Below are 57,671 nucleotides of genomic sequence, written 5' to 3'. Positions count from 1 at the left end.
GTTACCCACGAAATGCAATTCGCGCGTCAGGTTGCCGACACGGTACTTTTTATGGACGAAGGCGTTATTGTCGAATACGGACGGCCTGAACTTCTTGATAATCCTTCCAGTGAGAGATTAAAGCGGTTTCTTGAGAGGTATTCTTAAAATTTTTGGGAAGACCTCACACCAAGATCACAAAGGAAGAGAAGAACACAAAGGGGGGAAGAGGGGGTGTATTGTATTGAATTGACGAATACCCATATTTGAGATATAATTAGGTATATAATATGACTATTATAAGGGGACGAATATGACAGCTATAATTAAACCGTCAAGCGACATTCGCAAGAATTATAACTCTGTCGCGGAAATATGCCGGACGCAAAAAGTACCTGTCTTTTTAACAAGGAACGGCAAAGGTGATATGGTCATTATGGATATTGAATCATACAATCGCAGGGAAGAAGACCTGGCTTTGGCTCAGCGTTTGGCCGCAGTTGAAATGGCGCGTGCGACAGGGACAAAAGATTTAACCCTTAATGAATTTGAACAAAATATGCGAAAGGCTATTGAAACAAAGAAAAAATGAAGAAATACAATATTCGTGTGGCACCTGCGGCAAATGATAGAATGGCCGGGCATTTTGAATTTCTTGCAAGAGTCAGCGAGAATGCCGCATATAAATTACTTGACAAACTTATCGAGGATATAAAATTACTTGAAACCAACCCTCAGATAAATCCATATTTGGACAGACCCTATATAGAACCTGGGAAGTATCGATACAAATTATCTTATGGCCGTTATCGGATTGTTTATCAAGTTATCAATGATACTGTATTTGTAGACGACATTCAGGATTGCCGTCAGGACGATGACAAGAGTTTGTTGAAATAAATCAAGATAAGGAAAAAGTGGTGTCGGTTACGCCGCGTGTTCTATACTGCGGCTGCAAGCCTCTCCCGTACCATTTCGCTGATTATTTGTGCCGGAGTTTTGTGATCGGCTATTGCTTTCGTTAAAAGGTAGTCTGCGGAAAGCTCATCAAGTCCAAAAAGCCGGGCCTCACGGCGGCTGACAAAACCAGTTCCGTTTGGACCAACTTTAGGTGTGTTCTTCGTCCAGTATTCATCAAGAGCTTCATACTCTTCCTCTGTTAAGTCCGGCATATATCCTCCTAATGATATAATAGCGCAATAAAAGCGTTTCGGCACGGCATGACATGAAACACTCGCACTGTGTCTTCATCCAGTTCGTTGTATAAAATCTCAATAAGATTAGCGTTGCGGTCAAAACCAATTATCAAATGTTTGTCCACTGCGCCTTCTTCCTCAAAAACAGCATCATATTTTTTGGTTTTGAACGCCCATCGAACATCCGCATCCGTATAACCATGCTTGAACGCCGATTTTGCATATTTGATAACAACGTCCATAATTAGACTATACATTCTGATAAAAAAAAAGGCAAGATATAATATACAATATGTAGGCTATACAAAAGAAAAAAGAAGAGTGAAAAGAGAAAAAAGCAAGAAGGAAACTTCTTTAACTTTTTTCTCTCTTCATTTTTCTTTCTTCTTTCGCACTCCGCTCCATGCCCACGCCTCCGCTCACTCCGTTCGCTACGGCTCGGGCATTTCGCTCCTTACTTGGCCTGTTAAACTAGGGGCGGACAAGCCGGAAGCCGATGCTGCCGCCCCGGCTGCTCGGGTAGCCGTAGTAGCTCCGGCACGCGGAACGCAGGTTCCCGGCTGAAAAGTCCCAGCCCCCGCCGCGTAACATGCGGTAAGCGCCGGTAGCCGCTCCCATAGGATCGGTCTGCGACCCACTTGTATAATCGCCAAACCAGTCCCAGCACCACTCATACACGTTCCCGTGCATATCGTACAATCCCCACGTGTTTGGCGAAAAACTTCCCACTGCCATTGTCTTTTTCCTGTAATTTCCTTTCGCGTTATTATTATTATGGATAGTTCCCATCGTAATTCGCCTGACTTGTTGTGACGTTGTTCCCGGTACTGAACGGCGTTGTAGTCCCCGCCCTGCAGGCGTATTCCCATTCAGCCTCCGTAGGCAGACGGTAACCGTTGGCGTTCTTATTCCATGTTACGTTATAACCATTTCTGGTATACGCAGGAGTTAATCCCTCCTTCTGGCTCCTCTTGTTGCAGTACTCTATCGCGTCATACCAGCTTACTTGTTCCACAGGCAGATTGTCACCTTTAAAATTACTAGGATTTGTCCCCATTATTTCCTTATATTCCTTCTGCGTAACCTCATACTTCCCCATGTAAAAACTGCTCACCGTCACCTGATGTTGAACTTCATAACTACTACGGCCTGGCTCATTGGTGGGACTGCCCATTGTGAAGGTTCCGCCTTGTATGAATACCATGCCGGCAGGGATGGACGCTGGTTGCTGTGCGGCGGCTGATTGCGTGGTTTGCGCAGGCTGTGTAGCAGTTTGCTGCGGCTGAGTAGTTTGCGCTGGCTGCGTAGCAGTCTGTTGCGGCTGTGTGGTTTGTACAGGTTGCGTAGTAGTCTGTTGCGGTTGAGTGGTTGTCGTCGTTGTCGCTACTTGCGGCTTGCCGCCGAGGTAGGCTTGACCCGCAAACTGGTTATAGACAGCAGGGCGCTGTTGGCTGCCGCTGGCACGGACTACGTCGCCCATTGTAAGACGGAAGACTTCGGCTACTTCAATGCCGGGGGTTTTTAGGCGTTCCAGTAAATGGCCGGTAAAAAGACCGTTCCTGCCTACGCCGTCAGATGCGGTGGAACCGGCGCTTGTCGCGTATACGATGATGCTGTCAGCTGGCTGGTTGTTTACAACTTGCAAACCACGGCTGCCGGAGCGCTTCCATGGAAAGGGGTTGTCTCTGCACGCGTCAAGGACTACCACATTCAATTCGTTTCCCGCTTCGTTCAGTTCGTCAAGCATTTCCTGCACGGAAATCGCCTGTCTGCGGAGAAAACTTTCACTTTGAATATTAGCGTCAACGGGTATCAGGTAATTCTCTCCATTGGACTGCACCCCGTGCCCCGCGTAAAAGAAAAAGCCATAAGAATTTTTCGACCCCTTCAGCTTTTTTTTAAGGTTCACAATCCCGTTTTCCATTTGGGACAAGTTCCCGTTCAGCACCTTCTCCACAGTAAATCCAAGCCCCTGAAGGGCGGCAGCTATGTCGTTAGCGTCATTCACAGGATTGTTGAGCTTTGTAATATTAGTATAAGCCCCGTTACCGATGACAAGAGCGTATTTCTGTTGGGCGAAAAGTCCCGCAGTAAGGAAAAACACCAATGTAATAAGAATAGCAAATTTTTTCATTGTATACTCCCTGAATATATAATAATATACCATGTTTTTAATAATAATTCAATGATCTCTGGCTCTTCTTTGTGATCTTTGTTTCTTCGTGATCTTTGTGTGAAATTTTATAGATAAATTTCTGCATTTGACACTTTTTTCTTTCGCGCTACCACCTCACGCAAACGCCCTTCCCCTCAGCGCATTTTTTAATCTCCCCAATAGTCGTTTTCCCAAAATGTAAAAGCGACGCTACCAGCGCGGCGTCCGCTCCCGGCGTTTCTTCGGGCGCGAGTCCTTGCGGCGCTTCCGCCGAAGCGGTACTGAGCAAAACTTCCGCTATTTGATCAAGCGTCCCTGCGCCGCCTGAGGCGATTACGGGGACGGGAACGGCGTTGAGTATTCGGCGGGTAAGTTCCAAATCGTAGCCGCCGCCAGTGCCGTCAGCGTCAATTGAGTTGAGTAATATTTCTCCAGCGCCAAGTTCTACGGCGCGGATTGCCCATTCGATAGCGTCAATACCCGTGTCGGTTCTGCCGCCGTGGGAATAGGCGTGCCAGCGCAGAGAGCCGCCGCCTTCGACGCGTTTCGCGTCTATCGAAAGCACGACACACTGGCTGCCGTAGGCGTTCGCCATTTCGCGTAACAATTCGGGGCGGCTGAGGGCGGAAGTGCAGACTGAAACTTTGTCCGCGCCTGAGTTCATCGCGTCGCGCATGTCGTCAATTACGCGGATGCCGCCGCCGACGCACAGGGGGATGAAAACTTCGGCGGCTACTTTACGCACAACGTCCAGTAATGTGGCGCGGCTTTTGTAAGAAGCGCCAATGTCAAGGAAAGTGAGTTCGTCCGCGCCGTCATCGTTGTATCGGCGGGCAAGTTCTCTTGGGTCGCCAGCGTCTTGTATGCCTTTAAATTTTACGCCCTTCACTACCCTTCCATCGTCAACGTCAAGGCATGGAATTATACGTTTTGCCTGCATTTATCCCTCCGCCCAATTTCGCAAAAGGGCAAGCCCCGCGGCGCCGGATTTTTCCGGGTGAAATTGCACCGCGGCTAACGCTCCGCGCTCAACGGCGCAGCAGTAGCGGACATAGTATTCGGTTTGCGCGGCGGTTACTGAATCGTCTGCGGGGTCGGCGTAGTATGAATGTATATAGTAGAAAAAACTGTTATCGGTTAAACCTCGGAAGATTTTTGATTCTTTTCGCGCGTTTGTCTGATTCCAGCCAATTTGCGGGACCTTGCGTCCGGGAAAACGCCGCACAGTTCCCGGAATTACCGAAAGCCCCTTCACTTCCCTGCCGTCAACAGGCGGGGCCTCTTGCGAAGTTTCAAATAACAACTGCAAACCGATACAGATTCCCAAAAAGGGTTTGTCCGCTTTTATCCATTCACATAACGCCTGCGCGTAACCTGACTTGTTAATCGACTCCATTGCTGTAGCGAAATGCCCGTCTCCTGGGAAAATAATTTTCTCAAACGGTGAAGTTGAAAGCGATAGTTCCTGCGGCCCAGCCGCGAACCGCGCGGGAATAGAAAGCCGCTTAAGGGCGTTCATAACAGAGCCAAGATTTCCCGCGCCGTAGTCAATTACGCCTAACACACGTATACTCCGGGAGAATCAAACAGGGATCCCTTGGTTGACGGGATTGAATCTTTTGCCCTCTCGTCAATTTCACAGGCGGCGCGCAGGGAGCGGGCGGCGGCTTTAAATAAAGCTTCAATCTTGTGGTGATCGCTTCTGCCGCGAAGAACCTCCAAATGCAGATTACAGCCCGCCGCGCTTACAAACCCCTGCCAAAAATCCTCGATTACGTCGGTTTGAAACTTATATTCTTTCCCGCCTTCCGTTGAAATTATAGGGGAACCCGCAAGTTGTCCGTCAAAAAACAGAAAAGGCCTGCCGCTCAAGTCAACAGCTGCGCGGGCAAGACATTCATCCATAGGAAAAAGACAGCTCCCGCTTCGAATAATGCCCCGTTTGTCACCTAACGCCTTAGCGAAACACTGGCCAAGAACAATCCCCGTATCCTCGACAAGATGATGCTGATCAACTTCAAGGTCTCCTTTCGCGCGTATTTCAATGTCGAATAACCCGTGACGCGCAAAAGTATTAAGCATGTGCCCCATAAATCCCAACGGATAATCAAACTTACCCGCACCTTTCCCATCAACATTCAATTTGATAAATATTTCAGTCTCTTTAGTTTTTCTCTCAATCTCCGCCATCCTATTCATCTTCCCACCCCCTATTCATCGCTAATTGTTCATTGCTAATTGCTAATTGCTCACTGCTCACTGCTCACTGCTCACTTCTCACTTCTCACTTCTCACTGTCACAACACCACTTTCCGTAAATCGTACTCCACAATATCAATCGCGCCAAGTTTTTTCAGTTTCGGAATAATATCGGGAACCTCATGTTTTTTAACGGCAATTTTTACCGCGAAACCGGCGTCACCATAAAGCGGGGCGACCGTGGGACTTCGCATCGCGGGAAGGCTTGCCAAAGATTCAAACTGCTCTTTGGGAATATTCATTTCAAGCATTACGCGATCACGCCCGTCAAGGACGGCGCTAAAAAGCATGGCAAGCTCGTCAATTCCGCGTTTTTTCTCCGCGTCGGCAAGAGCGGCTTTTGACGCGACAAAGCGCGTGGAAGATTCAAGCAAGGTCGCGATTATTTTTAAACCGTTGTCTTTGAGCGTCTGACCGGAAGAAGTGTTATCGATAATCATGTCCGCGTCATCCGGCGGAAAAACTTCCGTCGCGCCATAAGTGCGTAAAATTCGGTATTGATAGCCTGAAGATTTTAACCACTGCTGCGCGAGATTGACATATTCCGTGGCAACAACCAGTTTTTTAGAGCGCAATTTCGCCTCGTCATAGTCCTGCGGAACAGCGGCGACAATACGCACTTTGTCAAAACCAAGGTCTAAAACCTCCTGCACGTCCGCGCCGCTTTCGCGTATCCAGTCAATACCGGTAAAACCAGCGTCGTGGCTTCCAAGCTCCAAAAGCTCGCCTACGTTTTGGGGCTTCATGATTTTAGCGTCAAGCCAATCCGCTCCCAACGCGGGGCGGTAGGTGCGGTCGCTCAACGCGATGGGAAATCCCGCCTCGAAAAAGAGTCGGCTTACATTGTCAAAAATTCTTCCCTTGGGAATCAGTATCCTTAATTTTTCCATAATGACAGTTTAACTGAATTTAAAAGGAAATTCTACCACGCAAACTAAGTTAGTGAGTAGTGAGTAGTGGGTAGTGAATAGTGAAAGAGAAATTCTAAATACTATATACTACTCACTACTCACTAACTCACGGCTTCACCACCACAAACCCCGCCGCTCCGATGCTGAAATCCGTCTGCTCCTCCCATGACGCGAACAAACTGCCGTTTACCCGTCCTATTCCCGTATAAACAAATCCTTCGGGTAACGGTGGCAACGAGGGGTGTGTAAATACGGTTTCTTTGGGGGCGGAGCTAAAAAAAACATCTACCGATATTTCTTTGCCAGCCTGCTCGAAGTCGGCGGTACGGAACATTCGCACAAGAGCGGAAGAGCCTGTTCTTTTTGCCGCCCTGTAATAAATCAAACCGTCGCCGGCAAGACGGAGGGTGTCTATGTCCCAGCCGTCTTCAGGAGGGAATAGGGCGAAAAATGGAATATCCACGGGGAATGGAACGTTAGAATTCATATTGATTGACCATGTTCTCTGTCTGGGAAGAGGCGCGTCGGAAGCCAAGAAACGCTCGTCAAGATACAGAAGCGCCGTGGGATTGCCTTCATAGTAAATAAATCCCCCCGCCGTATACTGCCGCCAATACTCGCCGCCTGAAAAACGGTATATCGCTATATCCTGCGTACTTCCGCTAACGGGAGCCAGTCTTAAAAAACCGTCGAGGTTTACTACCATCACTACCCCATTGTCGGTTTCATGCAAAAAACGGATGTGGCTCGCGAGAGGCCACGGAACAAGCGCGACTGAAAAAGCGGCGTCTTCAATTGTTTCAATATGAACGGGGCCTTCGTCCGTCAGTTGAAACCAGAGCGGGTGTTTTCCGGGCTGTAAAATCGCCATTGGGTACGCGCCGTACCACACTATAGTATTGGAATCCTCGGCGGGCTTATTACGCGCGCAGGACATGAGAAAAATAATAAGCAATCCGATAATTATTTTTTTCAAATTAAATCCTCTGGGAAAGTTATTTTTTTATTCTCAGGCTCTCCGTAGATAACGGCTACTCGTCCGTTGAATCTGCCCCATATTTCAGCGTCGTCTGTAAATTCTTCCGTTTCTACGTTTGCCGCCTGTTTATGCGCGTCAAGAATTTCAGGAAACTTAAAAGCCTGCGGAGTTTGGGCGATTCCAGTATTGGTTCGTTTCAGGTGGGTTTTAATAAACACGGCGGACGCGCCGTTATCTGTCCGCGTTTCTAAGGGGGACTCGCATTCCTTTGGGGTATCTATCAGCGGCAGGAGCGGGATGACGGCGTTGTGTTTTTTTACCGCCGCGATAATATTTTCTATAAGCGAAGGGCTGACCCACGGTCTCGCGCCGTCATGGATTAGCGCGTAATCGGGGGAAAAATCCGCGAGGACGGAAAGAGCGTTAAAGACTGATCGTTGGCGCGTATTGCCGCCTGTAACAAAAAGGATTTTTGGTTTTTGACTTTCTAATAAATTCGCGGGTAACGCGGCGCGGGCGGCATTCTCGCCGTTTTCGGGGACGGAAATTACAATTACCCGCACGGACGGGACACAGGCAAAAGCGGTTACCGCGTTTCCAAGCGCCGTATTTCCATTACTCAATTTCTGATACTCTTTTTTACGCGCCGGTGAATCCTTTAGTTTCATTCTTGAAGACGCGCCGGCGGCACAGATAACTACCGCTATGTTTAACGCGGCATCCATAGTTATTCAACTTCCAGACGCTCTAAAATCAAGCTCTGAACGTCCTCTTTGGTTTTTTTAAGCGAAATCGTAATTTCATCTTCCAGCAATCTCATCGCGGAGTCAAAAAGTTTTCGCTCCTGAATAGGCAGTTCTTTAACCTTGCTGCGGTGGTACAATGAACGGACAATACTCGCTATATCCCTGATGCTTCCCTTCTTTAAAAGTTCAAGATTCATCTGATAACGCATCTTCCAGTCAGTGGGAATAGGATCGTAGTCCTCGCTTAATAAATCAAGCGCCTTATTCGCCTCATCTCTTGAAACGGTAGGACGAATCCCAAGCCCCGCGGCTTTATCAACCGGGACCATTATCGTCATATCCGTAACTTCAAGATAAATTATGTAATAAGGTATTTTTGAATCTTTAAACTTTTTTTGAATTATGGACTTTATTACCCCGACTCCCTGACTTGGGTAAACCACTTTCTGGTCAACTACAAATGATTTTGATTTACTCATTACTTTAATAATAGCATAAATAATAAAAACAGTCTACATAAAACGATAATTGACAATATCCTATAGCCATTTTATACTCAATCTTGGCGTTTTTTCCATATTATAATATATAATAATGCTACAAAAAACCAAAACAGGGGCAAATATGACCGAAATTCGAAGACTTATATCTGAAGAGATGCTTCAGTTATACAGATTGCATACTATCGTTTATAATCAACGAAAAGATTATACAAAAGAAGAAAATCAAAAAATCTATTCGCTGGAACATCCGGCAAATTGGGCATGGGGCGTTTTTGACGGGAAAAAACTTCTTGCCGGAATGTTCGAGATTGAATACCTTATGCGTTTTGACGGACACAGCGTAAAAATGTCAGGCATCGGGGGAGTTGGAACTCTGCCCGAAGCGCGTAAGGGCGGGCATATCAGGCGCATATTTGAAAATCTTCTGCCGCAGGCTTATGAAAAGGGAGTTATCTTTTCTAATCTGGCTCCATTCTCGCACGAATTCTACCGCAAGTTCGGCTATGAAATCGCGTGTAACAGAAATAAAGTAAGTATTTCAACATCGGATTTATACGATATAAAGCCTTATGGGGAGTTTATCCATATTCTTCCCGGAGATGACACCTCCCTTCTTTCGGAAGTTCATTCGGCATATATCGAAAATATAAATCACGGGATACTCAGGGATTATTGGCCGGATAACCGAGCGTGGAAACGTTTTACGGAAGAAGACCCGTGCGCGACAGGGACGTACCTTTATTTGTGGAAAGATGAAAACGGGAAGGCCAGAAGTTATATCAAATACCAGCATTTGCTTGAAGACGGCGAACATAATATGTCGGTAAAAGAACTTGCCTTTATTGACAAGAAGGGGCTTTACGGCGCGCTTGGCATAGTAGGCGGCCTTTCCGCCCAATATAGGAATTTTATTTGGCTCATGCCCACATTTATAGACCCGTTTGATTTTATAGGCGACGCGTATTCAATAGAACAGGAAACCAAGCCCAGAGACATGACAAGGGTGATTAATGTAAAAGCCGCGCTTGAACTGACGCGCCACCCTTGCGGCGAAGGCGAATATGTAATTGAAGTCGCGGATAAAAATATTTCAGCTAACAACGGAAAGTACCTTGTTCAATTCACGGATGATGACGCGAAAGTCTCGATGACCAAAAAAAACGCCGATTTATCCTGCGACATTCAAACTTTAAGCCAGCTTGTCACAGGTTACAGGACTCTTGAAAACGCTCTGTATTCAAGGCGGGAAGGGCTTGAAGTTCATGGTAATTTGGACACGTTAAAGCACGTATTTACATTAAGACCGCAACACGTAACGGAGTATTTTTAAAGATAAGTTACCGTTACAGTTTTAATATTTTCAGATATCGCGGTATTTACCCCCTTGACAAAACCGCTCTTTCAGGCTGATACTGCATATACCAAACTAATAACGGCGCCCGCAACCGTCACATTTGCGGATTTTTTATGCCTGTTTCACGGCCATAAGGCCTGTTGAACGGCGCATGGCTATCGTGTAATAGCCGAACTCTCCGGTAACCGTGAGGCCCGGGCGCTTTATTAGGCGTGGTAAGAGTTCGGCTTTTTTGCCGGATTACCAAGCGTATGGGGGCAAGGACATGGATATTGAACACCGGAATAATGTGAGCAGAGTTATTGACAGGCTTGAAGTATTGGAAAACCTTTTTGAATTTTACGGTTACGCCCGCGAAAAAACCGGGTTTAACGAAGATTCCATAAATGGCCTTTGCTTAATACTGCGCGACTGCGTTGCCGAACTTAGGAAGGCGGTGAAATAAAGAATTATTCTCAAATTTTCTCTCGCAAAGGCGCAAAGGACGCAAAGTTGTCGTTCGTAAACATAGCTTGGAGCATTCAAGATCCATCTTGTTCAACGATAATCTGACTAACAACAACACCTTCTTTCTTCCCTTTGCGTCCTTCGCGTCTTTGCGCCTTTGCGTGAGGAATAACCGATAAATTGCGCCTTGGCGCCGACGAGAGTTTTTTTCTCACTGGTCTCTGATCCCCATTATGACACCTAGTCAATGTACGTTATTCTTGCGGACTCCGGAAAAGCTTTCTCTCCAACTTTCGTTTTCCGTGAAAGAGTTACGTTGGTTAGTTTACTGTAACTGAACGCTCCTTCTCCAATAGTCTTTACAGAAGATGGTATAGATATACTGGTCATACCGCAAGAACTAAACGCATATTCTCCAATACTCGTTACAGAGGATGGTATAGACATGCTGGTTAGTTTAGTACACCCAGAGAATGCATCATCACCAATACTCGTAACAGAGGATGGTATGGTTACGCTTGTTAAGTTACTGCAATTATAGAATGTATAACTTCTAATAGTTGTTACAGAGGATGGTATAGTTACGCTTGTTAAACTTTTACAATAAAAAAACGCCTCAACTTCAATATTCGTTACCGAGGAGGGTATGGAATATGCCCCTTTTTTCCCGCGCGGGTATTGGACAAGGCTCTTAATATTTTTATCAAAAAGAACTCCGTCAATCCCGATAAAAGCGGAATTACGGCTGTCCACTGTAATACTGGTTAAGTTTTCACCGCCGCTAACAGCATTAGAACCAAGAGATGTTACAGAAGATGGTATATTTATACTTGTTAAATTATCGCAAGCAGCAAACGTGAATTCTCCAATAACCTTTATTGAAGGGGGTATTGTTATATTTATCAAACCACTACTTGTGAACGCCCTTTCACCTATTGCCGTTACCGAGGATGGTATGGTTATATTCGTTAAGTTTTTACATTCATAGAACGCATTTGCGCCTATTGCAATTACCGGCAAACCTTGAATCTTTTCCGGTATATGCACAGTCGCGGCGGTTCCTGTGTACTTGGTAATGGTTACGCTCTTGCCGCCGACGATCTCAAAGGCAAGCCCTTCTGGTATTGGCCGCTCTATGACTACCGTAACCGTCTGCCCTTGCCTTACCATAACGATTGGCGCTTTGACAATTACGCCATCGCTGTCTTTTACCGCCACTTCCGTGTTTCCGGTACTGACGTTGCTTATGGTTTCAGTTCCACCGGCCTTTATTCTCCTGCCAGTTCCTTGTCCGTCAATAAATATTTCCCCGGCAATTTCGGATTCTACGGTAACGCTGCCGCCTGTTACAGACGGTTGCTGCGTGGGCGAAGTTACCGGCTGCGCGGACGTGGCGGCGGTTTGCGGTTGCGCCGACTTGCTTACCGGAGCTATCGTGTAATCCTCTACCGTAAAATATCCGATCTTATACGGAAGTTGCTTGCCGTTTGTGCGGGTTCTGGTGTCATTGGCTATTTGTATAAAAAGATTGTCAAAACTTTTTGCCGTTGCTATATTGCTTAAAAATGCGGCGCAAAAGGGGCTGTTCCTGTCACCGGGTTTTCCGTCGTCGGCGGTTTGTCCCGCTCTTGTTGAATACGCTATTACATTTCCGACTACGGAGTCCGAAGCGACAACCGCCAAACCTCTGCCGCTGACAGCGCGCGAGCCGGGGATAAAATCGTTGCGGCACGCGTCTATAACAAGAAGATTCGCCTTGTTTTTAACCCTGTCAAAACGTTCTACAAGTTCATCCACACTGTATGAACCTCTTTTAATGGAATTGTCATTTCGCGGATCAACATCAACGGCAAGCAGGTAATGTTTATTGGCTATGTTTACGCCATGCCCGGCAAACCAGAAAAACCCTTCGCTTTCCCTGTTGGTATCCAGCTTTATCAAGAATTGATCAATGGCTTCTTCAAGATCGGCGATGGTTGTATTTGTTTTTAAAACGGTTTCATAGCCCAATGTTTTTAGAGAAGCCGAAACGTCAGTAGCGTCATTGACGGGCGTTGATAACGCTGTAATACCGTTCTTATAGCTATTGTTGCCGATAACTAGCGCGTAACGGTTTCCCGTCTGCGCCCACGCGGACACCGCAAGAACCGAAAACACGGCCATAAACAAAAACTTGAATATTTTTGGCAAATTCATAAAAAACCTCCATTAATAAGGACAAGTCCCCATCTTCTGCTCATTGCTAATTCCTAATTCCTAATTCCTCATTGCTTCACTTTCCAACAAAGTAATTTCTCACTTCCTTCTCAATCATAGAATTGGGAATCAGCGCCGGTTTTTCGCTGATACTGACTGTAATACGGTCGGCTACGCTGTACTGACCAGCTATACCGCTGACTTTGAAATTGCCCTGCTGTGAATTGCCGGAAAAAGTTCCGCCTCTGGATTCAATGCCGGAACGCAGCGACTGTAACGCTTGGTTTATATTTTTTGGCTTATCAATTAAAAAATTATAACCGGCGCTTCTTGTTCGCGAACCAAGCTGGTTGCCGCTGTAACGTAATTTTACCGTAACCGTATTTCCGCTGACATTGTATACGCCCTCTGTTCCGCTGACCTTAAACGTACCTTCCCGTTCATTTCCGTTAAAAGTTCCGCCCTGCTTCTGTATTTCAGCACGTATGCTTTGTATCGCTTCCGTCATATTCGCCGGTTTCGCGTAAGTATAAATTTCATCATAATAAGTGCCGGGAAGGCTTGTAAAATTAAAACTTACGGTGACTGTCTCCAATGGCTGTCCGCTTTGCTGAGTCTGCACTCCTAAACCGCGGCTGACGCTTAACACTACGTCGCGAGTTGCCGATCTGATTTGCACATACTCAGCTTCAATATTGGCAAACTGCCGCGTGGAGGCCACTACCAGAACAGTATCCTGCCCAAAAGGCGACTCTATGTTATAGCGTGTATTGCCTTCAGGAATGATTCTTATATTATTTGCTTTTAAAAAGTTATTCGTGTTTTGAGCGTTAGGATAAATCATCTGCATTTTTTTATCAATATCAATATGATAAACCTTAAAATAACAATCCTGACTTGATTCAAGGTTAATTTTAAGTTCATCGCCGTCAATATAAGTATTAGTATCTGAATTTGGCCATGCCCTGATTATCAAGGCGGGATTATTAGGGGTATTAGTTGATGAAGTTGAAACAGCGGCAGCCGGCGGCGTAAATATTTGTTCCTGTTCTTTCGCCTCTTGGGGAGATTTTATATTTTCAGGCAGAATTTCATACCCCGCTTTTTTTAATTCAGCTAACGAGAGGGTAAATTGCTGAGAAGCAAGCCTTACGCCGTTTGAATCTGAAACTAATTCCAGCGTAACTGTCACATTATCGCCTGTTACGGTATAATTACCGGAAATAGTCCCCTTAGGCGGCCCGCCCGGGCGCGTTGACGAAAGACTGCGGCTCTTCGCTATTACGCGAAATAAATCGTTATTAGTAGCGTAATGATTAACTTTTCCTGCAAGCAAGCGGGAAAACTCACTTGGAGTTTCCGTGCCATCCAGCGTGATTGTTCCTATACTCACTTCAAGAAGAACATTAAGCCGCGAAGCGAGGTTATTTACCGCGTCACGCGTTAAATTATCAATTTGCTGGGCTGGAAGAAACATTATACAGATAAAAACCAGACATAAAAATAATAATCCTTTTTTCATTTTTGTAACTCCTTTATTAGTTTTCCGTATGAATTTATCCGCGCGATCATATATGGCTTATCATAATAATCATTTACTCCTGACAGCGTAATTACAAAACCATAATCAGGGGCGGGTTTAATCGCGGTAACAAGGGCTGTCTTATCCAACAAAGCATCCGAAAGCTCCTCACGCCAAAGAAGCGAACCTTTTTCAACATCTACCGCGTCAATAAAAGGAACGCCGCCGTTTCCTGCTTCATTTTTGGCGCGTAATGTTCCGGTAAGAATAATCCTGTTATAAGAAGCGTCAAACAGCGCGTCCTGATAATATGAATGGGAAGCGGGCTGGGAAACGACCAGTTTGACATTTGGGCCGTATTTAACAAGGATCGCGTAACTTTCATTTCCTATTTGTTCGTCTCCCGCAAGGTAACAGGAACCGTTTGAATCCGTTACTATTTTGTTAAACGTCATATTTTTAAATGAGGCGTCTATTTTTTGTATTTTGCCGTCGTTGCTGATTTCGGCGATATATGAAGCTTTAACTGGATTACCCAATAAATCAAAACTTAAAATTTCACCTGAGACAATCCAACTGTTTTTAGCGTAAACGGCCGCTGTTATGTTTCCGCATTTTACTCCTGACGCTTTCCCGTCAAAATCGCTTCCGGTCAATTCCCATAAAACAGTCAACCGTGAACCTTCATCGCGCACTTGTCTTGCATAGGCCTTGTAACCCTGCGTGGAATTTTCAGCGCCGCCGCCTGCAAGCAGCCAATTTACATTATCCTTTTGAGCGGCAGTCGTATAATAAGCCGATCTGCAATCCCTTTTAACGGAAGGCTCAAGAATAGATTTTATAGCGCCGTTTTTATCATATATACGCGCTATTGGCTTGTGGTCGCCGTTTGCCAATTCTTCGAATCCCGCCGTAAAAAAACCGTCTCCCGCTGACGATGTAAAGCGTATGTCAAAACTATCCCTTGCGGAAACCGATCCTTTCGCGTTACCTGAAGAATCATAAATATTGCGGATAATCTCTTTATCAGTTGAAGCGAATAAGCATATTTCATTATCAGAAGTCACAAGCCGCATCGGTCCGGCGGCGTTAGGTATTATTTTTGCCCACGCGTTTTCCCCCGCGCGGTGCAGGGGGCGGGCATCGGTCAAGGTTACTCCTGATTCCTCAAAAACAAACGAATAAATAAAACCTGCCTGATATGCCATTTCTCCAAAGCTGATATTAACCGGATTTAAACGCAAATTTTGCAAATCACGCGGATTCTCGCGGAAAATCATTGTCTCATTTATATTAATGTTGCTTTTTGACTCAGAAAAATTTATGCCCGTCATCTGATTGCGGCTGACGTTACGTGATAACGAAACGCCGCCAGTTTTATTATTATGATGAGTAAAAATAATATATACCGGGGCATACGACAGCGAATTATCAATTAATGGCGGAGCGAGTATTTCAATTTCCTGCCGCGCTATTTTATTGTCAATTCGATAATAAAAATCCGCGTCTTTGGGTTTTAGCCGCGATAAGGAATAAGAGCCTGTTAGGGGAACGTCAAACAACGGATAATAATCTTCCGCAGACTCGAATGTATTTGGAACATTCAAGGAAGAGCCGGGTTTTATAGAGCCAACGTCTATTCGCCCCGTACCTCTGACCAGATGAACGGTAAAATTTGTTTTATTTGTAAAAACTATAATCCCCGTTTTCGCCGCGGAAGAATCATCAGTTATCTGTTTTCCAGTTGTAACGCAGGCGGAAAGAACGATGACAAAACAGGCTGAAAACAGCCGCCGTAAAAAACACGGCGGCTTATTAAAAAAAATCTTCATTATTCGTTGAGCAAGCTTAAAGCCAGAGCGCTGGTGTCGGATTTACCAAGCTTTTCGATTTTTGGTATCGCTCCCTGCCGTATGCGGACCTGATATGTATATTCGGCTTCATATTTATATTCCGGAATATCCATAACATTCGCCTGACCAAGACCGGCGTCAATTTTTAAACCGCCAATTGTCAGACTTGCCTGTTTTTGAAGGTTTAATTCATAAGTTTCCGAACCCGGGTTGATCATAGTGGTTCCGTTTTGATTGGTTTTGCGGCTTGATCCCTGCAATAAATACACGCCCCTGTTGGTTTCATTAGTTACGATTAACGTCGCGAACGGAGAAAATAAATTAGCCGGAGTGGTATCAAAATTTACGACAGGAGCGTCAACGCCCGGGCGTGGAATAATTGGCATCATTGGAATTCCGTCAAATAATGACTTTGCGGTAATACTGCGTATGCCCATTGTTGTTCTGTCGTAATACTGATAAACCGGGAAAAAAGTATAACCGTCGGGATTAAAATCCATGTAAACTTTTTTATTTCTTTCCAAAGGCGCTAAAGTCGTCAGCGTCGGACCTGTAGGATTGTCAATGCGGATCTGCATGGCCATACTAGTATCATTTTGAATAGTTATAACCGCGTTACCGCCTAAAAACTTTTGAATGTTAATGCTGATAGGACGAGGATCGTTTTTATCAAAAACTACAAGGCTCGCGAAAACAATATCATCGCTATTAAGCCCGCTGCCTTTATTGCGGTATATTGATTCCTTTACCGCGCGCAATAGGAAAGTCCCGCTTGGTTCCATAAGCTTACTGGAAAAATCAACGCGTCTGGATGATAGTTTACGCACGCCGCCGAGGATATTTCGGTTATTGATGCTTCCCGCGAATAAAATTAAATCTTCGTTCACATCATTCTGAACCGTCAGATAACCTGCCGCGTCATTATCCCATTTAACATCAACTTTTCCAGCCTGTTTCGCGCTGGAATCCTGCGATCCTGATTTTGGCCCTCCGGCGCAGACTGACAATACAGGCAGTATAAGAATTACCGCCAACACGCCCAATGCTTGTTTCACTTTCATGTAAAACTCCTTAAATTTATTTAACAGCCGCATACGCGGCAATGTTGAAAAATTAAAACGCTCATAATCCCAACGCAAGCCTAAATCCGATACTTGAATCTCCGCCGCCGTCAGGAGGAGCGCTATACCTGTACGCGGAACGCAAATGCGGCAGATTGCTCATCCATGATCCGCCGCGGTACACGCGTTTTGTTCCCGACGCCGCGCCGTCGGGGTCTTCCTGCACGTCACTTTTATAAACTCCGTACCAGTCCCAGCACCATTCAAACACGTTCCCGTGCATGTCGTATAACCCCCACGGGTTAGGCGCGAAACTTCCCACTGCCGTCGTTCTCTGCCTGTCTTCTCCCTGCACGTTGCTGTCATAAGGATTCGCGCCGGTAAAATTCGCCTGATTTGTATTGATGCTTCTTCCGGTGCTAAATGGCGTAACAGTTCCGGCGCGGCAGGCATATTCCCACTGGGCTTCCGTCGGCAGACGGTAACCGTTAGCGTTACGATCCAGTTTTACCGTCAATTTGTCCTTTGTTTTTTCTATTAAATACGCCGGATTAAGCCCGTCATGCTGGCTTTTTTTATTGCAGTACTCTACCGCGTCGAACCAGTCCACCTGCTCCACAGGCAAATTAGCCCCTTTAAAATAGCTGGGATTTTTCCCCATAATTCGCTCATATTCCCCCTGCGTAACCGGATACTTAGCCATGTAAAAAGAACTGACCGTTACCGTATGCTGCGGGCTTTCTTCATTTATACGCCCCTGTTCGCTTGCCGGGCTTCCCATAGTAAACGTCCCGCCGTTAATCAGCGCGAAACCAACAGGGATTTTACTTTCAGGTTGATCCGCTGCTTGAACATCAGGCGATGATTGCGCGGTTTGGCTCGTGGTTTCCTCGGCATTATTCGCCGTATTTACAACATCAGTTTTGGTTACCGCAGTTTCTTTTGCCGCGCTATCCGTACCGGATTTTATAACTTTCTGTTGTTCATCTGAGTTTGAAGTAATGTTACCGATATTTTCTTCTTGTGTGGTTGAAGAAGAATTTTCGTTCTTTTTACAAGCAGAAAAGATCGTTATAAGAATAAAAATTGTTAGGTGAAAATATTTTACATAACGCCTCTTCATTTTTTTGCCTCTCATTTTTTTGCTCACCGCTTATGCGGCGGTTATTGCTTTCTGCTATCTAATCACTACCCACTAACTACTTCCCTAATTGGAACGCACAAGCCGGAAGCCAAGTCCACTGCTCTGGGTGTTCGGGGAGCCTTTGTACCGACTAGCTGAACGCATGTACCCGGTGCCGTTTGCCCAACCCCCGCCACGATCCACACGGTCAGTCCCAGAGGACGCCCCCATAGGATCGGTTTGCGACCCGCTTGAATAATTGTCATACCAGTCCCAACACCACTCCCATACGTTCCCGTGCATATCATACAATCCCCACGCATTGGCGAGCTTTTGTCCTACAGGGTGAGTCTTACTATCGCTGTTTGCGGAGTACCAACCGGTGTTATCGTTTATGACCGTTCCGGTATTATATGCGGTAGTTGTCCCCGCTCTACAGGCGTATTCCCATTCAGCTTCCGTAGGCAACCGGTAGCCGTTGGCGTTTTTATTCAATGTTACATTGTTTCCATTTATCGTATATGCGGGCGTTAATTTTTCCTGTGCGCTTAACCAGTTGCAATACTGTATAGCGTCATTCCAACTTACCAGTACCACCGGATGATTTTCTTCTTGACTGAAATATGGATTCTTCCAGTTCGCGTCCGATTTATTTTCCCAATTATAGTCTTCTAAAATAAAACCGCCCCATCCATCTTTTTCAGCATCAGTACGGTATCCTGTCGCGTTGATAAAACGGCGAAATTCACCTACCGTTACCTCGTACTTCCCCATATAAAAACCGCTTACCGTTACCTGATGCTGTGGGCCTTCATTACTATCACGGCTTGGCTCATTTGCGGGACTGCCCATCTTGAAAGTTCCGCCTTGTATGTATACCATGCCAGCTGGTATAGGGCGTTCAATTACAGCTTTAACAGTCTGCCCCTGCCTTACCATTACCGTCTGGGACGCTTTGGTAATTTTGCCGTCGCTGTCTTTTACCGCTACTTCGGTGTATCCAGTGCTGACATTGCTTATGGTTACGCTTCCGCCAGCTTTTATTCTCCTACCCGTCCCTTGTCCGTCTATAATTATCTCTCCGGCAATTTCAGATTCTATGGTAATGCTACCGCCCGTTACGGTTGGCTGCGATTGGGTTGGCGCTGTTGTTTGCGATTGTGTTGCCGCTGTTGGCTACGCGGTCTGCCTCCTGAAAAAAATAAAAGTCGCCCCCTCCTGATGGTTAGCGGCGTTTAACGTTCCGTATAATGGAGTGGTACTCCGCACGGAAAGCCGCACGTCGTTGTATATGCCGAATGGATCCAGTAAAGGGGCAGTGTTTTTACGCAAACAGTTCTTTATCGCTTCTGAGAATTCAGACTGGTCGGGTACTGTTTCACTGGAACCGGAAGTCAGCACTTGGCGGCTGGTAAGCGCGTAAGCCTTGCGGTAATAGGCATTGTCAATTTGCGGCAGAGAAGAGCGGCTGGTATTGAGAATGTCACCGGAAAAACAGGAATCTGAAACCATAAATACATGGATAGTTTTAAAGCGGGAAATATAACCGCGTATCTGACTGTTGGGCAGCCAGTTTTCCATAGAATATACGTCGGTTCCACCGTCAACGGGAATCCAAAACCCGATCCCCGATCCTTCATCCAAGTGTCCGTGTCCGGCATAGTAAATAAATAAGGAATCATGTATGTCAAGTTTGGTCTGTAAATCCACGAAGGTTTTTGTAATATTCGCCCTAGTCGCCTGTTGGTTATAGAGTTCTATTACTTCGTCAATATAATACTGCTGTTTTAATATATCCCGAATTTCACGCGCGTCCGCCACAGGTTTTTTCAACGCCGGCCATGAGCGGTAAGCGTCTATGGCAATAAACAACGCGTACTGTTTACCTATTGCCGCAGACGTTCCCAAATTCTCCGCGGCGACAACCAAAAGCCCCCGATCCTGCGCGTATAATCCCGTATAAGACAAAATAGCGAAGAAAACGGCCCAATAAGCAAGAAATATCCGTCTCATGTCTATCCCCTGTAAATTAATTATGCTATATAGCATTATTATCACTTATTTATGAATAATGTCAAGGGGTATTTATAAAATTTGTCTCCTTTTATTACTCCTGTTTAATAAAACTCAAAATCAAAGATTTTAATGAAAGATAGGCCGGTTCCGTCCATATTATCTTGTCTTTCAATCGCAATTCCTGTTACAAAATATTTATTAAACTCTATTTTCTTTCCCCAATCGGGTTGTTTTAAATTACGGAAAGGAACATCAACGGCGGTAACTCTTCCGTTTTGGGTTGATATTGTCATTCTATGAAAGGCGCTGTCCGTAACAGTACTTAACGCTAAATAGACCAGCCATTTTTTTCCATCGCCCAATACTTTAAAACGCGCCCCGTTGGCGTTTTTTAATTTCAGAACAAAATTATTATTATAATTTAAAACGCCTGCCCATCTTGGTTTTCCTGCGGCAAGATTTATATTAACAGTTAAAACATCCCATTCTCTGCCGTCAATTTGTTCTTTTTCAATACTATAAGATGAACTTGACTTATCGTCACAATTTACTCCCCATCCCGCGGTTCTTGAAATAAATTCATTGGAATTTGACGTTGAACTTGTTTGCGCGGCAGGCGTGGAAGCGGGAGCGGGTTGCGTTACTGCCGGCGTTGTCGCAGCGGGTTGCGTTGCCGGCGTTGAAGCAGATGGTTGCGTTGCCGCGGCGACTTGCGGTTTGCTTCCAAAATACGCGGTATCAAAAAATTGGTTGTATACGGCAGGTATCTGCGTCCTGTTGCTCGCGCGCGCCACATCCGCGCCGGTGCGTTTAAATACTTCATCTACCGCGAGTCCCGGCGTTTTTAAATTGTTCAAAAGGTAGGTGGTAAAAAGACCGTTTCTGCCTACTCCGTCCGCGGCGGTGGAACCAGCGCTTGTGGCAAACACGATAATGCTGTCCGCTGGCTGGTTGCTCACTACGGAAAGCCCCCTTGTGCCGCTCCTTTTCCACGCGAAGGGATTGTCACGGCAAGCGTCCAGCACTACCACATTGAGCGCGTTATTCGCTTCGTTAAGTTCAGCCAACGCCCATTGGACGGAAACCGCCCTGTCGCGCAGGGAGTTTTCGCTGGGTATATTCGCCCCGACAGGAATTAAATAGTTCTCTCCGCCGGATTGCACTCCGTGGCCCGCGTAAAAGAAAAAACCGTAAGCGTCGTTTGAGACCGAAAGGCGGTTTTTAAGCCGCATAATTGCGCTTTCCATTTGGTCAAGAGTCGCGTCAAGAACTTTGTCCACGGTAAAACCAAGCCCCTGCAAGGCGGCGGCCACATCGTTGGCGTCGTTTACAGGATTAGCGAGTTTTGTCATTCCAGAACCGGTATAACCCCCATTGCCGATAACAAGAGCGTACTTTTGTTGGGCAAAAATACCAGTTGAAGAAAAAATCATCAAAAAAACAACAAAAAAAGTATAAAATATTCGTTTCATGTCTAGCCCCCTATTAATTTATTATGCTTTATAGCATTATTATCATTTTTTTATGAATAACGTCAATGGGTGTTATAATGATTTTCTCCTTTGTCTAATAAAATGCTATACAGCATTATGATTATTCACATTATAGAAAATAAAATATTTATTTATGCTGTTTAGCTGTATGTTACTGTAAATGGGATTTAAAGAGAATTTAAAGTCTGAATTAGCTTATAAAAACATGATGATAAAGGAGCTTGCCGCCAAAACAGGCATAAGCCGGCATACTCTGGATAATTATTTTAATGTTCGTGAACATACTCCTACCCTTGAAGCGGCCATTAAAATCGCCCAAGCTTTGGATGTTTCGGTAGAATATCTTGTGACAGGCAAAGAATCTCCACACTCGAATATTCCCATGAAAAGCGAAACCCGTAATCTTCTGCAAAATTACAATCTGTTGAATACGGAAGACCGTAAAATAATAACTGAACTTGTAGAATTACTAAAAAAACACCGACGTAAAAATCAACCTTAATATAACAACTTGATGTTTTTTAATTGTATGATAAAATACTCTTTAACAAGTAAGTACTGATAACGCTTTTCAGAATTAAGGAGGCGCTTATGAAAAAATTATTCAGGTTATTAGGCATTATCGCTATTGCGGTTATTATCGGATTCTCAATCACAACTTGCGGCAGCAATGGTAACAATAATAATAACAATTTTACCGATGATACCGATCCTTCAGCTATACCGCAAACCCCGCCCGCTCCTAAAGGGCCGTCCGCGCCTGTGGAGTTCAACGACATTACCGCCGCGCAATTAGTCGCGGATATCAAAGTCGGCTGGAATTTAGGCAACACGCTTGACGCGACTAATTTATCTTGGCTTGGCGCGGGGCCGAGTGTTTCCGATCTTGAGAAAGCATGGGGTAATCCCGTTACTACCAAAGCGAATATCACTGCGATAAAGAACGCCGGTTTTAACGCGATTAGAATTCCCGTTTCGTGGACAAAATGCGCCGACTCCTCTAATTATAAAATTCGCGCTAACTGGATGGCGAGAGTTACCGAAATTGTCAATTACGCGGTTGAAAACGATATGTATATTGTGCTTAACACCCACCATGACGAGGGCGTATTTAAATTTACAAACGCTAATAAAGCCGCGTCGATAAACGCGTTCAGGAAAATATGGGGACAGATTGCCTATAATTTCCAAAATTACGGCGAAAAACTTATTTTTGAAGGTTTAAACGAACCTCGGACTATCGGCAGTTCGGGTGAGTGGAACGGCGGAACCGCCGAAGAACGAACCAACCTGAATGAACATTATAAAGTTTTTGTAGAAACGGTACGCTCTTGCGGCGGCAATAACGACAGGCGTTTTCTGGTTTTAAATACCTATGGCGCTTCAGGCTTGGCGGTGGCGATGAACGATTTAGCCATCCCTACTGATACCGCGCAAAATAAAATTATCGCCTCTTACCACGCCTATGAGCCGTACAATTTCGCCTTAAATAAAAACAGCACGGTAAAAACATGGAGCCAGAGTAATTCATCGGACACTTCTCCCATTACTGACAGGATTGACAGGGCTTACGATTTATTTGTGAAAAAAGGCATACCCGTCATAATAGGCGAATTCGGCGCCCTTGATAAAACCAATGAACCGGCAAGAGCTGAGTGGGTTGAGTATTATGTGAAAGCCGCCTTGGAAAAAGGCATCAAATGCTTCTGGTGGGACGACGGCGGTGATTTAAGATTATTCAACAGAAGAACCAACACCTTCTATTTCCCGCAAATAAAAGACGGCTTATTGCGAGGCGCAGGAATAATCCCCTAAATCCCCCCTCTTCCCTCTTTCTTCTCTTTTCTTTTTTCTCTCTTCTTTCATTTTTCTCCCCTCTTCTCTTCTTCGTGATCTTCTCTTCCTTTGTGCCCTTTGTGTGAAAATTTTTCGAATAATTTTCATTTTTCGGTCAAGCGCCACGCATCTGCACACCCATATAGAGTATTATGAAAAACAATGAAAAAAAGGCTTTTGCAGGCGTTCCCCTTGAAGAGCGCCCGCGGGAAAAATTAAAGCTCAAAGGGCCGGCTGCCCTTTCCGATCAGGAATTGCTGGCTATTCTGCTTGGAACCGGAATTTCGGGGAAAAATGTAAAAATTCTCGCAAATGATTTGTGCAGATTTTTGGACCAGTGCAAGGACATTCCCTCCGTAAAAGAAATTTCCAGTTTATCGGGTATCGGCAAGGCCAAGGCAAGCGCTATCGCCGCAATGCTGGAATATGGCAGAAGACGCTACGGGTCTTTTTCCATGCGGATTAAAAAACCGATAGACATTTTCACGCTTGTGCGGCACTATGCCGACCGCAAACAGGAGAGGTTTATCAGTCTTTCGCTGAACGGCGCCCACGAAGTGCTTGCAGTGCGGATTGTCACCATCGGACTTGTAAATAAAACAATTGTCCATCCCCGTGAAGTATTTGCCGACCTGATTCAGGACAGGGCGGCGGCTTTTTGCGTAGCGCATAACCACCCGTCAGGACAGCTTGTAAGTTCCCCGGAAGACGATGATATAACGGAACGTCTTCAGGCCGCGGCGCAAATTCTGGGACTCCATTTTATAGACCATATTATTTTTTCACAGACCGCGTGGTGGAGTTTCAGGGAGAACGGAAAATTAAGAGATTAGTGAAAATTAACACATTAATTTTTTAATTATCTTATGATAGAATATACCCATGATCCGACTGCGGTTAATATTCACGCCTTTGCTCCTATTACTGTTTTTACCGGCCGCTCTTACAGCCCGTGAAACAAAAGACATTGTAGAGGATACTTTTGAGGAAAGAGCGGGCGCAGGACTGGAAATTTATTCTAACCCATCGGCAGTAAGGGTGTATATAGACGGAGCGGATCGGGGCTTTACCCCGATTGTTATTAATAATCTTGCCGTCGGAATACATTTTATCAGGCTGACCCGTGACGGTTACAAAGAACGTTCATTTAACATTAATATATTTAATACCAGCCGTTTGATTATTTCGATAAAAATGGAGGAAATACGGGGACTTGCAATAGTTTCGATTGACAGGGAAAAAGACAGCCCGGAACAGCTTCCCCTAAATCCTCTGATTTTTGCGGATGTGCCGGAAGGCAGCGCGACGCCTGTTATCCCATCCATTGACAATAAAATTCTGTTAAATCTGCCTGTAGGTTACAATACGATAAAAATACGCGCTTTTGGATGGGAGGACTCGTTAAATACCGTACTGGTTGACGAACATACCGCCGCCATTGTAGATGTTTTTATGAAACCTGCCGTCTTTAAGGTTGAAAATGTTTCTCAAAACAGAAAACGTTTTAACCCTAAGAATTCTGGAAACTTAGGCGTTACGGAATACAGTTTTGAAGTATCCGCTCCCGGAATTGGTATTCTTACAATACTTGACGCAAATGGTTCCGTAGTATACAAAAAACAGTTTGAACAATTCGACACATGGGTTCAAAATATTACATGGGACGGCAAAGATTCCCTCGGTCTGCCGCATCCTGAAGGCGTATACACGGTAGTGATAGAAGCGTCCGCTTTGCCTGAATTTATAAAAGAAGAAAAACCATTTTTTATAGCGATGAAAACGGAGATTAGTTATTCAGCCGTAATTTTTCCGTTATCTGTCGAGAGCGGCATTTCGGGACTCACATTTACTCCTTTGCCTCATGCGCTGCCCGGAGGGAGTTTTCAAATTAACGCTAATTTTCTTATTGGAAGTTTACGCTCCCCGTCAAATACGCTGGAAGATGAAAAAAAACTTTTATTTCCATTTAGTATAAGCATGAGAATATCACCTTTTAACCGTTTTGAACTGACGAGTGTTTTTAATATTACTCCGCAGTTTGAAAATGTAATAGGCTTAAGTTTATCAGGCTCTGTTAAATACAACTTTTTTAACGGCAATGGCCCTCTTGCTTTTTCTCTTGGAGCGTCTTACGCGTGGACAAACCTTAATGGCGAATATCCACTAAGTTCCGGAGGCGGCATAGGCGTTTACATGCCGCTTTCTTTGGAATTATCAAATTTTTCCATCGCCTTCTGCCCTATCATATTCTGGCATGGTCCCGAAGGGCTTATACCGCGGTTATTACTTTCAACAGGCGTTCTTTATCACGGCAGTTGGATCACAGGCGGAATAAGCATGAGATACGAATTTGATTTTGAGGATAATACAAGATCAAGATTACTTGCGGGAATGGAAGCCTGTCTTTTTCCTCCGCCGTCAAATCTTTTCTTTTCATTCCGTGGCGGTATTATTTATCAGCGGGATATATGCGGCTACGGCGGAATTGGGATTGGGTTGATTTATTAGAGAAGTTTTTTTATTCAAGTATCCTAACCCTATACCCTTCGCCAATTCGCTCAAGGCTTTTTTTCACGCTTTCTCCGGGTTTTGCCTTTTGTTTTAAATCAATAGTGAATTGATTCATTGAAAAATGGCGGTAAAAGAATAACTGTTTATACATTTTTTCGTTATTCGCGTATAAATCTTTTAGTTTTTCAGTGTAGGTCTCAAAAATGCCGCCTTTACGCATCTCGCTGTAACCAGTTATCCAAACAGGGCAATCAAGCGCCGCATGGAATTCAAAGAGAAGACAAGCCATAGTTCTCTGTGATTCTTCAAGCGCGGCGGCGAGGGAATGTTTGCCGCCTTCCATGCGGACAAGTTCCCGTAATTCAACAGTACGCGGCGAATGAATTGGGGTTTTGTTTAATATAATGACATTTTTAACAAAATCTATTCCAAGCTGCGGATTGTCATTAAAAAACTTTTTCGCTATTTTCCCCGACGGCCCAACAAGATAACGCCTGTTTTCCGCCGCTTGTTCTCTGCGCCCGGGGTTATCCGCAACCATGATTAGTTTTATTTCATCATCAATTGTCACGTCGTCAAGCGCGGAATTGTAAACAACGGGAGTCTCAACAATGTATGACGCGTTTTTTGCCTCTGCCCTAGTATTAATAAGTTCCTGCTGTAATTTTTTTAATTTAGGAAGAGAGACGGACAGTTCTTCCGTCATTACGCGAAAACGCTCCCGTACTTTTACAAATTTATCCCACGCGCCGCGGTTCAAAGAATTTTCCCCATAACAGAAAAATTTTAAGCGCCTCTGGAAGCAAGTTCCAGTATTAAATCAATTTCGCCCCTGGAACGGTTCATGGCATTCGCTATTTGTTCGGTAGTCCAGCCCTGACTTTTCAATCTTAGAATGTTTTCACGTTCCTGCGGAGTAATCGAACCTTCGCTTTTTGACGGCGTTTTACCTTTTTCTTTTTCCGTTATCCCCTTGGTTAATTTAAGAAGAGACCTTACGTCTTTATCCAGCGCGGTAAGTTCCGTTTCCGTCCTAGCAAGCCACTCGCGCGCAACATTCATGTCTTCAATGCGTTTTTCAATTTGCGCGAGAGATTCGTCAAGAGATGCTATTTTGTCAACGGCGTTGGTCGCCTTTTCATTTTGCGCCGCAAGAAGCTCTATTGACGTCCGCAGATTGTCAAACTGGCCGATAAGCGACGTGATGGTATTTTCGGCGTTCCTAATCGCGGTTTCCGTCTTTTGCAGGGATTTAAAGTTGCGGTCAATGCCTTCGTTAGTCTGTTCAAGCGCTTCATTCTTTTTCTCGATACGCTGGTATTTTTCATTCGCGTCCTTAATTGAATCTTCCAATTTGCGTATCTGCACCTGTACGCCGCTGAGAATATCGTCGGAAGACGAAACCTGTTCAAGTTTTTCTTTAACCGACTGGGATGTTTTTATGGCGTTGTTAAAGTCTTTCTCCATTTGCTCTATGCGCCGTTGTTCGTTAAGGAACCTTGTCATCTTGTTGTTAATTTCGTCCTCAATCCGTCTGACGCCGGCTATCTTAGCTTCAAGCTGGGTAATTTCAGCCTTGCGCTGCTCAAGCCTGTTAAGGTCATCGTTGATTTCTTCTATGCTCTTTTCAAGGTCTCTTTTAAGAGCGCCCGTTTGATCAATATTTTTTTTCTGAACGCCAATTTCTTTGCGTATGTCTTCCAACCCTTGGCGGAACTGGACGATACGCTCTTCATTCTCGGCTTCTGTTTCCCTGCTGTGCCGGCGCAGGTCTTCAAGCGAGGCGTCCATTTCGCGTATTCTGGCATTGTATTGGCCCTGCCAGTCGTCCATTGCCTGTTTCGCCTCACGCGCCGCCTCTTCAAGGTTGGAATATGAATTTTTGGATTGTTCGGAAATTTCATCAATTTCTTTTTCCAGTTCCCTCTGTTTTTGCCGCAAGGTTTCCTGCATTAAAAGCTGATACTGGCCTATTTGCGTTTTAACTTCGCTTTCCGCTGATATTCGCGTTTCTTCAAGGTCTTTTTTAATTTGCTCATTATAAGACGAACGGGCTTCGTCAATATTGTTCATGTCCTTTCTTATGCCTTCTTCAAAAGCGGCTTCTTCAGACTTTAGCCTTTCCATGTCCGAGGTAAGGCGCTCGCCCAATGCCGAGATGTCCTTTTTGTGTTCAGAAATAATTTTTTCTTCCGCCAGTTTCCATTCTTTTGCGATTTTCTCGCCTGAGTTTCCAATCCGGCTCTCAAGACCCGTCTGCCATTCAGTAATTTGCCTGCCGATTTCAGAAGTGCGTTTTCCAAGTTCAACGTTAAATTCATTTTCAAACGCAGTAAGTTTTTCTGACAAATTGTCATGAGCCTGTTTCTTTAAGCCCTCAAGTTCTTTGTTGGTATCATCAATTTCTTTACGCAGTGACTGAGTCTGGGCGTTAAAGGAGGCGGCGACATTATCCCTGCTTGCGGCGGATTCTTTTTCAAAAACGGCAAAATCGTTTTTAACTCTTGATATGGCTTCCTGCATTAATAGGCGCAGTTCGCCTTCCAGTTTTATTGCGTCATCCGCGAGATTCGTGAGCTGTTTAAACGCCTCTGCGTGGCTTTTGCTGTAATCGTCCAGCCGTTTTTCGTTAGCCGCAACTATTTTTTGTTCCGTATCCGCGCAAAGGTTTTTCCATGCTTCTATTTGACTGCTTAACGCGGCGTTAAGTTCGTCTTTCTGGCTAATAATGGCGGTGTTGGATTTTTCCATAAATTCCCTGATAGCCGCTTCTTGTTCGCTCTGATGAAGACGAATTGCGGAATTTGTTTTTTCCTTAAATTCTTTAAAGGCCGATGTTAATTCATCCTGTTGCAGTTTGATGGCTGAATTTGAAGTTTCTTTAATATCTTTAATGGCGTCTGATAATTCATTGTGCTGCTGCTGAACTGCGGCGCTTGAAGTTTCTTTCAGGTCTTTAAGAGAGGTTGATAATTCATTTTGCTGACGTTGAATCGCCTCGCTTGAAGTTTCTTTAAGGCCTTTAAGAGAGGTTGATAATTCATCATGCTGCCGTTGAATCGCTTCGCTTGAAGTTTCTTTAAGGTCATTAATAGCGGTTATCAATTCATTTTGCTGTTTTATTAAATCATTTTGCTGCTGTGCAATTGCGGCGTTTGAAGTCTCTTTGATGTTTTTAAGAGATGTTGATAATTCATTTTGCTGATTCTGAATCGCGGCGCTTGAGGTTTCTTTTAGGTCATTAATAGCGGTCGTCAATTCATTTTGCCGTCTTGTAAAATCATCCCGCTGTTGCGCTATCGCGGCGCTTGCGCTTTCTTTAAAATCTTTAAGGGCGGTTGTTATTTCATTTTGCTGCCGTTGAACCGCGGAGATTGACGTATCATTCAGAACTTTAAGAGTGGCTGATAATTCACTTTGCTGTTGTTGGACGGCGGCGTTTGACGTTTCTTTAAGGTCTTTAAGGGCGGATGACATTTCATTATACTGCAGATTGATAGCTGAATCTGACGTTTCCTTTAGATCTTTAATAGCGGTTGATAACTCGCTTTTCTGTTGTTGGACGGCGGCGTTTGATGTTTCCTTAAGCTCTTTAAGGGCGGTTGACATTTCATTTTGCTGCAGATTAATGGCTGAGTCTGTTGTTTCTTTAAGGTCTTTAAGGGTGGTTGACAGTTCGTTTTGCTGTTGTTGGACGGCGGAGCTTGACTTCTCTTTAAGGTCTTTAAGAGCGGTTGATAACTCGCTCTGCTGTTGTTCAATACCGGCGTTTGAAGTTTCCTTTAGGACTTTGAGCGCGGTTGATATTTCATTTTGCCGTTGTTTAACCGCCAAGTCCGAAGTTTCTTTAAGTTCATTAAGCGCGGTTGTTAATTCGTTGTGCTGTTTTTGGACGGCGGAGCTTGACTTCTCTTTAAGGTCTTTAAGAACCGCAGCAAGCTCATTTTGCTGAAGAATAACGGACGCGTTTGATTTTTCCTTAAGTTCTTTTAGTATTGACGAAATTTCTTCCTGTTGCTGTTTCATCGCGGCGGCCGATTTGTTTTTAAACTCGCCTAATACGAAATTAATTTCTTCCTGCTGCGTTTTGACGGCTACGCCTGATTTTTCGCGCAGTTCGCCCAATATCGCGCCAAGTTCTTCCTGCTGTTGTTTCTGAAGATTTTTTGACTGGACGTGCAATTCTGAAAGAGAAGCGTTAAGCCGGGTAATAATTTCGTTTGTTTCCTGCTGCTGCATTTTAACCGCAGCGCCGGATTTTTCTTTTAATTCCGTCAGGCTTGCGCTTATTTCTTTCTGGTTTTGTTTTATCGCCGCATCCAATTCGTCATGCTGCTGCTTTAACGCCGTTTGCGATTTTGTTTTTAAGTCGGTGATGGCCTGGTTAAGCTCTGTTTTTGACGTTAATAAACTTGCGTCCAATTCTTTACGCTGTTTATCGGCGGATTTTTTCAGTTCCAGAAAATTTTGTTTCCAGTCATTCTGCTGTTGTAAAAGAGAAGTATTGATCGTATCCCTTTCTTTTGTAAGCGCGTTTGTAATCTCTTCCTGCTGGCGCGCGAGAGAAGACGTTATATCTTCCCTTTGTTTTTTCGCCATGCTGTCAAGTTCCGCAGAGCCCTTTGCCCATTCCTGATGAAAGTTTTTCTGCTTTACGCTTATGTCCTGTATTTCAGCGTTACATTTATCATGAACATTTCTAAGTTTTTCATTAACCGAGCCTTGTTCGTTTTTAAGGGCATCCTGCGTGGTTTTTAATTTTTCTTCAAAGAACGTTTTAATTTGATTCACTCTTTCCATTGCCTGATCGCGTAATTTTAACAGGGCCGCGTCTTCCATTTTATCCGCGCGTTTTCCGGCGTTTTCAAGAGTGTCTTTAAAGATTTTTTTTAAATGTTCACTATCGCGGGCTAGGGCGGCTTCCCTTTCGCGTTCCGCTTTTATTATCGCCTCGCGGTGTTCCTCAACTTTTCGTTCAATTACCTGCGCCGTGGCTTCAAAGTCAGAAATCGTCGATTTAACGGAGGCCAATATGTCCTGAGTTGATTTTTCCATCGCTTCGGCGTTTTTCTTTTCAAGCCGCATTTCGGTTTCTTCAAGATTTTTTCCCGCCGCCTCCAAAGCTTTTTCCACTTGTTCAAATTTTTCCTTTGCTTCGTTTACGCGCCTTCCGGTATTTTCTACAAACAAAGATTCGTCTTTTATGCGGTTTAAATTTTCCTGAACCCTGTCCGTCATTCCGAACAATTCATTAAGGGAGGAATCAAAGGCGCGTATATGTTCTTCTATCCGTTCTATGGCTTGTGATTTTTTGGCAAGTTCGTCTTCGGTAAGCTGAATATTTTTCATTAACTGGGAGGCGGCTTTTTTTTCCACGTCCAGATCAATGCCGTAATTTTTTACGGTCATGCTTTTTTCATCAGCGTAAGCGGCAATTTCTTCTTTGCATTTTTCCGCGTATTTTTTCACCTTCTCCAGAGAACGGTTATTTTTATCCGCAAACCTGTAGAAGACAAGAGCGCACGCTACTATTCCGAGCGTAATTAAATTTCCGATTGTAAATATCATCAGTATTATGCCCCCTCCTGAATAATACCCAATGTAATTAATGTAGCATATAATTGGATAATTGGCGATAGTTACTGAAAGAAAAATCCGGTTTTGGGCATTTTTTACCTTGCTTTTGCAGCGGAAACGTCCTAATCCACGCGGTTTTCATGCCCGCTTTTGCCGCACCGGCCACATCATAAGGCGCGCTGTTTCCCACATAGAGGATTTTTTCGGGCACAAGGTTCATTTGCGCGGCTATTTTTGCGAACGACAGCGGGTGCGGCTTTAACGCGCCTGAGTATTCGGAGCAATAGACCGCGTCCCAGAGATTTGAAAGCCCCAAATGCTCAATTTTTTTTTCCGGCGGAAAGTCCGATAATAAACCCAATTTAAAGCCCGCGCCGCGCAGGGCGGCAAGCGTCTCCAATACGTTACTAAAAAGCTTAACTTTTTTAAACAGAGGTTCCCATCCCCTGTATATTAAAACATCAATTTTTTCTTTTATTAATTCCGCTGGAGCGTCCAGAAGCCGCGCGGTAATCTCGGCCTGGTGTTTGTAAAAATCGTTATAATGAATTTCCCCTTTTTCCTGCTCTTGCCTGATTATCTTTCTGGTTCTGCCGAAGGCGGCAAGGAGGCGTACTTCTTTAAAAGCAAAGGGAAGAAGCCTTATGTTCAGGCGGTAGTTCGGATACAGTGTTCCGTCAAGATCAAACGCCACGCCTTCAATGTCATTTCGCATTTAGTCATTATAGCGGTATTTGTCATGGATCGAAAGTGGGTGAAACGGGTATTTTTACAAGATTTACATTATGTCTGGGATAGCGGTTTCTAAAAGCCGTAAACGAAGTTTCAGCCGCGCTCTCAAAAACAACGATTCTAAAAAATCCGTTTTCATCAAAATATGGGACAAGCGCGGCTACATGGAAATACTGGCGAAGCCGCGGCGTTCCCTGCGGCGAGGATGGCGTGCCAATTTCCGTATTTACCGCGGCAAGATAAAAACAGAACGGCTCGTCAATGGCAAGGGTGTATAGCAACGGATGAAGTCCCTCAATGCCGTATCCCGCTTCCGACAAAAAGCCGGGATAGGAACGAACGACAAAAGTCCTGTTTTCGTTTACCAGAATATACGCGAAATCCTCGCGGCGGATTTCAAATTCTTCAAGAGAGCGGTACGAGGGAGTTCTAAGAGTCCCGTTCGCCTCCGCGGCAAGATTTCTGATCCAGTCAAGTCCGAAAAAAACGTCTTTTTCTTCTTCCCATTTAGCGGTAAAAGAAGAGCCTCTTTTTCCAAACGGCGCTTTAAGCGGCGGAATAGATAACCTAGCTCCCGTAACAGGGCGCAGAATTCCGTCTATCAGCCATTTTGTAAAACCGGAGCAGTTAAATCCCTGCAAGTTGGAAGGCTGCGGCTGTAATGTTTCGATAAAAACATATTTTCCGTCTTCATTAATCGCGCCGTCATCGACAAAACGCAAACCTTTAATGCGCGCCCTAACCTGCGAGATAAAAACCATTGTATCCCTGTAGTTGGAAACATCAGGTTCAAAATATCTTATTGGAAATTTATTTTCAACCAAGCGTAAAATATCGTTTAACGGCATTGTATACAGACGCTCAAACGGAACCGCGACCGGTATGGAATGGGCGACAAAACCGCCGTATACAACCGCGTCCATAAGGCATTTGTCCGGGGTAAAAGGATGGAATTGAATAAAGGTTTGCTGATCGGAACGTAAAAATATTTTTATCTGAGTGCCAGCGCCCGTATCCTTGCGCCGCGTCAACATCCACGAGCCTTGAATCCAGCCGGGAAACTGCCCAGTGCCTATGCGGTTTATCGCGCCCGTCCCGCTAGGCAATTCCCGTGATATATGTACCATAAACTCTTCCCTGCCTTCCGTAGTGCGGATTTCCACCCTCTCTCCGCTTTCAAGCGTTTCTTTTCTTGCATGCTGCGACAACACTCTGGCGGGCGCTTCCATCATCCATGGATCTTTTATTTTTAGTCTTATAAGCGAATCGTCTGATATTTTTGAGACGGGCAGATCAATGCCGCAGACCGGGGAAACATTGAGTAAAACAAGCAAAATAACGAAAAATACAGGCATAGTTACTTCTATTATCGACCTTTTTTGTTATATATTATATAGTATAAACAGGAGACATTATGAAGTTATATAGCCGTGGTCAGGTTTTATTTTTTTCGCTTTTAAGCGCCGTTATTGTCCTGCTTTTAGCCGCAGGTTTTGGGCTTATAAAACCCCTCCTGCCCAAGTCAAACGCCGAGTCTGCCGAGTTACAGGAACAGGAAGCCAAGGCGGATGAGTTTAAACTTTTACAGTCTGAATACAGAATTCTCAACACCGCCGACAATGTTCAATATTCCGACGGCGAGCGCGAAAATATTGATATTTACGAAAAATTAAATTCAGCCGTTGTAAATATAACCACGGAAACTATGGCGATAAACTGGTTTCTTGAACCTGTTCCGCAGGAAGGCAGTTCCGGCTCCGGTTCCATTATAGACAGGCGAGGCTATGTCCTTACCAATAACCATGTTATACAAAACGCGCACAAGGTTTTTATAAACATGGCTGACGGTTCCCAGTTTGAAGGGACTGTCGTAGGCGTTGACGGCGAAAGCGACCTTGCGGTATTAAAGTTTGACCCTCCATCCGGAACGGTATTGCAGACAATTCTTTACGGCGACTCTAAAAGTTTAAAAGTAGGGCAAAAAGTTTTAGCGATTGGCAACCCTTTCGCGCTTGAACGCACTTTAACAGTCGGGATTGTTTCAGGCCTAGGGCGGCCTATTCAAATATCCACAAACCGAATAATCCGCGACATGATTCAAACTGACGCTTCAATTAACCCCGGCAATTCAGGCGGCCCGCTCTTGGATACTCAGGGCAGAATGATAGGTATTAACACGATGATCTATTCCCCCTCAGGCGGCTCCGTGGGCATTGGTTTTGCCGTCCCCGTAGATACCGCCAAGCGCGTAGTAGGCGAACTTATCCAATACGGAAAAGTCCGCCGCGGCTGGATTGACGCGACCGTCGTCCAGCTTTTTCCAAGCCTCGTCCGTTACGCGAAATTACCCGTTGACGCGGGTCTTCTTATTTCCCGCACCAAAAAAGGCGGTCTTGCGGAAAAAGCCGGTCTGCGGCAAGGCAGCGAGCCTGTCCAGTACGGACGCAGCGTAATTTACCTTGGCGGTGACATTATCACTTCCGTAAACGGAATAAAAACAAAAACCTTAGCCGACCTTTACGCGTCTTTAGAAGCAAGCAAGCCCGGTGACGTGGTAAAAGTGGAGATAATGCGCGGCGGACAAACGACTGTTTTGCAAATAACATTGGCTGATAGGGAAGAAGTGATGAATTAGTCGGATTGGAATTTATCACCCAAGATCTTTTCTTTTCTTAAGAAAATAAGATAGGTTCAAATTTCCATTTTACCTCAATAAAAAGCCGTAATCGTATACTTTTGGCTGGATTTTTTCAGCAAGTATTTTCATTTTTTCACGCAGACCACCAATAAGATTATTGTATTCTTCATCATCGCTTTTATTGTTCATTCTGCCGTTACTGACACCTTGAAAATATTCCCTAATATCATAGAAAGAAGCGTTAATGTTTACCCTTGGCTTGCTTAGATAATATTTCCATAATTCCCTGCCCACGTCAAAAACGGATTGGGCTTCTTTTGAAAATTTAAAAGCTTTATGAGTTTTTATTAATTCTTCAAACAATTCTGAATAACCGTTTTTTATTATTTCTCCTTTTAAAAAGCTTTGCATAAAATGGCTTTCAAAATTACCTTTCGCGTTTACTTCCGCCTCAGAAAAAGGTATCCAGCGGTTTACGCCATGTTTTGCCGTTATATTATTTTGACTATGAAAAAGCGTGAAGGCCAAACAATCATTTTGAAATTCAACGTCATCTTTCCAACCGTCGTTGGGATATAAAAACTGGTCACGATCATTAAGCCAATTTGCTTCAATGCAATGTCTTACCGAGAGATAAATACACATTTCTATAATATTATTAGAGGTTATTTTCGCGATTTTGGATTCCCTTATATCCGCGGCGGACGGTTTACTTGTTATAAAAATGGTATTGTTCTGCTGGAAATCAACGCCTTGTATTCTCATGTAACCCAGTATTTCTGACGTATTATCAAAATATTTTCTTAACCAATCAATGATAAAATGTTTAGTGTCAGTTGGATAAAATGATTTTTTTCCAAGCGCGATGTATTGTGACAATTTATTGTCGTGGCTGAATACGTCTGTAGTTATTTTTGTTATTTTCTTTTTTACGGATAAATCCCATATCAAAAAACCAATAGGAAAATTGCCTTTTACATTATCAAATGTATTTGAAGGGCATAAAAAGCCTTTTTTATACGCGGCGTGAAAATTTTCACGAAATTTAATAAAGTTTTGAGAATTTATATATTTTAATTTGCTGAAAGACGCCAGTTTACAGCCGGGTATTTGGTGATATATTCTAATAAAAAAATTAGCGAATAATTCATTTATTCCCCTTCCAAGTTCGTCTTTGTATTGTTGGCTTGTTTTATGAATTGATGAAACTTGCGCCTTATTCAGCCTAGCCCTATGATTTGCCGCTTCCGCATAGGGAGGATTGATATAAGCAATCAACTTCTTTCTTTTTTCAGGGTCATCAATAATTTCTTTCAACGCTTTAGGCAATTTCTTAAAATCATCGTTTAAGAAGTCAAATTGAAATACGTTTTCTTTAAGCAGTCTCGCGCCGTTTTCTATACGGTCGTACATCGCTTTGACATCTGACTCGTCAATGGTGCTAGCGTAAACGTTTTCAAGTTTACGGTTTATTCCGACTAATAAATTTCCTGTTCCGGCGCAACAATCCCATACATAATATTTATCTTGCCAGTCTTTACCAAAAACCGCGGCAAGATATTCCTGCGATTTTTCCACCCATATTTGAGGGGTGAAAAATGAGCCTTTGCGCTCCCTTATATCTTGCGATGTTCCATTTTACGTCGTTATCATGCAGTATGCCCAATATTAGCTTTGTGGGAACAAATATAATTTTATCAATTTCTTGTTCCCAAGATATGTCTTTACTTTTAAAATAATCGTCAAAAACAAGAGAGCGCAATTGATGTTCGCTTTTAATGTTTTTATACTTTGCCATTTTTATAACCGTTGTTTGTCGGGGTCATAGTGACTATTATATAATAAAGGCATTTTTTTGTGAATAGAGTTATTGACAGTCAGTGAGGCTTTAATTTATTTTTTCTTTGATATCTTTTTACAAGTTGTGCCTGTTTGTGAAGATTTTCCGGCTTCCAACTTGTCAAGCGAAGTTGCGGGAAATGTACCTTCCTGAGAAAGAACAAAGAGCAAGAGCCGACCTATAATCCATATAAAGGCGCGGATATAACGTATACCGCGTTTTAATAGGCCCGCTAAATCAGGGCGAAAGCGCCGCCGTCCTTGTGCGTTTTAAAAGCATCGGTTAAAAAGACGCGTTTGTCCACAAGGGCGGGTGATAGGCTAGCGTTCCTTTATTTTTTGGTATATGTCAATGATTGTGTTTCATTGTCTCTTTTCATGGTAAGAACATTGTCTTTAACCGAATAAGTTCCCGTATCAAGTGAATACATTCTGTCAATTATTTCGTTAAATTTTTCTACAGTCATCATTTTACTAAAAGAAGCTTTTAAAGCCGCTCTTAATTGCTCTTGCGTATACCATTTTGAATCAAGTTTAAAAGTGGTACCGTAGAAAACGGTTGTTTGCATCTTATATATACCGCCGGCAGCCGAATAAGTCCCCTTCGAGAAAAATATACCGTCAAGCTTTACCTCAAAATTTCCATCATTAAATGTTATTTCCATCTGTTTGCTAACTTGTGTAATATTACTAATAGTTGTAGTCCATACTCCTGAAAGATCGTCTGTTTGGGCATTAACAAGCCCAACATTCAAAAACCCAAATACCAGTATTACCAGTATCTTTAAATAGATATATTTGCTTATCATAATTATCCTCCTATAATATTATATCACAATTATTTCTTTTTTTCAGGGGAAAAAATAGATTTTTTATTCTTTTTTATCCCATCTATAATGAGAAATATTTTTCCACTCTACCGCTATATGATAGAGTGAGCGTGATACACTTTAACTCAGAAGGAGGATACAAACAAATGTCAAAGTACGATACTGATTTAGATTATGTAATTCTTGATATCAATATAACCGAAGAAGAACTAAAAGAAATTAAGGCCGAAGCGGACAAAATAATCTCTGAAAATAAAGAGAGCAATGAAAACTTGGCTGTGGCTTATCTTAAAAAAGTCCAGTGCATACGAAAACTTGGAGCATGGAGAACCGTCGGATTCATTCTATATGAAGAGTCAGGAATTATTGATTACGAAGAGGCGGAAAAAACTTTAAAAAAAGAAGACGTTAAAAAATTTTTGGAAAAGGCATTGGAATTATCCCCAGATATGCCGGAAGCGTTTATGCAGTTGGGGCTTCTTAATCGTCATAGTCTACTTGGAATTGCATTTAATGAAGACGAAGCGAAAGACTTGTTAAGCAAAGCGATACAACTAAAACCCGATTATGCGGCTGCTTTAAACAATCGCGCCATGCTTTTTTATTATTCAACTATTGAAGATCGAATAGAAAAATACAATGCCGAAGATGCTAAGATCGATTATAAAAACGCTATAGCGGATTTAACAGAAGCCATCAGAATACTGCCTTTAGACGCGATATACCGTTTAAACCGTGGCGTATTCCACTCAAGATTAGGAGAACATAAAGAAGCCATTGAAGATTTTTCCGGCGCGATAAATTACGCATCAGATGTATTAAAAGAAAAATTAATAACAGACGCTTTAATTTTAAATTTACGCGGCAAAGAGTATTTGGAGCTAAAAGAATATAGTAAAGCAATCGAAGATTTTTCTGAAACATTGCGCTTGAGGGATAACGATTTGAATCCTGAATCAAAATACTCAAAGCCTGATTATATTAAAACATTGCTTATGCGCGGAAAAGCCTATTATCTGACAGGTGAAAAGGACAAAACCAAAGCGGATATTGAAGAATACTTAAAGCGCAAATGCAATATTTCAGATAAGAAAAACCATGAGGAAGTTTCTGAGTATTTAGGCGTTAAGCCGGAAGATATTTTATAAGGAGGACATTATAAATGTCAAAGTACAATATTGATTTGGATTATGCGATTCCATCGCTTGATATTTCCAAGGAAGAACTCAATGAGATAATCGCGGAAGCTGACAAGATAATCTCTGAAAATAGTGAAAGCCCCAAAGAACTGGCAGTCGCTTATCTAAAAAAGGCTCAATGTCTTTATAAAATTGAACAATGTGATATTTTAGTATTGCAAAATATGCAATTCCCAATAACCGGTATGGGTTTTATTATTGGTATTAATAATTTACCTACACAACCGGAGATTAAAGAGCTTCTGGAAAAAGCGCTTGAACTGTCCCCCGAAATGCCCGAAGCGTTAATGAGGTTAGGGACTGCTTACGGAAATAACACGACTGATAAAGATAATATTGACAAAGCTATAAACTTATTAACCAGAGCGATACAGTTAAAGCCTGATTATGCGGCTGCTTTCAATAATCGTTCTACTATAGTGGGTAAATTAAAAGGTGAAGACAATATAAAAAAAGCAATAGCTGATCTATCAGAGGCTATACGGATACGGCCTTTTGACGCAGCGTATTATTATAATAGAGCTAATTGCTATTCAGCTTTAGCGATGCATGAAAAAGCTATAGAGGATCTATCCAATGCCATAAATTGCAGTTCTGACGCTTACAAAAAAAATCTCCATATTTTTATTGAACGGGGAAAAAAATATATGGAGTTAAAGGAATATGGTAAAGCGATTGACGATTTTTCTGAATCATTGCGCTTGCAGCCGGACAGTAATACATTGCTTATGCGCGCAAAAGCCTATTATCTGGCTGATGAAAAAGACAAAGCAAAAGCGGATATTGATGAATACTTAAAGCGCGAACGAAAACTGGCGTATGACGCAGGCCGGGAAGAAATTTTCAAGCAAATCGGCGTTATGCCGGAAGATATTGTATAAGGAAATGTATAAAATTTTCCCCACCCTATCGCTATATGATAGACTAATGTGATATAATATAAACATGAAAGATAGAAAAAGCATACCAAAAACCGCCCTGCCTAGAATCTACTTTATTGACAGGGAAATCGCTTCGGGAAGGTACCCGAATACCAGAATGTTGGCGGAAGCTTACGCTACCGGAACCGCCACTATCAGCCGCGACATCGAATTTATGCGGGATATGATGAATGCCCCGATAGAATACGACTATACAAAAAAGGGCTACTACTACACCGAAAAAACCTTCAGGCTTCCCGCCACCTTCGCTTCCGCCGAAGACATGCTGGCGTTGGGGATGGCAAAAACTCTCCTTTCCCTTTACCAAAACACCCCGATATACGACGCGGCGAAAGAGCTTATGGAAAGCGTAACTGCTCCCCTTGATGACAGCAAGAACTCCCGCTGGTACGAAAAGCGCGTCATCGTGCCGCCGATACCGGCTGTGCTATTTTCCACTGAAGTATGGAACCTTGCCTGCGAAGCGTTACGAAAAAACCGCGTCCTAAAGTTTGACTACCGCAGCACATGGAAAAGCGGATACACGCCCCGCCGAGTCCGCCCCTATCAGCTTCTTTTTGACAACGGCGCGTGGTATCTCTATGCCTATTCCACGGAAGGCAAGGGAATGAGAATGTACTCCCTTCCCCGCATACGAAATATCAGCCTTGATGATGAGACCTTTGCTTTCCCCGCCGCCGCCGATTTCCGCGCACATATTGACGGCAGTTACTTCGGCGCGTATTCAACCGAAAAGAAACGCCGCTTCCGCATCACTTTTTTTAATGACGGTGCAATACGTATTAAAGAACGCCTTTGGGCGGCGGATCAGAAGATAAAGGAAACGGCAGACGGAGTAATCTTGAGTTTTACAAGTTCCCAATACGGCAAGGTACTAGAACTGGTTCTCGCCAACGGTCGCGACGCCAAGCCACTTGAGCCTAAGGAACTTGTCAAGGATTGGCAGGATAATATTCGGGATATGCGGAAACGGGTTAAATAGAATAAAGCCCCTCGCTTAAAAGTTTTTTTTATTGTATAATAATAATGGAGCAACAATATGCAGAAAAGTATAGATGATGTACGTGAAAATTTAGATGAAATCGCCCAAATAATAGCTAAAACAGTGCCTGTGGAATCAATTTATCTTTTCGGTTCTTATGCTTATGGAACGCCGAACAAAGATTCCGATCTAGATATATACGTTGTTTTTAAAGATGAATTGCCAATGCGTGAGTTAGAAGCAATTACCGCTATTAGTATGGCAATTGATCCTGTAAGAAAAATGCCTATGGATATATTAGGGTTAAAACAGAATCGTTTTCATGATCGTAAATTGTATGCGACTCTTGAAAGAAAAATAGTAAGGGAAGGCATAAAACTTTATGGGTAAAGCGGAAATACTACAGCAATGGCTTGATAAAGGCAAAGACGATTTAAGAGTGGCGGAATACCTGTCCGCAATGAACTATCCCACGCCAGATGAAATAATATGTTTTCATTGCCAGCAATCGGCTGAAAAATATTTAAAAGCTTTTATTTTTTATCTTGATATTGAACCTGAAAAAAACCATGATTTAAGATACCTTTTGGAAATATGTAAAAAGAATAAACCTGAATTTTCAATATTATCGTCAAATGTTTTTATTTTAAACAGATATTCTGTATTGCCACGTTACCCAAATGAACTTGATATTTCAGATGAAGATATGAAAACCGCTATCGCTAATGCAAAGAGTATCCAAGAATTTGTTATAAAAATATTTGATGGTACGGAATAAGCTGTTCAAAAACCGGTTTTAATCACATTTTTTAACCTCAAAATATTTTTTCACTCTACCGCTATATGATAGAGTGAATGTGATATACTGACATTAACTTTGGAGGAAAGTAATGGAATATAAAATTAAAATTAGAACATGGAACATGAATTATTGGAAAAAACGAAAAGGAAGTGAAGCAAAAACAGGCGCGGAAGAAAGAGAGTGGATAAAATATGCAAAAGAATCGATCATTAAAAATGATTCCTTTGATTATTTTGTATTGCAAGAGACATCATTTAATATGTTTAGCGGAGAAACAATAGAATTTCATTGTATTGATGATAATTCAATTCTTGCGAATAAAATAGATAATGATATAATAAAAAGAATTGATTATATGATAAATCCAAAAAAATATATGTATTGGGGAAATATGATTATTTCAAAATGCGACTTAAAAAATGATATTGGATACATGGTACCAAAGAATGGCTACAACAGCGAATTAGCATACCAATGCATTGTATTTTTAGAAAAAAAATATTTAGTAAGTTTAGCAATTATAAATGTTCATTTGCAAAAAGATTATAAGACAGGTATGTATTATCCTTCACTAAAGAAACTTATTGATGAGATAAAAACGTTAAAGAATAAATTAATGGCAGATATTATTCTTTTAGTTGGCGATTTTAATGCCAGTGATAAATTTCCTTCCGCTGAATTAGATGATTTTAAGAAAGCATTTATTGAAATAAAAGAAATGGGCTTTGTCGATTGTACCGAGAGTATTGATCTTGATAAACGGTCAACTATGGTAGATTATGAATATCAAAATGATTATGTATTCATCAATGAACCTTATTTTAAGAATATTAAAAATGTAGTTATTAGGAAAGATATAGTTTCTGAATACATTGACCATTATCCTATTGACTTTGAAATTGAAATTCAGGATACCGTAGATCATAAAACGCATGGAGGAATTAAATATTTGTAAACCGAAGGATTGAAAAACATGGATAAAGAACAAATTAAAGAACAAAATGATGAAATTTTTGATGCTGAGTATCAAGAATGGGAAAAATAAGCTGGTAAAAATGTTAAAAAACATGTTGAAGAATTTAAAAAGGCTATGAAAAGTCTTGCTTATACTTTATTGGATGTAATAAATTTGAAACTACTTACTTGGAATATTGATTTTTGGCAAAGGTATAATAAAGTAAAGAATTGGAAAGAAAATATTGCCAAATATTTATCAAATTTGGATTATGATTTTATTTTATTGCAAGAAAGCAATCCATCTGTCATTTTTAATAATGATTCAAATCATTTTGAATTAAATAATAAAATGATTTATTTTAAAAAATTATTAAATGAGGAAATTGGAGCGAAAGATAATAAAAATATAATCCCGTGGGGTAATACAATTATTGCTAATAAAAAGTATACTTTTATAAAAGATAATTTTTTAACCAAAAATGGAAAAATAGAAAATTATTATTTTGGAAAAAGCGCTTTTATGTGTTTTGATTTTAAATTTAATAAAAAGGAAAATATTACAATAATGAATATTTATAATAAAAGTCAAAATGGATATTATCCTATGTTAAAATACATTATTTCTGATATAGAAAAAATAATAAAGAAAAAAAAAGATAACATAATAATACTTGCCGGTGATTTTAACAGTGATAAGGAACGCGATCCGAATAATAAAATATTTGTTAATAAACATTATAGTAACAATTCGATGTGCAAATTAGTAAATAATACTACATTTGAATTAAGTGATCATCGTCTTATAGAATGTATAATGACGAATCCTATTGACATTAGTACAGATGTAGGCAAAGTCATGTTTAAATGATGTGTGAAAACGACATGAGGGTATCTGAATACATTGTATATTATTCTAAAAATTTCTTTGTTCTATTAATTTATGTTGGCTATGTGTTACCCACATTAAATTATATGCAGTATTATTATAACCATTGTTAATAATATGATGCACCTCTGTACATCCTTTTGGTTTTGTAATCCATGTTTCTGCAACCAATCTGTATACATATAATGGAATAAAAAAACCATCTTCTCCATTTTTGTTTGTACATATTTTATAAAAATATTTATGATTATTATTAATAGAAAAGAAATTACCTCTTTTATTTCTATATATATTTATAAATGGATGAGGAGTATACCTTTCATTATATATTGGTTTAATTTCTTTATCAATATTTATTTTATTAAATACTATTGAAGGAGTATATATTTTATACTCTTTTTTATTTGCAATATCATTATTAAACATAGAAGAGGGGAAAAACAAAGAAATATATAAATACCCTTCATTTTCAATTTCTTGTTTTACAATAATTTCATTGTCTTTTATACGTCCATAATTACTAATATCTAAATTTAGATTTGGATGTTTTTTGAATATTTCTCCATCTAATAAATCTAAACAAACATTTTCATAGACATTTTTTTTATTAATTTTAAATTCTGCTAAAGAAGATTTTTGCTTGGCAATTTTATGTAAATTTGCTAGATGCTGTAAATAAGGAATAGGTAAATTGTTTATTTGTTTTTCCATAAGTAAATTCTCCATTTATAAATAATAATATAATTTTATGAAAATTTAATCAAGTATTTTATTTTTTTTATACTCTACCGCTATATGATAGAGTGAGTACGCTATACTTATAGCAGAAAAAGGAGATTACCGAAATGTCTGATTCTTTTGCAGTAGATGAAACTATAAACAGCGGTGCTTTGAGCCAAGATGAAATAGATGCACTTTTAGCTGGTGATTATAATAGTTACAGAAAAACCTTCAAAAATATTGAAGAATTTACAAATTTCTTGACAGAACGCCAACAACCGGAAAAATTTTATGGGTATTTTTCTTCCGGTATGAACATGCGCGAAATAACCATGTGCCGTTTTTTTAAGACAAAAAACAATGAAAATATTCTGGCTGATATTGAACAAATAAACAAAGAACAGAACATGGGCAATTTTCAAATACCCAATACTAATATAAAACTGATTAATTTTTCAATCTGTCCAAAATGCGCCCGCATATTCTCATTCAAAGAACTGATAGATTACTATGCGAATCCAAACCCTGACAGCACATTTAAAGATCGCGCGAAGCAATACAGGGAAGATACTAGAGTTTTCTGTCATGAATGTAAGACTTATTTCCTGCCTGCCCTCGTTGTTTCTGATGGAACCCCTAAAAATGAAGTCCAGTTTCTTTGCAGGGTGCAAACAACAAATGCCATCGAAGAATTTTATCGGAATAAATATAATGAGAAACCTGTTTTAACAGCTAAGAAAGAAAATATTTTAAATAGAAAAAGCGAAGGGAAAATACTCAAGGCAATACGGAATGATGTTTCGTTAAAAGAACTGAGTCCCAAACCGACTCTTATAAGCAATCTGCTTCAATACACGCCCGCCAATCTTGCGTTAAACCTCATTGACGGCAGTAACTTTGAAAAAGGCGATGTGCTTTTTGGCGCATGGCAGTAGGGTGAGAAATATTAAAAATTGTAATTATAATAATAAGGAGTCTTTAATGGCGGCAAGTTTATAGGGAGATATAGAATGCTTAATGAAATGAATAATGAAGTCATAGGGCTTATATGTAATATTGGGAAAATACGAACTGTAAAAGATAAACATGGATCTGAAATGGCATTAATAACCGTAGGAAAAGTTGAGGAAATTGAGTTAGTTTTACTTCCAATGATTTGGGCGAAGTTTTGTACTGATATTAGGGAAGCATGCACAATTTCAATTAAGGGGAAATTTATAAATGGAAATAGAGCAAAACCTCATTTTATCGTAAAAGAAATAGCTAAAGAATCAACTAATATTGATTTGGGAGATGGAATCATTTTTGAAGAAAAATTTATGAGCATTGAAGAATATATGAATTTGCCTGTATGGAATGAAGAATTTTTCAATAAAACAACAAATTGACAAACCGCACCCCCATTTTTCCCACTCAAAAATATTTTTCCACTCTACCGCTATATGATAGAGTGGGTACATTATAATAATAGCAGAAAAAGGAGGCTTTAATTATGTCTAATATTCATAAAAAAAATAAAATTAAAAAACACGGTTCTTTAAGTAAAAAAGAAATAGATGCGCTTTTTAAAAACGATGAGGAAAAAACATCGCAAGAGGAAAAAAGTCTTGAAGATTACTTTAACGAAATTGTAAAACTGGATGATCTAGCTATTCAGAAAGTATATAGGGAAATTCATTCACAAGAACTTGCTAAGGCATTGAAATCAACGAATGAAAAGATACAAAACAAAATATTCCAAAATATGTCAAAACGCGCGTCAAAAATGCTTAAAGAAGATATGGAATACATGGGACCTATCAGGTTAAAAGACGTTGAAGAAAGTCAGAGTAGATTTTTATCAATATTATATCATTTGATAAATACAGGTGAAATTACTGTCCCTAAAGATTTTCTTATTAAAAATAATTTAAATCTAGTTTTTTCATCATTACATAATTTAGATAGCGGTTTCAAAGACATTGAAGAATTTGCGGTTTATTTAACTAAACGTCAGCAAGTAGAGGAACTATATGGATTAAATCAAAATGTAACCGTCTGCCGGTTTTTCGAGATAAAAAACAATGAAAATATTCTGGCTGATATTGAACAAACAAACAAAGAGCAAAACATGGGCAATTTTCAAATACCCAATACAAAAATAAAACTGATTAATTTTTCAATCTGTCCAAAATGCGCCCGCATATTCTCATTCAAAGAACTGATAGATTACTATGCGAATCCAAACCCTGACAGCACATTTAAAGATCGCGCGAAGCAATACAGGGAAGATACTAGAGTTTTCTGTCATGAATGTAAGACTTATTTCCTGCCTGCCCTCGTTGTTTCTGATGGAACCCCTAAAAATGAAGTCCAGTTTCTTTGCAGGGTGCAAACAACAAATGCCATCGAAGAATTTTATCGGAATAAATATAATGAGAAACCTGTTTTAACAGCTAAGAAAGAAAATATTTTAAATAGAAAAAGCGAAGGGAAAATACTCAAGGCAATACGGAATGATGTTTCGTTAAAAGAACTGAGTCCCAAACCGACTCTTATAAGCAATCTGCTTCAATACACGCCCGCCAATCTTGCGTTAAACCTCATTGACGGCAGTAACTTTGAAAAAGGCGATGTGCTTTTTGGCGCATGGCAGTAAATTAAAAAACATTAAAAATATAGAATTGTACTATTAAGGAGTTTTTATGAAAAAGTATTTTTTGGCGGCAGGTTTATTGTTTGTTTCCCTTTCGGTTTTTGCTCAATCTATTGATAGAAGTCAGTATAAGGAAATTGACTTATTCAGTTATATAGTTGAGGGCAAACAAAAAGGAAGTGAGTATTCGGTTAAATACAAAATGGTAGTCAAATTCAGTTTTCAAACCGGTACAGCTGTTATTTTTCAGGATGATGCTGGTGATTCTGTTAGTTTACAAACAACTAAAAGATGGTCATTAAATAAAGGTCAGTTTGTTACCGTTTACTTATCGGCAAGAAACAAGGGCGGATATTGGAGTGAAGAAAAATTAGATGATCTGGAAACAAGTACGACATCATCAGTAAAGCCCTGGCTTCCGTATGTATCAAATGGAAAAACTGGTTTACATGGCTGGTATTTACAGGACATGGGAAATGGGACTTACAAGGAGATTTATTTTGAATAAAGGTGATGCGAATAGACAAGAAAATATCATTGGTATTATAAAGAACATTAAAGAAATTACAAATAAAGATGGTGAAAAAATGGCTTTTGCTATTTTAGAAAATAATAGTGATGAGTTTGATTTAACTTTTTATTCTAAAACTTGGGCAGAATGTTGTTGTCAAATTGAGAATGGAAGAGAAACAACGCTTTTAGTGAGGGTTGAATATAAGAAAGAAGAACAAGGGGATCGTCCATATTTTGTTGTAGATAAATATTTATCTTGGCTTGATAATTATAATTATGAAGCTTTAAGAAGACTGTATAAAATAAAAAGCCCAATAGATAATCACGAGAAAGAAGAATACAGGTCATATTTTGAATATGCTAATAAAGATTATCCATATTATGGAATGTTAAATAAATATTTAGACATATTACCAGAGTTTTTAATAAGTAATTATGGTAAAATAATAATAAACGGAAAAAATATAGAATCAACATTAGTTAAAAATGGTCCAAATAAAGGTTATAGAAATGGTGATAATGATCATTATAGAGAAATTATTTTTCCAAATATAGCATTAGAACTGCCTGTTTTTACATATAGATTAGTAGCAGAAGTATGGTGTAATAATCCAGATATAAAAAATTATACCACCGTTCATCATATTGGACATGATGGTTATGACATTAAAAATAATCTACTTTTTGTTACAAATTATCAACATGGATTAATACATGGATGGAATATATATGAATACATTTCTAATGAAACAAAAAAAGACATGGAACAAGCTATGAAGGAAGCCGAGGAGTATTTTGGATGGAAATAAATATAGAGTAAGCCCAATGTCACCTAAAAGACTTTCACATCATCATAGACTTTAACTTTTAATATAAAAACCTCCGTTTCATCTCCCTAAAAAAAAAATTTCACTCTACCATTATATGATAGAGTGAGTATGTTATAATGACAGCAGAAAAAGATAAGAAGGAGCATTATATGAAACATGAAGTATATTTCCCTGACTGTTATTTGGAATCTGACGAATTTCAGAATGTTTTTGGTTTAATCGAAAAAGAAAAATTATGGGAAACTGAATTGAACCCAAACGTAAAACCTAAGAAGTGGTAATATGCGTGAACCAGTAGCACTAGAGACAGGTCAAGGACAAAGAAATACTGGACAGTCCGGTGAAAAAATTAATTTTTTTTCTCATTTTCATGAAATAATTGAAATAGCAAAACAGGCTGATGGCATCAATGATCTCTTTTTTGAGTTTGCGCAGGCGCATTTGCAACTAATTTCTAATCGTTTATGTATAAGCCAAACCGGAGCCTTGCTGTTTGCGGGTTTAGTCAAGCTATATGATGGAAGCAGAATTAGGTTACAAAGGCTTGCTGATATTTTAAGAAGTGATTTACTTGATATTATTAAGGAAATGAATGAATTGGAAGTCCTGGAACAAAAGGAATTTATTCATATCAATCGTATTGATGAAGAAGACTATCGTGAATGGGAAAGAGACATAACTTTTCAACTGAGGTATAATGTTATTGAAGCTCTCAGTAAAGGTTTTTGCCCCGAAATATCAATTACCAAAAATCTTTCCATTGATGGTTTTTTTGCGCAATTGGAACACCTTTGTAAAGAACGGATTCAGAAACGGCAGTCGTATAAAAATTGCAAAGAGCTAATGAGAAAATTACTTCAGGGAAATCAACATCTTGTTTTTGTAAAAAAAATAAATAACCTAATGTTGAACGATGATGATACGATGATACTCATTCGTTTCTTTCATTATACGGTAACATTAGACGAACCTGAAATGGATTATCATCATTTAGAGAAATTATATGATAATGAGTCTGATTTCAATCCCGTTAAACGTAAGTTAAGGAACGGTACCCACATTCTGTTGGAGAAAGAGCTGATTGAAAATATATGCAGTGACGGATTTAGCGATTCAGAAGCTTTCCGCCTGACCGATGCTGTAAAAGAAGAGTTCCTTATAGAATTGGATGACGGGCTGCAGAGTATTCCGATAAAAAAATTAAAACGCTGTGACTCAATTACGGCAAAGTTACTTTTCTATCCTGAAAAGACACAGCAGGCTATAGACGAACTTGTTTCATTGATACAACAGAAAAATTTTATCAATATTCAAAAACGGCTTACTGAAAACGGCATGAGGACAGGTTTTGCGTGTCTTTTTTCAGGCGGCCCCGGTACCGGAAAAACAGAAACCGCGTACCAAATCGCCAGAATAACCGGGCGGGATATTATGCCTGTTGACATAGCCAACACAAAAAGCAAATGGTTTGGCGAAAGCGAAAAACAGATAAAAGACATATTTGATAAATACCGCTCCTGTGTAAAAAAATGTGAAAAGGCTCCTATACTTCTTTTTAATGAAGCGGATGCGGTAATAGGAAAGCGGCAGTTCCTCGGAGAAAATCACAACGGCCCGGCTCAGACGGAGAACGCCATTCAAAACATCATTTTACAGGAAATTGAAAACCTGAATGGAATTCTTATAGCCACGACGAATCTTTCAGCCAATATGGATACCGCCTTTGAACGCCGTTTCCTGTATAAAATTGATTTTGAAAAACCGGATGCCGAGGCTCGAAAAACCATCTGGCGTTCTTTGATTAGCGGCCTTTCCGACGAAGAAGCCACCGTCTTGGCTTCACGGTTTAATTTTTCGGGCGGGCAGATAGAAAACATAGCCCGAAGATCCACCGTACACCGTGTGCTTTCCGGCAAGCTGCCCGTACTGGAAGAATTGATAAAGTTTTGCAATATGGAATCTTCAAACAAAAATAAAGAAAAAATAATAGGGTTTACAACTTGAAAAAATATTTTTCACTCTACCGCTATATGATAGAGTGAGAATGCTATAATTACAGAAGAAACATATAAAAAGGAGACATGACCTATGTCAAAGTACAATACTGATTTAGATTATGTAATCATTGGAATTGATATTTCCGAAGAAGAACTCGAAGAAATTATGGCCGAAGCTGATAAAATTATTTCTGAAAATAAAAGAAATATAAGAGACAAAGAGAGCAGAGAAATACTTGCTTTGGCTTATCTTAAAAAAGCTCAGTGCAGAAGAAAACTTGAAACAGGTTTTTATACAAGTGACATATTATATTACGATGACTTAGGATTAGGATTGTTAAAAAAAACTAAAAAAGGCATAAAAAAACTATTAAAAAAGGCATTGGAATTATCCCCGGATATGCCGGAAGTGTTAATGCAATTTGGACTTCTTAATGGTAATAGCGTCTTTTCTAATGATAAGAATTACAAATCAATAAATTTTTTTAGCATGGCGATACAACTAAAACCTGATTATGCGGCTGCTTACTTTAATCGCGCAATGATTTTCTTTAATGTATCTAGAACATTCTTATCAGATAAGCAAAAATATGAAGATTATTCTAAGATAAATAAAATTAATTTTAAAAACGCTGTAACTGATTTAACAGAAGCAATTAAAATTCGGCCTTTTGATTCGTTATTCCACTTAAATAGAGCTGAATTCCACTCAAGATTAGGAGAGCATAAGGAAGCTGTTGAAGATTTTTCAGACGCTATAAAGTACGCTTCAGATGAAATAAAAGAACGCTTAAATATTAATCCTTCTTTTTGGAACTTACGTGGGAAAGAATATATTGAATCAAAAGAGTACGGTAAAGCGATTGATGATTTTTCCGAAACATTACGCTTAAAACCAAAATACGATGAAACATTGCTTCTACGGGGAAAGGCCTATTATTTGTCAGGTGAAAAAGACAAAGCCAAAGCGGATATCGAAGAATATTTAAACCGCAAGCATAAGGCCGCAGATAAAGCAAACCGCAATGAAATTATTAAAATTGTCGGCGTTACGCCGGAAGAAATTTTATAAGGAGAGTATATGAAAGTTATACGTTTTTGTTTATTGTCGATTCTGACAATTTTGGAGTTAGTAAATTGTTATTCAACGCCTGATTCAACAACGGCAAAACAGTTAGTACAAAATGAGACGCAACAGGAAAAATTTTGGCGTTTGTTTGAAGCTGATAGCGACAAATTGATTACCGGAAGCGATAACCGAGTAACTGTCGAAAGCATGGAATCGGCTTTTAAACCTGTTGTTATCACAGATTTATCTGAAGCAGCTTCTATATTGGCTAAATCGGAGCCGGGCATACCGCATTACTTTAAAATTCAAGCTTTATACAAAGGCTATGTAACGGAGCCTTCATCAATTTTTCTACAAACAAAGATAGAAAAAAATATACATAATACCGTGCATAATTGGATAGTAGGATATTTTAAGGGAATAGAAGGGACTTTTCCCAATGAAGTAAACTGCATTGCGACATTCTATATTGTTGAAGGAAGATTTACTGAACCAAAAGATAATTTTGGTATTTGGGTAAGATTTGTCCGTAATATTGAAAAACCTTTGTTTGATCCGTCAAACTTTTACATCGCTAACGATAAGCGGTTCGTTACCTCAAGCGATATTCATCTGCCTTCTGCGGAAGATAATAGTATTTTCTCGGAATCAGTTTTTGATCCGGCGGTATATCCTATCTTTGACTTATTTGACGCGCGTATCGCGATGGATAAGAAAAATTGGGCCGACGACAATACTTATCCAACAAGCCGCGTAAAATACGCATCTGAAGTTATTTTTAGAGGGCAGTCCGGTACAACCATTGTTGTCTCTACAAAAGATAATTTTTTAACAGAAAGAATGACTTTTTATGGACGCGTCAACTCAATAAATGCTGGCGACAAAGTACGTGTCTATTTTACAATTCACAAAGACCCGATTGAAAGGTGGGAAGTACACGCATTGGAAGTTATAAGGTAAGAAGGAGAATTAACTTATGTCAAAGTACGATACTGATTTGGATTATGTTCTTGGAATCGATATTTCCACTGAAGAACTCGAAGAAATTAAAGCAGAGGCCAATAAAATAATCTCTGAAAACAAAAGAAATAAAAATGACGAAGATAGCAGAGAAAAACTGGCTTTGGCATATCTTAAAAAAGCCCAGTGCCGGAGAAAACTTGAATCAGCTTTTAGATTGGGGGGACTATATTACGATGACATAGGAATAATGTTCGGGAAAAAAGGTACAAAAAGCGTTAAAAAACTATTAAAGAAGGCATTGGAATTATTTCCTGACATGCCAGAAGCATTAATGCAGTTGGGAGTTCTTAATGAAACTGCTTGGTTTTCTAATGATAAAAATTACAAATCATTAAATTATATTAGCATGGCAATACAATTAAACCCCGATTATGCGGCTGCTTTCAACAATCGTGCTATGTTGTTTTATGATACAACTATTGATCTGGAAAACAAAGACTATTCCGCGAAGAATAAAATTAACTTTAGAAACGCTGTAGCGGATTTAACAGAAGCCATCCGAATACGGCCTTTTGATGCCTTATATCATTTTAACCGTGGCGTTTTCAATTCAAGATTGGGAGAGCATAAGGAAGCCATTGAAGATTTTTCTAACGCTTTAAATTATGCTTCAGATAAAATAAAAGAACAATTAAAAACAGGAGAGGAGATTCTTAAATTACGCGGGAAAGAATATACAGAGTTAAAAGACTATTGTAAAGCAATCGAAGATTTTTCCGAAACATTGCGCTTGAACCCAGATCATGATGAAGCATTGCTTATGCGTGCAAAAGCCTATTATTTGTCAGGAGAAAAAGACAGAGCAAAAGCGGATATTGAAAAATATTTAAACCGCAAGCAAAAAGCCGCAAATGAGGCAAACCGCAATGAAATTATTGAAATTGTCGGTTTTACGCCGGAAGAAATTTTATAATGGAGTAATAAATGGATAAAACAAACAAAGATATATTTATTACCGGGATAGTAAATAACATTAAGGTAAATATTGACAAAAAAAAGAAGAAAATTGCCTATGTAACATTATTAATGAACAAAGTTGAAATTAATGGAACTAATATGGAAATTTTAAACAAGGAAATAGAGATAGAATTCTTTCCTTATGTTTGGAAAAAGTACAGTTGCGAAATTGAAATAGGTAAAGAAATATTTATAGATGGAGAAATAGATAGTCAAAAAAATTGGTTTGAACAAATTGTTAAAGTTAAGGAAATTCATCATTTTAAACGATTGAGTAAAGAAGAATATCAGAATCTACCTACTTTTGAAGAGTATTTACAATCTATTGGAATAAATTCATTGCAAAGGAATTAGAGACAAATTGACAATATAATAAAATAATGTTATTATGTATAAGAGTTAATTTTATTTAAATATAAAATATTTCAATAAATGATTTTTGATAAAGGAGATTAATTATGGAAAATAAAGTATGTTATCTTTGTGGAGATACTAACGAAAAAAATCTTAGAGTAGTCAAAAGAATTAATACTGTGTGTACAAATTGTTACCCAAAGTCTATAGCATTTGAAATAGATCCTATGATTAAAAAAGAGTATGAAATAGAAAATATAAATACAGTAATAAATATAGTAAGTTGGAATTGGCAGTTTGATACAAACGCAAAAAAATATATACAGATATTAAAATATCATCCACAAGTATTAATTATTCAAGAGTGTACAAAAAATGACTTTGATTATATAAAAAATATGTGGAAATATAAAAATTGGTATAATGACGATTTAAATAATGAGCATAGTCCTCTTGGTGTCGCAATATTTTCCAATGACTATAAAATAGAATTTACGAATATATTTAACCGTAAATTTAGATACATAATTCCTTATTATCTTTCAAATGAAAAATATAAGTTTACTCTATTTTCAGTTTGGACAAAACCTGAAGATGACAGTGATATTAAATATAATAAATATCTTAATAAAGCTATTGATTTTTATCAAGAAAATAGAATGATTGATGATCATACAATATTTATTGGTGATTTTAATACATTTGCCAATAAAAACAATAACAATTTAAAAGAATTGGAAGAAAAATTTGATATTGTTTCTATGATTAATAGTACTGTAAATACGGAGTTTAATAAAAAATATACATATTATCATGGAAAAGATAAACATGGAGTTGATAACTATGGCATAAATGATTTTTGTTTTGTCTCAAAATACTTAAAAAACAAATATGATATAGAATTAATGATTGATTTACATAATGAATGGGACGATAAAGAAGATAAAAAACATCATTGGAAAGGATTATCAGATCATTGCCCTATATCACTAAGTATAACATTAAAAGAAAATAATAATGGTATTATTTTAGATATTAATTCTGAAGAAAGTATAAAAAAGTTCGAAGAATGGTATATGAGTGGAGACCGGCTCAATGTCTAAGAACGATATTGAAATAGTCCTTATCAAAATACCTGAACAAACAAGACAGAAATCCCTATCCGCTTGCGAGCGGGGAAATGCTTATCTAAAGAAAAAAGAGTATGACATGGCAATCAAAGAATACTCTGAGGCTATCAGGCTTGACCCGAATTTTGCCGTGCCTTACTACCACCGTGCGGAAATTTACTATTATAAAAAAGAATACGACTTGGCAATCAAGGATTATACCGAAAGCATCAGACTTGACACAGATCATGTTATGACCGGTTGGGCATACTACAAACGAGGGGAAATTCACTATATGAAAAAAGAATATGATCTTGCATTTAATGACCACCTCGAAGCTGTCAAACACCCAGGTTTTCCTGAATTTTCTTACATCAATGCGGAAAAATGCTCATTTTGCGGATTGCCGTATGAGCTAACACACGGTTCAATAGCCATTGGGAATGATAAATTTATATGCGGCAAATGTATCAACAAGGCTGAAACAATGGAAAGAATAAAACTGGAAAATGATAAACTGTATCAACAAATCATCGAAGATTATCAGAGATATTTAGAATTTCACAAAAAAATTGACGCAATGGATACGTCTAAAAAAGCAATACGGCTGACTAACCCAACCATAGAAGAATTAAACATTGATAAGTTAGATTACGGAGAATTACAGGATTTATTCGATAGTTATACGGAAATTAATATTATGCCGTCTGATTATCAACGAATAATAAGTATTGTAAAAAGAATGAAGCTGCTATTGAATGAGAAAAGCAATTCACAGGAAATATCTCAGCGTTGGGGTAATATGATCGTACAGATGAACGATAAGTACAATAATATTATTGAGTCAATGGAAGATTTGATTAAGACAAATGCTTTGAATTTTGAATAAAGTTGATATTGATAGTAAAAAACAAAGAAAATAATTTTTTTCACTCTACCGCTATATGATAGAGTGAGCATGGTATAATTTACCCATGTATAGAGGAAAAGAACCGTCTGAGCTAAAAGCCGGGGAAGTGCCTATTCAAAAACAATGGCCAGGTATAAAAACTTCTTATGAACTTTCCTCTGAAGAAAAACAAGAAATGCAAGAACTTGCGAAGTGGTGTTTTGAAGTAGACTCTAAAGAATGATTTACATGGCAGGAGGAAATATGATCTACAACAAAAATAAAAGAAAATTCGGTGAGGGAATTTGGTGGAAATCATCAAAGTATAAGAAAACTCAAAAGAATAATACGCCTGATATTGAATCAAACATATCAGTATTTATAACACCGGCTATTCGCATAGTATCTAAAGCTGAAAAAGAAGCTTGGGAAAGAGCCGCGCTTGAAATCGGATGTAAACGCTCCGCAAGTGAATCAGGAGTATCAGAATTTATTACGTCAGATGTACGCATAGTGTCTAAAGCTGAAAAAGAAGCTTGGGAAAAAGTCGCGCTTGAAGTTAAGCGTAATGCCATTGTAGAAAACATAGTATCAAAACTTATCCCACTTATAGAAGAAGCTTTAAAAAAAGTAGAAGGGTTAAGAACATGACAGAAGTGCTTTCCCAGGATGAGATTGACCAGCTTCTCGCCGCGATAAACGCCACAGGAAAAGAGACTGAAAATACAAGCACAGATGCGGACAGCAGGAAGATAAAGATATACGACTTCAAACGCCCCGATAAATTCTCCAAAGAACAGATAAGAACATTTTCGTTTCTCCACGAAACCTTTGCCCGCTTAACAACTACCAGCCTTTCCGCTCAATTACGGAACATGGATCACGTTCATGTCGCGTCTGTAGATCAGCTTACCTACGAGGAATTTATTCGTTCTATACCTACCCCGACTACATTGGCGGTTATAAATATGGATCCTCTAAAGGGGAATGTAATCTTAGAGATTGATCCCGATATAACATTCTCAATTATTGACAGGATTTGCGGCGGTACAGGAGAAAAAACAAAATCTCAGCACGAGCTAAGCGATATTGAACAGTCTATCATGGAAAACATTATTGTCCGTATGGTGGGTAATCTGCGCGAAGCATGGACACGGATAATTGACCTGCGTCCACGGCTGGCGCAGGTCGATACAAATCCCCAATTTGTCCAGATCGTTCCCCCTAATGAAATGGGAGTTTTAATAACGCTGGAAACAAAAGTAGGCGATGTGGAAGGGATGATAAATATCTTTATTCCTTATATCACTGTCGAGCCAATTATTGAAAAAATATCAATTTGGCGTATGTCAAGTCATAATAATACGCTGCTAAGATTATCAACTAAAATAGAATTAAATAAAAGGAAAGACGTTCCTGTCCGCCTAAGCGCCGAGATTTTAAGTCGAGATTATCCTATCAAAGAAGTTTTGAAATGGGATACTGAAACGCTTATCCTGCCGCTTCGGCCTCTCACTCCAGGCTATTGTTATCTGAGGCTTGGGGACAGGCGCGTATGGCAATGCCAAATACTGCCGGATTGCAAGTGGTTCCCCAAAAAAATCGCTATTGTCAATTATGCTGAAAAACCATTTGGAACAGAGGGAAATAAGAAAATCAATGAAGTTAATCCGCTTGTAAGTGATGCCCTGTCCAGCGCGATGGTGAAGATTAACGTAGAATTGGGAGCCGCGTTAAAAACAGTAAAGGAAGTTTTTGCAATGGGCGAAGGGATGATTGTTGAGCTTGATACCCTCGCCGGACAACCGCTGGATGTAAAAGCCAATGGCATCCTCATCGCCACGGGTGAAGCGGTGGTTATTGATGAAAATTTTGGGGTAAGGATTACCGAATTTATTGAAAACCCCGGCGATATTGAGCATTGAAAAATATTTTTCACTCTATCGGTATATGATAGAGTGAGTGTGGTACAATTTAAGCATGAAAGAGGCAAAAGATTAAAAAGATGGCAGAGATAATTTCCAAAGAAAAAATTGAAAAACTTATCACCGC

Annotated in this window: 61 protein-coding genes and 1 pseudogene (1 of these 62 running past the window's edge); 35 read left to right on the top strand and 27 right to left on the bottom strand. The window is 40.4% G+C overall.

Translation table 11 applies throughout. The features are described 5' to 3' along the window. The 3 genes from ACYVRA_RS12750 to ACYVRA_RS12740 all read left to right on the top strand — a co-directional run. On the top strand, positions 1-147 hold the 3' portion of the coding sequence (locus ACYVRA_RS12750) for an amino acid ABC transporter ATP-binding protein (RefSeq protein ID WP_461253094.1). It extends 630 nt beyond the left edge of the window; the window shows 147 of its 777 coding nt (coding positions 631-777); the start codon falls outside the window, past its left edge; the stop codon is at positions 145-147. 145 nt (positions 148-292) lie between these two features. Beyond that, positions 293-571 (top strand): type II toxin-antitoxin system Phd/YefM family antitoxin, encoded by a 279-nt coding sequence (locus ACYVRA_RS12745; RefSeq protein WP_461253093.1) that lies wholly within the window; start codon positions 293-295, stop codon positions 569-571. Next, positions 568-879, top strand: a complete 312-nt coding sequence (locus ACYVRA_RS12740) for a type II toxin-antitoxin system RelE/ParE family toxin (protein WP_461253092.1) — start codon at positions 568-570, stop codon at positions 877-879. The genes ACYVRA_RS12745 and ACYVRA_RS12740 overlap by 4 nt, the downstream gene beginning before the upstream one ends. Before the next feature lie 41 nt (positions 880-920). Here the strand turns inward: ACYVRA_RS12740 and ACYVRA_RS12735 are convergent, their stop codons facing one another. The 11 genes from ACYVRA_RS12735 to ACYVRA_RS12685 all read right to left on the bottom strand — a co-directional run bounded on the left by ACYVRA_RS12735 (position 921) and on the right by ACYVRA_RS12685 (position 8,704). Beyond that, a complete protein-coding gene (locus ACYVRA_RS12735) occupies positions 921-1,151 on the bottom strand; it encodes a hypothetical protein (RefSeq protein ID WP_461253091.1) in 231 nt (76 codons plus the stop codon). An 8-nt stretch (positions 1,152-1,159) separates the two neighbouring features. Then, positions 1,160-1,417 (bottom strand): hypothetical protein, encoded by a 258-nt coding sequence (locus ACYVRA_RS12730; RefSeq protein WP_461253090.1) that lies wholly within the window; start codon positions 1,415-1,417, stop codon positions 1,160-1,162. Positions 1,418-1,646: 229 nt separating this feature from the next. Further along, entirely contained in the window at positions 1,647-1,964 is a 318-nt protein-coding gene (locus ACYVRA_RS12725) for a formylglycine-generating enzyme family protein (protein WP_461253089.1), read from the bottom strand. After that, positions 1,948-3,309 (bottom strand): caspase family protein, encoded by a 1,362-nt coding sequence (locus ACYVRA_RS12720; RefSeq protein ID WP_461253088.1) that lies wholly within the window; start codon positions 3,307-3,309, stop codon positions 1,948-1,950. The genes ACYVRA_RS12725 and ACYVRA_RS12720 overlap by 17 nt, the downstream gene beginning before the upstream one ends. A gap of 148 nt (positions 3,310-3,457) precedes the next feature. Continuing rightward, positions 3,458-4,270 (bottom strand): imidazole glycerol phosphate synthase subunit HisF, encoded by an 813-nt coding sequence (hisF, locus tag ACYVRA_RS12715; RefSeq protein WP_461253087.1) that lies wholly within the window; start codon positions 4,268-4,270, stop codon positions 3,458-3,460. Continuing rightward, positions 4,271-4,894 carry an imidazole glycerol phosphate synthase subunit HisH gene (hisH, locus tag ACYVRA_RS12710; RefSeq protein ID WP_461253086.1) on the bottom strand — a complete coding sequence of 208 codons (624 nt, stop codon included), beginning with the start codon at positions 4,892-4,894 and terminating at the stop codon, positions 4,271-4,273. It abuts the gene before it with no gap. After that, positions 4,888-5,529 carry an imidazoleglycerol-phosphate dehydratase HisB gene (gene hisB / locus ACYVRA_RS12705; protein WP_461253085.1) on the bottom strand — a complete coding sequence of 214 codons (642 nt, stop codon included), beginning with the start codon at positions 5,527-5,529 and terminating at the stop codon, positions 4,888-4,890. Before hisB ends, hisH begins: the two co-directional genes overlap by 7 nt. 98 nt (positions 5,530-5,627) lie before the next feature. Beyond that, a complete protein-coding gene (gene hisG, locus ACYVRA_RS12700) occupies positions 5,628-6,479 on the bottom strand; it encodes an ATP phosphoribosyltransferase (protein ID WP_461253084.1) in 852 nt (283 codons plus the stop codon). A 127-nt stretch (positions 6,480-6,606) separates the two neighbouring features. After that, a complete protein-coding gene (locus ACYVRA_RS12695) occupies positions 6,607-7,476 on the bottom strand; it encodes a hypothetical protein (protein ID WP_461253083.1) in 870 nt (289 codons plus the stop codon). Next, positions 7,473-8,204: an IspD/TarI family cytidylyltransferase gene (locus ACYVRA_RS12690; protein WP_461253082.1), complete on the bottom strand. Its 732-nt coding sequence runs from the start codon at positions 8,202-8,204 to the stop codon at positions 7,473-7,475. The genes ACYVRA_RS12695 and ACYVRA_RS12690 overlap by 4 nt, the downstream gene beginning before the upstream one ends. A 2-nt stretch (positions 8,205-8,206) precedes the next feature. Further along, positions 8,207-8,704, bottom strand: coding sequence for a CarD family transcriptional regulator (locus ACYVRA_RS12685; protein ID WP_461253081.1), 498 nt, complete (start codon positions 8,702-8,704; stop codon positions 8,207-8,209). Positions 8,705-8,849: 145 nt separating this feature from the next. Here ACYVRA_RS12685 and ACYVRA_RS12680 point away from each other — a divergent pair, with 145 nt between their 5' ends. Together ACYVRA_RS12680 and ACYVRA_RS12675 are read left to right on the top strand one after the other, a co-directional pair. Continuing rightward, a complete protein-coding gene (locus tag ACYVRA_RS12680) occupies positions 8,850-10,058 on the top strand; it encodes a GNAT family N-acetyltransferase (RefSeq protein WP_461253080.1) in 1,209 nt (402 codons plus the stop codon). Between the two features lie 289 nt (positions 10,059-10,347). Further along, positions 10,348-10,527, top strand: a complete 180-nt coding sequence (locus tag ACYVRA_RS12675; RefSeq protein ID WP_461253079.1) for a hypothetical protein — start codon at positions 10,348-10,350, stop codon at positions 10,525-10,527. Between the two features lie 242 nt (positions 10,528-10,769). Here ACYVRA_RS12675 and ACYVRA_RS12670 read toward each other — a convergent pair whose 3' ends face one another. The 6 genes from ACYVRA_RS12670 to ACYVRA_RS12645 form a co-directional block, all read right to left on the bottom strand. Next, positions 10,770-12,725: a leucine-rich repeat protein gene (locus tag ACYVRA_RS12670; protein ID WP_461253078.1), complete on the bottom strand. Its 1,956-nt coding sequence runs from the start codon at positions 12,723-12,725 to the stop codon at positions 10,770-10,772. A gap of 76 nt (positions 12,726-12,801) precedes the next feature. Beyond that, entirely contained in the window at positions 12,802-14,247 is a 1,446-nt protein-coding gene (locus ACYVRA_RS12665) for a DUF4384 domain-containing protein (RefSeq protein WP_461253077.1), read from the bottom strand. Next, positions 14,244-16,079, bottom strand: coding sequence for a hypothetical protein (locus ACYVRA_RS12660; protein WP_461253076.1), 1,836 nt, complete (start codon positions 16,077-16,079; stop codon positions 14,244-14,246). The genes ACYVRA_RS12665 and ACYVRA_RS12660 overlap by 4 nt, the downstream gene beginning before the upstream one ends. After that, positions 16,079-17,161, bottom strand: a complete 1,083-nt coding sequence (locus ACYVRA_RS12655) for a hypothetical protein (RefSeq protein ID WP_461253075.1) — start codon at positions 17,159-17,161, stop codon at positions 16,079-16,081. The genes ACYVRA_RS12660 and ACYVRA_RS12655 overlap by 1 nt, the downstream gene beginning before the upstream one ends. 61 nt (positions 17,162-17,222) lie before the next feature. Further along, a complete protein-coding gene (locus tag ACYVRA_RS12650; protein WP_461253074.1) occupies positions 17,223-18,284 on the bottom strand; it encodes a formylglycine-generating enzyme family protein in 1,062 nt (353 codons plus the stop codon). 84 nt (positions 18,285-18,368) lie between these two features. Beyond that, entirely contained in the window at positions 18,369-19,166 is a 798-nt protein-coding gene (locus ACYVRA_RS12645) for a formylglycine-generating enzyme family protein (protein WP_461253073.1), read from the bottom strand. Here ACYVRA_RS12645 and ACYVRA_RS12640 point away from each other — a divergent pair. Next, positions 19,165-19,506 carry a hypothetical protein gene (locus tag ACYVRA_RS12640; protein ID WP_461253072.1) on the top strand — a complete coding sequence of 114 codons (342 nt, stop codon included), beginning with the start codon at positions 19,165-19,167 and terminating at the stop codon, positions 19,504-19,506. The genes ACYVRA_RS12645 and ACYVRA_RS12640 overlap by 2 nt on opposite strands. Here ACYVRA_RS12640 and ACYVRA_RS12635 read toward each other — a convergent pair. Further along, positions 19,461-20,297 carry a caspase family protein gene (locus tag ACYVRA_RS12635; RefSeq protein ID WP_461253071.1) on the bottom strand — a complete coding sequence of 279 codons (837 nt, stop codon included), beginning with the start codon at positions 20,295-20,297 and terminating at the stop codon, positions 19,461-19,463. The two genes, ACYVRA_RS12640 and ACYVRA_RS12635, sit on opposite strands and share 46 nt — an antisense overlap. Positions 20,298-20,401: 104 nt before the next feature. After that, positions 20,402-21,772: a caspase family protein gene (locus ACYVRA_RS12630; RefSeq protein ID WP_461253070.1), complete on the bottom strand. Its 1,371-nt coding sequence runs from the start codon at positions 21,770-21,772 to the stop codon at positions 20,402-20,404. A 181-nt stretch (positions 21,773-21,953) separates the two neighbouring features. On the opposite strand from ACYVRA_RS12630, the gene ACYVRA_RS12625 reads away from it, so the two are divergent. The 4 genes from ACYVRA_RS12625 to ACYVRA_RS12610 all read left to right on the top strand — a co-directional run bounded on the left by ACYVRA_RS12625 (position 21,954) and on the right by ACYVRA_RS12610 (position 26,137). Continuing rightward, entirely contained in the window at positions 21,954-22,295 is a 342-nt protein-coding gene (locus tag ACYVRA_RS12625) for a helix-turn-helix domain-containing protein (protein ID WP_461253069.1), read from the top strand. Positions 22,296-22,384: 89 nt separating this feature from the next. Then, positions 22,385-23,608, top strand: a complete 1,224-nt coding sequence (locus ACYVRA_RS12620; protein ID WP_461253068.1) for a glycoside hydrolase family 5 protein — start codon at positions 22,385-22,387, stop codon at positions 23,606-23,608. 173 nt (positions 23,609-23,781) lie between these two features. Continuing rightward, positions 23,782-24,462 (top strand): RadC family protein, encoded by a 681-nt coding sequence (gene radC, locus ACYVRA_RS12615; protein ID WP_461253067.1) that lies wholly within the window; start codon positions 23,782-23,784, stop codon positions 24,460-24,462. A 49-nt stretch (positions 24,463-24,511) separates the two neighbouring features. Continuing rightward, positions 24,512-26,137 carry a PEGA domain-containing protein gene (locus ACYVRA_RS12610; RefSeq protein ID WP_461253066.1) on the top strand — a complete coding sequence of 542 codons (1,626 nt, stop codon included), beginning with the start codon at positions 24,512-24,514 and terminating at the stop codon, positions 26,135-26,137. A gap of 10 nt (positions 26,138-26,147) precedes the next feature. On the opposite strand, the gene ACYVRA_RS12605 is transcribed toward ACYVRA_RS12610, so the two are convergent. From ACYVRA_RS12605 to ACYVRA_RS12590, 4 genes are read right to left on the bottom strand one after another with little or no spacing between them, the layout of a single operon-like run. Beyond that, positions 26,148-26,900, bottom strand: coding sequence for a hypothetical protein (locus ACYVRA_RS12605; RefSeq protein WP_461253065.1), 753 nt, complete (start codon positions 26,898-26,900; stop codon positions 26,148-26,150). A 26-nt stretch (positions 26,901-26,926) separates the two neighbouring features. Continuing rightward, positions 26,927-31,708 (bottom strand): SpiroCoCo family coiled-coil protein, encoded by a 4,782-nt coding sequence (locus ACYVRA_RS12600; protein WP_461253064.1) that lies wholly within the window; start codon positions 31,706-31,708, stop codon positions 26,927-26,929. A gap of 37 nt (positions 31,709-31,745) precedes the next feature. Beyond that, on the bottom strand, positions 31,746-32,432 hold the full coding sequence (locus ACYVRA_RS12595; RefSeq protein ID WP_461253063.1) for an HAD family hydrolase: 687 nt from the start codon (positions 32,430-32,432) through the stop codon (positions 31,746-31,748). A gap of 22 nt (positions 32,433-32,454) precedes the next feature. Further along, a complete protein-coding gene (locus ACYVRA_RS12590) occupies positions 32,455-33,804 on the bottom strand; it encodes a hypothetical protein (protein WP_461253062.1) in 1,350 nt (449 codons plus the stop codon). A 59-nt stretch (positions 33,805-33,863) separates the two neighbouring features. On the opposite strand from ACYVRA_RS12590, the gene ACYVRA_RS12585 reads away from it, so the two are divergent. Next, positions 33,864-35,084: a S1C family serine protease gene (locus ACYVRA_RS12585; protein ID WP_461253061.1), complete on the top strand. Its 1,221-nt coding sequence runs from the start codon at positions 33,864-33,866 to the stop codon at positions 35,082-35,084. A gap of 69 nt (positions 35,085-35,153) precedes the next feature. On the opposite strand, the gene ACYVRA_RS12580 is transcribed toward ACYVRA_RS12585, so the two are convergent. From ACYVRA_RS12580 to ACYVRA_RS12570, 3 genes are all read right to left on the bottom strand, one after another. Further along, positions 35,154-36,665 (bottom strand): hypothetical protein, encoded by a 1,512-nt coding sequence (locus tag ACYVRA_RS12580; protein WP_461253060.1) that lies wholly within the window; start codon positions 36,663-36,665, stop codon positions 35,154-35,156. Further along, entirely contained in the window at positions 36,625-36,885 is a 261-nt protein-coding gene (locus tag ACYVRA_RS12575) for a hypothetical protein (protein WP_461253059.1), read from the bottom strand. Before ACYVRA_RS12575 ends, ACYVRA_RS12580 begins: the two co-directional genes overlap by 41 nt. A 373-nt stretch (positions 36,886-37,258) precedes the next feature. Beyond that, positions 37,259-37,735, bottom strand: coding sequence for a hypothetical protein (locus ACYVRA_RS12570; RefSeq protein WP_461253058.1), 477 nt, complete (start codon positions 37,733-37,735; stop codon positions 37,259-37,261). A gap of 167 nt (positions 37,736-37,902) precedes the next feature. Here ACYVRA_RS12570 and ACYVRA_RS12565 point away from each other — a divergent pair, with 167 nt between their 5' ends. The 7 genes from ACYVRA_RS12565 to ACYVRA_RS12535 all read left to right on the top strand — a co-directional run bounded on the left by ACYVRA_RS12565 (position 37,903) and on the right by ACYVRA_RS12535 (position 43,505). After that, complete coding sequence (locus ACYVRA_RS12565; RefSeq protein WP_461253057.1) at positions 37,903-38,904, top strand: tetratricopeptide repeat protein; 1,002 nt, start codon at positions 37,903-37,905, stop codon at positions 38,902-38,904. A 14-nt stretch (positions 38,905-38,918) separates the two neighbouring features. Beyond that, complete coding sequence (locus tag ACYVRA_RS12560) at positions 38,919-39,836, top strand: tetratricopeptide repeat protein (RefSeq protein ID WP_461253056.1); 918 nt, start codon at positions 38,919-38,921, stop codon at positions 39,834-39,836. 64 nt (positions 39,837-39,900) lie between these two features. Continuing rightward, on the top strand, positions 39,901-40,878 hold the full coding sequence (locus tag ACYVRA_RS12555; protein WP_461253055.1) for a helix-turn-helix transcriptional regulator: 978 nt from the start codon (positions 39,901-39,903) through the stop codon (positions 40,876-40,878). 57 nt (positions 40,879-40,935) lie between these two features. Next, entirely contained in the window at positions 40,936-41,268 is a 333-nt protein-coding gene (locus ACYVRA_RS12550) for a nucleotidyltransferase domain-containing protein (protein ID WP_461253054.1), read from the top strand. After that, entirely contained in the window at positions 41,261-41,656 is a 396-nt protein-coding gene (locus ACYVRA_RS12545) for a HEPN domain-containing protein (RefSeq protein ID WP_461253053.1), read from the top strand. Before ACYVRA_RS12550 ends, ACYVRA_RS12545 begins: the two co-directional genes overlap by 8 nt. A 112-nt stretch (positions 41,657-41,768) precedes the next feature. Next, positions 41,769-42,635, top strand: a complete 867-nt coding sequence (locus ACYVRA_RS12540) for an endonuclease/exonuclease/phosphatase family protein (protein ID WP_461253052.1) — start codon at positions 41,769-41,771, stop codon at positions 42,633-42,635. Positions 42,636-42,770: 135 nt separating this feature from the next. Continuing rightward, positions 42,771-43,505 carry an endonuclease/exonuclease/phosphatase family protein gene (locus ACYVRA_RS12535; RefSeq protein WP_461253051.1) on the top strand — a complete coding sequence of 245 codons (735 nt, stop codon included), beginning with the start codon at positions 42,771-42,773 and terminating at the stop codon, positions 43,503-43,505. Between the two features lie 45 nt (positions 43,506-43,550). Here ACYVRA_RS12535 and ACYVRA_RS12530 read toward each other — a convergent pair whose 3' ends face one another. Continuing rightward, positions 43,551-44,234, bottom strand: a complete 684-nt coding sequence (locus ACYVRA_RS12530) for a hypothetical protein (protein WP_461253050.1) — start codon at positions 44,232-44,234, stop codon at positions 43,551-43,553. A 134-nt stretch (positions 44,235-44,368) separates the two neighbouring features. Between ACYVRA_RS12530 and ACYVRA_RS12525 the strand changes: the two genes are divergently transcribed. The 17 genes and pseudogenes from ACYVRA_RS12525 (at position 44,369) to ACYVRA_RS12445 (ending at position 57,544) form a co-directional block, all read left to right on the top strand. After that, positions 44,369-45,178 (top strand): hypothetical protein, encoded by an 810-nt coding sequence (locus tag ACYVRA_RS12525; RefSeq protein ID WP_461253049.1) that lies wholly within the window; start codon positions 44,369-44,371, stop codon positions 45,176-45,178. Positions 45,179-45,253: 75 nt separating this feature from the next. Beyond that, positions 45,254-45,631, top strand: coding sequence for a hypothetical protein (locus tag ACYVRA_RS12520; protein WP_461253048.1), 378 nt, complete (start codon positions 45,254-45,256; stop codon positions 45,629-45,631). 104 nt (positions 45,632-45,735) lie between these two features. Next, positions 45,736-46,881, top strand: a complete 1,146-nt coding sequence (locus ACYVRA_RS12515) for a FliG C-terminal domain-containing protein (protein WP_461253047.1) — start codon at positions 45,736-45,738, stop codon at positions 46,879-46,881. A gap of 46 nt (positions 46,882-46,927) precedes the next feature. Then, entirely contained in the window at positions 46,928-47,386 is a 459-nt protein-coding gene (locus ACYVRA_RS12510) for a hypothetical protein (protein ID WP_461253046.1), read from the top strand. Continuing rightward, on the top strand, positions 47,379-48,200 hold the full coding sequence (locus tag ACYVRA_RS12505; RefSeq protein ID WP_461253045.1) for a hypothetical protein: 822 nt from the start codon (positions 47,379-47,381) through the stop codon (positions 48,198-48,200). The genes ACYVRA_RS12510 and ACYVRA_RS12505 overlap by 8 nt, the downstream gene beginning before the upstream one ends. Positions 48,201-48,370: 170 nt before the next feature. Beyond that, positions 48,371-48,502, top strand: coding sequence for a hypothetical protein (locus ACYVRA_RS12500; RefSeq protein WP_461253044.1), 132 nt, complete (start codon positions 48,371-48,373; stop codon positions 48,500-48,502). Between the two features lies 1 nt (position 48,503). Next, a complete protein-coding gene (locus ACYVRA_RS12495; protein WP_461253043.1) occupies positions 48,504-50,225 on the top strand; it encodes an ATP-binding protein in 1,722 nt (573 codons plus the stop codon). 84 nt (positions 50,226-50,309) lie between these two features. Further along, complete coding sequence (locus ACYVRA_RS12490) at positions 50,310-51,290, top strand: tetratricopeptide repeat protein (RefSeq protein ID WP_461253042.1); 981 nt, start codon at positions 50,310-50,312, stop codon at positions 51,288-51,290. A gap of 9 nt (positions 51,291-51,299) precedes the next feature. Continuing rightward, positions 51,300-52,247 carry a hypothetical protein gene (locus ACYVRA_RS12485; RefSeq protein WP_461253041.1) on the top strand — a complete coding sequence of 316 codons (948 nt, stop codon included), beginning with the start codon at positions 51,300-51,302 and terminating at the stop codon, positions 52,245-52,247. Between the two features lie 16 nt (positions 52,248-52,263). Next, complete coding sequence (locus tag ACYVRA_RS12480; protein ID WP_461253040.1) at positions 52,264-53,223, top strand: tetratricopeptide repeat protein; 960 nt, start codon at positions 52,264-52,266, stop codon at positions 53,221-53,223. Between the two features lie 11 nt (positions 53,224-53,234). Then, positions 53,235-53,621 carry a hypothetical protein gene (locus ACYVRA_RS12475; protein WP_461253039.1) on the top strand — a complete coding sequence of 129 codons (387 nt, stop codon included), beginning with the start codon at positions 53,235-53,237 and terminating at the stop codon, positions 53,619-53,621. A 104-nt stretch (positions 53,622-53,725) separates the two neighbouring features. After that, entirely contained in the window at positions 53,726-54,724 is a 999-nt protein-coding gene (locus ACYVRA_RS12470; protein WP_461253038.1) for an endonuclease/exonuclease/phosphatase family protein, read from the top strand. Further along, positions 54,717-55,619 carry a tetratricopeptide repeat protein gene (locus tag ACYVRA_RS12465; RefSeq protein WP_461253037.1) on the top strand — a complete coding sequence of 301 codons (903 nt, stop codon included), beginning with the start codon at positions 54,717-54,719 and terminating at the stop codon, positions 55,617-55,619. Before ACYVRA_RS12470 ends, ACYVRA_RS12465 begins: the two co-directional genes overlap by 8 nt. Before the next feature lie 85 nt (positions 55,620-55,704). After that, a complete protein-coding gene (locus ACYVRA_RS12460) occupies positions 55,705-55,863 on the top strand; it encodes a hypothetical protein (protein ID WP_461253036.1) in 159 nt (52 codons plus the stop codon). Between the two features lie 20 nt (positions 55,864-55,883). Further along, complete coding sequence (locus tag ACYVRA_RS12455; RefSeq protein ID WP_461253035.1) at positions 55,884-56,270, top strand: hypothetical protein; 387 nt, start codon at positions 55,884-55,886, stop codon at positions 56,268-56,270. Further along, positions 56,267-57,091 (top strand): annotated as a pseudogene (gene fliM / locus ACYVRA_RS12450) (flagellar motor switch protein FliM); the annotation flags it as partial. The gene ACYVRA_RS12455 and the pseudogene fliM, both read left to right, overlap by 4 nt. Further along, positions 57,089-57,544 carry a FliM/FliN family flagellar motor switch protein gene (locus ACYVRA_RS12445; RefSeq protein WP_461253156.1) on the top strand — a complete coding sequence of 152 codons (456 nt, stop codon included), beginning with the start codon at positions 57,089-57,091 and terminating at the stop codon, positions 57,542-57,544. The pseudogene fliM and the gene ACYVRA_RS12445, both read left to right, overlap by 3 nt. The last annotated feature ends 127 nt before the right edge of the window (positions 57,545-57,671 follow it).

Source organism: Treponema sp. R8-4-B8 (genome assembly GCF_054786175.1).
The sequence above is the reverse complement of the archived record's forward strand: the minus strand, read 5'-3'. Positions and strand labels throughout refer to the sequence as shown.

Coding starts and splice junctions, on each gene's coding strand:
- ACYVRA_RS12625 (WP_461253069.1), top strand. CDS start 21,954: ATGGGATTTAAAGAGAATTTAAAGTCTGAATTAGCTTATAAAAACATG.
- hisB (WP_461253085.1), bottom strand. CDS start 5,529: ATGAATAGGATGGCGGAGATTGAGAGAAAAACTAAAGAGACTGAAATA.
- ACYVRA_RS12595 (WP_461253063.1), bottom strand. CDS start 32,432: ATGCGAAATGACATTGAAGGCGTGGCGTTTGATCTTGACGGAACACTG.
- ACYVRA_RS12555 (WP_461253055.1), top strand. CDS start 39,901: ATGAAAGATAGAAAAAGCATACCAAAAACCGCCCTGCCTAGAATCTAC.
- ACYVRA_RS12550 (WP_461253054.1), top strand. CDS start 40,936: ATGCAGAAAAGTATAGATGATGTACGTGAAAATTTAGATGAAATCGCC.
- ACYVRA_RS12480 (WP_461253040.1), top strand. CDS start 52,264: ATGTCAAAGTACGATACTGATTTGGATTATGTTCTTGGAATCGATATT.
- ACYVRA_RS12465 (WP_461253037.1), top strand. CDS start 54,717: ATGTCTAAGAACGATATTGAAATAGTCCTTATCAAAATACCTGAACAA.
- ACYVRA_RS12650 (WP_461253074.1), bottom strand. CDS start 18,284: ATGAAGAGGCGTTATGTAAAATATTTTCACCTAACAATTTTTATTCTT.
- ACYVRA_RS12515 (WP_461253047.1), top strand. CDS start 45,736: ATGTCTAATATTCATAAAAAAAATAAAATTAAAAAACACGGTTCTTTA.
- ACYVRA_RS12585 (WP_461253061.1), top strand. CDS start 33,864: ATGAAGTTATATAGCCGTGGTCAGGTTTTATTTTTTTCGCTTTTAAGC.
- ACYVRA_RS12545 (WP_461253053.1), top strand. CDS start 41,261: ATGGGTAAAGCGGAAATACTACAGCAATGGCTTGATAAAGGCAAAGAC.
- ACYVRA_RS12620 (WP_461253068.1), top strand. CDS start 22,385: ATGAAAAAATTATTCAGGTTATTAGGCATTATCGCTATTGCGGTTATT.
- ACYVRA_RS12525 (WP_461253049.1), top strand. CDS start 44,369: ATGTCTGATTCTTTTGCAGTAGATGAAACTATAAACAGCGGTGCTTTG.
- ACYVRA_RS12495 (WP_461253043.1), top strand. CDS start 48,504: ATGCGTGAACCAGTAGCACTAGAGACAGGTCAAGGACAAAGAAATACT.
- radC (WP_461253067.1), top strand. CDS start 23,782: ATGAAAAACAATGAAAAAAAGGCTTTTGCAGGCGTTCCCCTTGAAGAG.
- ACYVRA_RS12570 (WP_461253058.1), bottom strand. CDS start 37,735: ATGATAAGCAAATATATCTATTTAAAGATACTGGTAATACTGGTATTT.
- hisF (WP_461253087.1), bottom strand. CDS start 4,270: ATGCAGGCAAAACGTATAATTCCATGCCTTGACGTTGACGATGGAAGG.
- ACYVRA_RS12485 (WP_461253041.1), top strand. CDS start 51,300: ATGAAAGTTATACGTTTTTGTTTATTGTCGATTCTGACAATTTTGGAG.
- ACYVRA_RS12730 (WP_461253090.1), bottom strand. CDS start 1,417: ATGGACGTTGTTATCAAATATGCAAAATCGGCGTTCAAGCATGGTTAT.
- ACYVRA_RS12500 (WP_461253044.1), top strand. CDS start 48,371: ATGAAACATGAAGTATATTTCCCTGACTGTTATTTGGAATCTGACGAA.
- ACYVRA_RS12600 (WP_461253064.1), bottom strand. CDS start 31,708: ATGATATTTACAATCGGAAATTTAATTACGCTCGGAATAGTAGCGTGC.
- ACYVRA_RS12530 (WP_461253050.1), bottom strand. CDS start 44,234: ATGGAAAAACAAATAAACAATTTACCTATTCCTTATTTACAGCATCTA.
- ACYVRA_RS12520 (WP_461253048.1), top strand. CDS start 45,254: ATGCTTAATGAAATGAATAATGAAGTCATAGGGCTTATATGTAATATT.
- ACYVRA_RS12660 (WP_461253076.1), bottom strand. CDS start 16,079: ATGAAGATTTTTTTTAATAAGCCGCCGTGTTTTTTACGGCGGCTGTTT.
- ACYVRA_RS12490 (WP_461253042.1), top strand. CDS start 50,310: ATGTCAAAGTACAATACTGATTTAGATTATGTAATCATTGGAATTGAT.
- ACYVRA_RS12645 (WP_461253073.1), bottom strand. CDS start 19,166: ATGGTATACATACAAGGCGGAACTTTCAAGATGGGCAGTCCCGCAAAT.
- ACYVRA_RS12630 (WP_461253070.1), bottom strand. CDS start 21,772: ATGAAACGAATATTTTATACTTTTTTTGTTGTTTTTTTGATGATTTTT.
- ACYVRA_RS12735 (WP_461253091.1), bottom strand. CDS start 1,151: ATGCCGGACTTAACAGAGGAAGAGTATGAAGCTCTTGATGAATACTGG.
- ACYVRA_RS12675 (WP_461253079.1), top strand. CDS start 10,348: ATGGATATTGAACACCGGAATAATGTGAGCAGAGTTATTGACAGGCTT.
- ACYVRA_RS12610 (WP_461253066.1), top strand. CDS start 24,512: ATGATCCGACTGCGGTTAATATTCACGCCTTTGCTCCTATTACTGTTT.
- ACYVRA_RS12665 (WP_461253077.1), bottom strand. CDS start 14,247: ATGAAAAAAGGATTATTATTTTTATGTCTGGTTTTTATCTGTATAATG.
- ACYVRA_RS12535 (WP_461253051.1), top strand. CDS start 42,771: ATGAAAAGTCTTGCTTATACTTTATTGGATGTAATAAATTTGAAACTA.
- ACYVRA_RS12460 (WP_461253036.1), top strand. CDS start 55,705: ATGTATAGAGGAAAAGAACCGTCTGAGCTAAAAGCCGGGGAAGTGCCT.
- ACYVRA_RS12685 (WP_461253081.1), bottom strand. CDS start 8,704: ATGAGTAAATCAAAATCATTTGTAGTTGACCAGAAAGTGGTTTACCCA.
- ACYVRA_RS12640 (WP_461253072.1), top strand. CDS start 19,165: ATGCCAGCTGGTATAGGGCGTTCAATTACAGCTTTAACAGTCTGCCCC.
- ACYVRA_RS12655 (WP_461253075.1), bottom strand. CDS start 17,161: ATGAAAGTGAAACAAGCATTGGGCGTGTTGGCGGTAATTCTTATACTG.
- ACYVRA_RS12635 (WP_461253071.1), bottom strand. CDS start 20,297: ATGAGACGGATATTTCTTGCTTATTGGGCCGTTTTCTTCGCTATTTTG.
- ACYVRA_RS12565 (WP_461253057.1), top strand. CDS start 37,903: ATGTCAAAGTACGATACTGATTTAGATTATGTAATTCTTGATATCAAT.
- ACYVRA_RS12720 (WP_461253088.1), bottom strand. CDS start 3,309: ATGAAAAAATTTGCTATTCTTATTACATTGGTGTTTTTCCTTACTGCG.
- ACYVRA_RS12745 (WP_461253093.1), top strand. CDS start 293: ATGACAGCTATAATTAAACCGTCAAGCGACATTCGCAAGAATTATAAC.
- ACYVRA_RS12540 (WP_461253052.1), top strand. CDS start 41,769: ATGGAATATAAAATTAAAATTAGAACATGGAACATGAATTATTGGAAA.
- ACYVRA_RS12455 (WP_461253035.1), top strand. CDS start 55,884: ATGATCTACAACAAAAATAAAAGAAAATTCGGTGAGGGAATTTGGTGG.
- ACYVRA_RS12725 (WP_461253089.1), bottom strand. CDS start 1,964: ATGGGAACTATCCATAATAATAATAACGCGAAAGGAAATTACAGGAAA.
- ACYVRA_RS12475 (WP_461253039.1), top strand. CDS start 53,235: ATGGATAAAACAAACAAAGATATATTTATTACCGGGATAGTAAATAAC.
- ACYVRA_RS12575 (WP_461253059.1), bottom strand. CDS start 36,885: ATGGCAAAGTATAAAAACATTAAAAGCGAACATCAATTGCGCTCTCTT.
- ACYVRA_RS12590 (WP_461253062.1), bottom strand. CDS start 33,804: ATGCCTGTATTTTTCGTTATTTTGCTTGTTTTACTCAATGTTTCCCCG.
- ACYVRA_RS12670 (WP_461253078.1), bottom strand. CDS start 12,725: ATGAATTTGCCAAAAATATTCAAGTTTTTGTTTATGGCCGTGTTTTCG.
- ACYVRA_RS12510 (WP_461253046.1), top strand. CDS start 46,928: ATGAAAAAGTATTTTTTGGCGGCAGGTTTATTGTTTGTTTCCCTTTCG.
- ACYVRA_RS12560 (WP_461253056.1), top strand. CDS start 38,919: ATGTCAAAGTACAATATTGATTTGGATTATGCGATTCCATCGCTTGAT.
- hisG (WP_461253084.1), bottom strand. CDS start 6,479: ATGGAAAAATTAAGGATACTGATTCCCAAGGGAAGAATTTTTGACAAT.
- ACYVRA_RS12690 (WP_461253082.1), bottom strand. CDS start 8,204: ATGGATGCCGCGTTAAACATAGCGGTAGTTATCTGTGCCGCCGGCGCG.
- ACYVRA_RS12470 (WP_461253038.1), top strand. CDS start 53,726: ATGGAAAATAAAGTATGTTATCTTTGTGGAGATACTAACGAAAAAAAT.
- ACYVRA_RS12740 (WP_461253092.1), top strand. CDS start 568: ATGAAGAAATACAATATTCGTGTGGCACCTGCGGCAAATGATAGAATG.
- ACYVRA_RS12680 (WP_461253080.1), top strand. CDS start 8,850: ATGACCGAAATTCGAAGACTTATATCTGAAGAGATGCTTCAGTTATAC.